The organism is Citrobacter sp. GW821-FHT02E08, assembly GCF_059421685.1.
Window position 1 is genome coordinate 1 of record NZ_JBWKVL010000014.1, and the last position, 57,671, is coordinate 57,671.

Sequence of the window (57,671 nt, forward strand, 5' to 3'; positions counted from 1 at the left end):
CGATAGCACCCTTAACCCGTTCACGGGGCATGAAATGCCAGAGAAGCGAAGAACATGAAGTGAACGGAACCCTTCGCAAAACCAGCATGTTACTTCTTCTGGATAAATACCTCAGGCTTTCGGTTTACCAGCGTTTAACTGACCAGCACCCCAGATCAGGTTTAATTTTCGCGGGAAGATTTGTTTTTCTGCAGCGTCTCTTTGAGCTGCCCCACCAACTGGCGCCGAAAATCCCCCAGCCGCGGTTTATCATCATCAATCCACGGCAAAGGACGGCAAAGCTCCATGGCTTTAATCCCCAGGCGAGCCGTCAACAACCCGGCGCCTATCCCCTGCGCGGCGCGGGTGGACAGACGTGCAGCCAGATCCTGCGACATCCAGTCCATCCCAACTTCACGCACCAGTTCACTGGCGCCCGCAAACGCAATGTTCAGCAGTACCAGGCGGAATAACCGCAAGCGGCTGTAATAGCCCAGTTCAATGCCGTACAACGTGGCGATGCGGTTGATCAGGCGTAAATTACGCCAGGCAATAAAGGCCATATCCACCAGCGCTAACGGGCTGACGGCAATCATCAGGGTCGATTCCGCCGCCGAGCGGCTGATTTCTCGCCGGGCCTGCGCGTCCAGCACGGGTTGCACCAGATGGGCATACAGGCTGACCACTTCACGATCATTTTGCGTCTCATGAATCGACGCGTACCAGCGTTGTAACGCCGGATGTGACTGATCAATACCCGCCTGCTGCGCCAGTTTCTCGCAAAACGCGCGCCCTTTACCGGTACCGACACTGTGTAACAGCTCACGCGCTTCATCACGCTCATGCGCGCGCTGGCGTAACCGCCACAGCCGACGCCACTCGGTCGCCACCGACCCAACGCCCGCGCCGATAATCAACATACCTGCCGCACAGCCGCCAAGCGCGGCCCAGTCCTGGGTTTGCCAGGCATTCATTGTCCACTGAACGCCCTGGCCGACGACGCTGGCGCCAAACAGGGCCAGGCCGCCCATCACCATTTTGCGCCACAGACTGCGTTTCGGACGTAATGCGGCATCAATGACCGCTTCTGCTTGTCCTTCGTCCTCCAGCGGCTCTTCTGTCTTCGCTGGCGCGAAGGTCTGCGCCTCTGTTTCGCTGAAGGATTGTTGCGACTTAAAGGTCGGACGTACTTCTGCTTCCAGCGGCCCGGCGAAATCGATACGCGGTTTCAACGGTTCGGTCATCGCAATTTATCTCCTATCAAAAACTCCAGCGCGGCATCCAGACGAATGTGTGGCAGCGGTTTGTCGACATCCATCACCTGGGGGCGAAACGCTTCAAACTGAAACCCCTGGCTGTCCCAAAACGCCTGTCCGGGCAGACGCGCGGGCACCTCCCCAGGATAGACGGTCAGGGGTTTACCGTCGTTGAGACGATTTCCACGCAACGCAGGGATTTTTTCGCCATTCACATCAATTAGCCCGCTGGTCGTCGCCTGTACGGACGCCAGCCCCAGACAATCCATACTGATCCCCTCAAAGGCGGCATTTTGCCAGGCATCCTGGATCAGTTGCTGGAGCAAAGAAACCATATTGGCGTGTTGATCGACGGTCACGTGATCCGCTTTGGTGGCGGCAAACAGCAGTTTGTCGATAACGGGCGAAAAAAGCCGCCGGAACAACGTACGCTGACCGTAATGAAAGCTCTGCATCAGTTGCGTCAAGGCCAGACGCATATCATTAAACGCCTGCGGCCCGCTGTTGAGCGGCTGCAAACAGTCCACCAATACGATCTGACGATCAAAGCGCAGGAAGTGGTTTTTGTAGAACCCCTTTACCACTTTTTCGCAGTAGTAATTAAAGCGCTCGCGCAGCATTCCAGCATTAGTGTGTTTGTCGGCCTGCGCCAGTTTCGATTCGCCAAACGCATCCACATCCGGCCACGGGAAAAATTGCAGGGCCGGTGCCCCCGCCATATCCCCCGGTAACACAAAGCGTCCCGGTTGAATGAAATGCAAACCTTCTTGTTTGCATTGATGCAGATAATCAGTCCACGCAGCCGCAATGTCAGCCAGACGGTTTTCATCGGCGGGCGCCAGCGGATCCAGGCCCTGGCATAACTGACGCCATTTGGTTGACCACTCGCCCCGTTTGCCCTGTAGCAGCCCTGTCATTTGCCGTGACCAGCTCAGGTAATCCTGTGCCAGCATCGGTAAATCGAGCAGCCATTCGCCGGGATAGTCCACAATCTCCAGATACAGGGTGGACGTATCTTTGAAATGGCGCAGAAGGGAATCATTAGATTTGTAACGTAACGCGAGACGAATTTCACTCACGCCGCGCGTCGGCGTCGGCCAGCCAGGCGGCTGAGCATAAAGCTGGGCCAGCCCCTCATCATAGGTAAAACGCGGAATACCAAAATCGCGTTGCGGCACCCGCTTTACCCCGAGCAGACGTTCTTCCCGCACGGCGCTGAGCAGTGGCAGGCGAGCGCCGGTATGCACATTCAGCAGTTGATTCACCATCGCCGTGATAAACGCCGTTTTACCACTGCGGCTCAGTCCGGTCACCGCCAGGCGCAGATGTCTGTCGACCCCACGATTGACCAGCGCATTGAATTCGTTTTTAAATCGCTTCATCGCCATCCCGTTGTGCCTGAAGGCCCGAAAAAATTATAACGTATTCGTATTAATGTGGGGTCAGGCTGTTGATAATCAACTGCCTTGTGTTGTCATTCGCCAGTTAACTCCATAAGATGTGCGTCATTAACTCTCGGACGGGCTCGGGGTACATGTCTCCTACCATATATGATATTGCGCGTGTCGCTGGCGTTTCAAAATCGACAGTGTCACGCGTTCTCAATAAGCAAACCAATATCTCACCAGAGGCGCGAGAGAAAGTATTACGCGCCATTGATGAACTGCAGTATCAGCCGAATAAACTTGCGCGGGCTCTAACCTCTTCCGGGTTTGATGCAATAATGGTTATTTCAACCCGTTCTGCTAAAACCACCGCCGGAAACCCCTTTTTCTCTGAAGTACTGCACGTGATCACGGCCAGTGCCGAAGAGGAAGGTTTTGATGTCATCTTACAAACATCAAGAAATACCGAAGATGATTTACAAAAATGTGAAAGCAAGATAAAACAAAAAATGATCAAAGGGATTATCATGCTGAGTTCTCCGGCAGATGAAACCTTCTTTGCTCGCCTGAATAAATACGAAATCCCGGTAGTGGTCATTGGGAAAGTTGAAGGGCAGTATTCGCATGTTTATTCCGTTGATACGGATAACTTTCAGGATAGTGTTGCGCTGACGAATAGCCTCATTGAAAGCGGTCATAAAAATATTGCCTGTCTGCACGCCCCGCTTGATTATCATGTTTCCATTGATCGCGTTAACGGATATAAATACAGCCTGCAAGCACATGCACTCCCTAGCCGATCAGAATGGATCGTCGATGGTGGATATACCCACGAGAGTGCGTTAACTGCCGCACGGGAATTATTAAGTCAAGAATCGCTTCCGGATGCGGTATTCGCCACAGACAGTCTTAAACTGATGAGCATCTATCGCGTAGCTGCGGAAAAAAATATTGTCATTCCGGATAAACTGGCCGTTGTGGGTTACAGCAATGAAATGCTTTCATTTATTTTGACCCCTCCACCGGGCGGTATTGATGTACCGACGCAAGCGTTGGGAGAAAAAAGTTGCGATCTCCTGTTTAAATTGATCGCTGGTCAAAAACAATTACAAAATATCACGGTTGCCACGCAAATATCGTTGCCAAAGACACTTAAATAAAAAAAGGGGCATTTTCATGCCCCTTCCCCATTAGAAGGCGTAATTGAATCCTACGCCAGCATAATGGAATTTATCGCTTTCACCTTCATCATGGTCTTCCCACTCGAACGCATACTCCAGCGACACTGACAGTCCATTCTGGAAATCATAGCCGTAGAGCATACCAAGACGATTGAAATCATGCCCTTCGCGTGCGATGTCATCCTGCCAGTCCCAGTTAGACCAGCGGTCGAGACCGATACGGGTATACGGCGTCAGCGTGGTATTGCCTAATGAAATAGGTAAATATGCACGGATTTCCTGCGTGGAGAATTCACCATTATTGCGCGAACTGTCCATATTAAAGCCACGTTCTAAATAGTAGTTGGCCACAACAGAAAAGGTATCATTGATTCTGTACGTTAAACCGGTTTCTGTTTCCACGCGGCTATCCGAATAACCCGTTTCATCCAGATCGTTGACAAACTTGTACATAGAGAACCAGCCACTGAAGCGCCAGTCATCATTCAGTTTAACATCCCAGTCGGGCTGTATTTTCCAGCGTTGCATATTTGCTGTACCCGCATCGCCGCCATGATCATCTTCAAAATGATAACCATAATTACGTAATCCGCCCGTCAGACCAAAAGAGAAATCATCACTTTCAGTAATCTGATAACGAATATCTAATTCAGGACGATCAAACCAGGTACCACGAGAACCGCTACTGTAATCAACAGGACCTTCCTGATAATAAGCCAGTGAGATTTTCCACGGACCATTCGAGGCATTAAACCAGACTGACGGTTCTGATAAACCGTCCATATCTTCGGCATGGCCTTCTACGTTTTCTATTTCATACATGGCACCCACATTGAAATGCCAGTCATCGTTTTCAGCAGCCTGCGCGCAGGCCATCCCGGCGCACATCAGCAGCGCTGTAGAGGACAGTAAGGTTTTCATTTATGTTCCTTGTTAAAAGTCTAACAAAAAAGCAATTACAACCGGGAGGAATCCCCCGATATATGTAAACTCGTCATTTTTAAATTGAGACGACTTCTGGCAGTTAATGTCTCCAAAGGGAATACCATCGGCATCCCCTCTGGATTAATGCACTTTCAGCACTATCGCCATTCAAATTATTTTGTGAGCTTTATTGGATCGCAATTTCCGTTTCATCATCAAAGAAATGGCATTTAGCCATATCAAAATGTATGGTGATATTATCTCCTGCCGAATAGTCATTCATTGCGCCAGCACGTACCACCATTTCGTGCCCCCCTACCGTGGTATAAAGCATAAATTCAGCCCCGGTTAATTCCGCCACGCTTACCCGCGCCGCAACATTATTATCAGATAATGCATCAGGCTGGATATCTTCAGGACGAATCCCCATGACAACGGCTTTATGGTCATACCCCTGTTTTTTCAAAATGCTGAGTTTGTCTTCTGGGATGGTTAACTTTAGCGTTTCAGTAACAAATTTATCCCCATCAATCGCGCCACGAATAAAATTCATTGACGGTGAACCAATAAATCCGGCCACAAACATATTGGCAGGATGGTTATATACCGTTTTGGGCGCGCCAACCTGCTGAACAATCCCGTCTTTCATAATGACAATGCGGGTCGCCATGGTCATCGCTTCAGTCTGATCATGGGTTACGTAGATCATCGTGGTGTTCAGTTTTTGATGAAGCTTGCTGATTTCGGCTCGCATCTGAACACGCAGTTTGGCATCAAGGTTAGAGAGCGGTTCATCCATCAGGAACACCCCTGCCTCACGGACAATCGCACGCCCCAGCGCCACACGCTGGCGCTGACCGCCGGACAACGCCCCCGGTTTGCGCTTCAGATAGTCACGTAAACCCAGTATTTGCGCTGCCCAGTTCACACGTTCATCAATAACGCCTGGGTCAATTTTCTGCATTTTCAGCCCAAACGCCATGTTGTCGTACACGCTCATATGCGGATACAACGCATAGTTCTGGAAAACCATGGCAATGTTGCGCGCTTTGGCCGGAACGTCGTTCATGCGTTTGCCGTCGATCAACAGTTCTCCACCGCTGATCTCTTCCAGTCCGGCGATCATGCGCAGCGTGGTCGATTTGCCGCAGCCTGATGGCCCGACAAAGACAATGAACTCTTTATCTTCGATTTCCAGGTTGAAGTCTTTAACCACATGGACCTGGTTATCGTAAATCTTTTGAATATGTTTCAACGAAAGCTGTGCCATGTTGATTCCCTTACTTTTCGTTTTGCCAGAAAGCCGATAAGCACGGCCACGTCAAATATTGCGTTGAAGGAAGTAGCATTCCAGCGCCGGTTAAGCCAGAACCAATGCCGATGGAGCGCATACCGCTGGCGTTGATCGCATCAATGCCAGCCTGAGCATCCTCAATGCCAATACATTCTGCGGGAGTGACACCTAATCCACGGCATGCTGCGATAAAAATCTCAGGGTCCGGCTTTGATAAGGTAATTTTTGCGGCATCCGCGCAGAAATCAAAATAGTGCTCAATGTCCAGAGCCTGCAAAATGACCGGCGCATTCAGCGATACCGATGCCAGACCAATCGGGATCCCCTGCGTGCGCAACTCACCCAACAGTTCCCGGATCCCCGGCAACACTGAGCGGGAGGTCAACTCGCGCAGGGAGTCAACGTAAAGCGCATTTTTACGGGTCGCCAGTGCAACACATTCCTCAGGGCTGAACGCCCCTTCTTTGCCGCCGTGCTGGAGAATGCGTCGCAACGAATCCATCCGGCTAATGCCTTTTAAGCTGTCGTTAAAAACCTCATCGATCTGAATCCCGATTTCATCAGCAATCTGCTTCCAGGCCAGAAAGTGGAGATGCGCGGTATCGGTAATCACGCCGTCCAGGTCAAAGATGATAGCCTGAGGTTTCATTCCGCCTCCATGGTAGCGGTCCCAATTTTGGGCGCAATAAAATCATTTAATTTCAAAATGTGCTGGCCCTGTACCGTCATCAAATGTCCATTAAGCCAGAACTGAACGGCAGTCGCACTGGTGACGCTGACTTCATCCGCCGTGATGGAAAAGTGCATTTCGCTGCCCTGCCAAATGAGCGGGAAAGAGAGGCGTTTCCAGCCGGAAGGTAAACGCGGCGCGAGATGCAATGCCCCCTGATACAGGCTTAAACCGGCAAATCCCTGTATCGCCCCTAACCAGATAGCTCCAGTCGCCGCAGCATGAATACCGTCATCACAGCTGTGCGGATCTTCGCCCAAATCGATCTGCGTTCCCTCTTGCCAGAAGCGGTAACCCAGCGCCGGGTCACCGCAGCGTGCAGCCACAATGCCATGTATCGCTTTGCTCAGAGAGGAGTCATGGATGGTTCGCGGTTCGTAAAAACGCAGGTTCGCCAGACATGACTGCGGGCTGAAAAGTTCAGGCAACATATAGGTCAGCATCACCACATCCGCCTGCTTGAGAATCTGCATCTCATTGACTTCAGCACGCGAATAGTCGAGTAAAATCGTTTGTTTTCCTGCCTTTACCTTATACTTGCTGAGTTCAATACACGGCTTGCTGAGGAAGGTATCATCTTGTGCGAGCACACCATCTTCCTGAACTTCCGGACGCCACAACCGTTGTAAGAAGTTCTCAGCACGGTGAAGAAAGGCTTCATCAGCACTACCGAACATACGGGCAAAATGGAGCGCCTGTTCGACGTTGTAATAGGCCATATAACTGGTGAAGGCATTGTTATTCACATGCTCGGTATACTCATCGGGCCCGATCACATCATGGATTTCCAGCCGACCATTAATCTCGGTGGCGCGGCTTAACCAGAATTTTGCGGTTTCCAGCAACAGCGTCATCCCTTCACGCTTCATGAAATCGATGTCGCCTGTCACCTGCCAGTAGCCCACAACGGCCCACGCGATATCCGCCACCAGGTGGTGCTCTGCCTGCGCGGAGGCCACTTTTTGCCGCAGACCGGTACGAATATTGATCGCCGCGAATTCCGGTGTCTCTTCTTCACCGCTGCGTGCGCTTTCCCAGGGAAACAGCGCGCCCTGCCAACCATTTCGACGGGCTTTTTCTTTCGCGCCCGGTAAATTGTGCCAACGATATCGCAGCAACCCACGGGCGATTGCCGGATCGGTAAACAGATGGAATGGCAGCAAAAAGACTTCGGTATCCCAGAATACGTGGCCTTTGTAACCTTCACCGGTCATACCTTTCGCGCCAATGCTGCTACGCTCATCGTGTGACGGCGTCATAATGCGCAAATGATAGAGGGCAAAGTCCAGCGCGCGCTGATCTTCCTCATTTGTGCTTTCAAGGACGACGCGGTGACGTTGCCACCAGTGGCGCCAGTTTGCATCTGAATGCGCTTTCAACGCCGCGTAGCCGAGTCCGGCACAGTTTTCCAGTTGATTCAGCGACTGGCTTGCCCAGTTTTCAATCGAGGTGCTGCGCTCGCTGGTCCATTCAATCCAGACCAGTTTTTCCAGCGTGATACGCTGTCCTGCGCTCGCCTGCACGCTGTTGTGTTGCATCAGGCGGCGGTCTTTCGCCGTGAAGCAGCGCTGCACCTCGCCATCCACACGACAGGCCGCAGAAATCACAATATCGGTACGGCCATCCTGGGTGGTGTAAACCCCTTGCAGCAGGTTTTGACCGAATACCCGGACTTGTGTTTCATCCAGATGCTGGCGACCATGATTGGTGACCGTGGCATCAATGCCTGTTGACAGCGTGATCGCGGCGTCACCGTCCAGCGGGGTAATCGAGAGCTCCATCGCGAACAGAGGTAATGACTCCGTCGAGACAAAACGACGACTTTCAATACGAAAACGCCCGCCCTTTGGCGCATGCCAGAGGAGAGAGCGACGCAACTCCCCGCTGGCGAGATCAAGTTCACGCTGCCAGTCTTCAACCACACCGCTTTGCAGAGAAAAAATCTCGCCATTCAGCGTTATGTGTACCCCGACAACATCGGGAAGATTGACCAGTTCGTTGATCTCGCCTTTCCCCGCACGATGATAAATCCCGGCAAGGTACATACCGCGGGTTTGAACCGTGTAATCTTCTTCATGGGTGGCACGGATCCCCATGTAACCATTGCCTGTCGTCATCAACGATGCGTATTTATTCAGGCTGTGCAGGCAAAATGCGCCGTCAGTTAGCATTACAGGCTTAGTCATAATTCCACGCTTTTTCCTGTTTCGGCGGATTGGTATAACGCAGCGACCAGTTGTTGAATCACAAATCCTTGCTCAGCATCAGCAATCATGACTGGCGCCCCCTGAACGTGATTCACAAACGCGTCCATACTGCGAAAATGTCGATTGTCATCCGCAAGCTCGCGCTTAAACAGAATGTTTAATTCCCCGTTCTGATCGTTATAAACCTGCGCAGGAAACAGCGTCGCGCCAGCTTTATCGCCGCAGAAATTCACGTTCATCACCGACTGTTCGACAATATTGAGCGCAAAGGACGTTTCGAGCCGCAAAATGCCCCCATTGTGGAATTCAACGGTGCCAAACAGCGCATCTTCAACGGTGTACGTACTCGGGTCCCACTCACCGAACTGGCCGCTATTTTTGCGAGTGCCAATCTTTTGAAAACTGTGGGCATGGACGCGTTTGACCGCCGGAAACCCCAGTACATACATCGCGGCATCCAGCATATGAATACCGATATCAATCAGCGGGCCGCCGCCCTGTAATTCTTTGTTTGTAAAGACGCCCCAACCCGGCACACCGCAGCGACGCAGCGCTTTAACGTTGGTCACATAGATTTCACCTAATACCCCGGCCGTCACCTGTTCACGGAGCATTTGGGTATCGAGTGCAAATCGGTGGTGGAAGTCATAAGCCAGCACCTTACCCATTCGACGGGCAGTTCTGCACATCTCCTCCGCTTCTTCCGGTGTCATGGCCGGCGGCTTTTCGCACATCACGTGGCAACCGGCGTTGAGCGCCATCATGGTGTGCTCATAATGAAAACGGTTTGGTGAGCAGATACTGACAACATCGGGCTTGACCTGATCGAGCATGGCCTGCGGGTCGTCCCATACCTGCGCATTACCGTACTTTTCTGCCAGCATCTGCGCCTGAGACAGGCGGCTGTCACAGACAGCCACCAGTTCAAGATCAGCACGGGTGCAGTAGTACGACGCATGAACTTTATCCGCCACCTGACCGGCGCCGATAATGGCGACACGCAGGGGCGAGTTTGTCGTTGCACTCTTCACAGAGATCCTCTTAGCACGTACGCAGCCAGGCCAATGACTGACGGTAGGCTTCCGGCAAGTTGTCTGCCCTGACCCGACCTTCATACACGATGTAGCCCTGATAATTATCCTGACGCAGTTGATCGAACAGCGCGCCAAAGTTCAGGGTGCCGGAACCCGGCTGATAACGATGGTTGTCCGCGATATGCACATGACCGAGAAGATCGCGGTTGTCATGCAACGCCTTCGCCATATCGTCTTCTTCGATATTCATGTGATAGAAATCGCCGATGATCTGTACATGTTTCAGATCGTTTTCAACGATATAACGGCGGGCATCCGCGAGCGTGTTGATCATGTGATCCTGATAGCGGTTGAGCGGCTCCAGATACACCACGGTGCCGGTGCGTTGCGCAACCTTGTCAAGTACCCGTAACGAGTCGCTCACCGCGTTGCGATCGCCTTCCAGGCTGCGCGGAGAGGTCATCGGCGGCAGACGGAAGGTGAACATGCCCCACGCCGCCGGGACGATAATGCCTTTACCGCCGACCTCTGCCAGCGCTTCCAGAATGCGCTCGATCTGCTTTAGTCCGTTCAGGCGGCGCTCTTCGATAAAATCGCCAATCCAGCCATCATATCCACCGCAGGCGGTCGTCACCGGCAGGCCGGTTTCTTTAATCGCCGCTTTGACTTCTTCAAGGTTATTGACCAGTAATTTGCCGTCAATTTCGAAGCCATCAAATCCCATTTCTTTGATATAACGAAATTTTTCCAGAATATTTTCCGGGAAGAACGCCTGATTCTGTGTTCCGATTTTCATCTTTTTACATTCCTTTCGAATTAAAACGTGACGCCCATTTTGATGCTCTGCTCCGGGTGACGGTCTACATACTGCATGTAGCTTTCCGGGCTGTTGGCAAAGGTGACAACCGGGTCGATCAGCTCTTCACAATCGAGATAACCGTTCATCAGTAATTCCCAGCAGGTCTCTTCAATACGTTTGCGGCTCCAGCGCGGGTAATCCGGGTTCGGTTCGCTGCAGGCGCGAGAAAAGACAATTTTGGCGTTGTTGAAATGCGCTTCGCGGCCGAGGTTAAACCCTTCTGCGAACGGTTTAGCAAATGCCACATAGGAGATCGTGCCGCCGTACGCCAGGCCACGCAGCGCGGACTGCAGCGCATCGGCGTAACCGCTGGTTTCGATGATCACGTCAGCACCCTGCTTCCCTGTGAGCTTTTTAATTTCCATGCCCACGTCGGTGCCCAGAGGATTCAGACAGAAATCGGCGCCATGACGCAGCGCGATATCGCAGCGGTGAGCGATAGGATCAACACCAATCACCACCGAGGCCCCGGCTTTCTTCGCTAACTGAACGGCAATCTGGCCAATCGCCCCCAAGCCGACAACCACCACAAAATCACCCACACGCACGTTGGCATCACGCACGCCGCTCATGGCAAATTGCGCAGGGTCATAGCAGACCGCATTTTTCCAGGAACTGCCTTCCGGCATCTTGCGTAACTTATAGTTATTCACGGCATTGATAATGACGGTCTCACTGAGCGGACCGTATCCACAGACGCGGTCACCCACTGCGTAATCGCTCACGTCGCTGCCACATTCAATAATGTCGCCCACCACCATATTGCCGAGCTGGAATTTGCCGAATTCGATACCGCGTGGCGCGCCTTCCGGACGCGGCATAAACATTTGCCACTCGGCATTGAAATCTTCATCAATGAACGGACTGGCGGCGCGGAAATCGACCACTTCAGTGCCATGCTTCGGCGCGCCGAACAACACCCGGATTTTCACTTCGTTCGCCAAAACCGGACGGTCTTCATACTCCACAAGCGCCGCAACGCGCGGTTCAGTGGCAATTAACTTTTTCATTTACAACTCCTTTATTGAACTGGCCGCTTTAGCCCTTCACGCCACCCGCGGTCAAACCACTCTTAATAAAACGTTCGGAGAGCGCGTACATGATGACGACAGGCAATGCCGTAACCAGCGAGGCGGCCATCATGCGTCCCCAGATATAGTCAGGCGTGCTAAACAAGGTGTTCAGCCCCACCGGAAGTGTGAAATTGCTGGCGCTGGAGAGGAAAATAGATGCGAACAGATAGTCGTTCCAGGCCACCATAAAGCAGTAAACAAATACCGACACCAGCCCCGATATCGCCAGCGGCACCGTGATGCGGAAGATGATTTGCAGACGGTTCAGCCCGTCCATCATCGCCGCTTCTTCAATTTCATCCGGAATGGTGTCGAAGTAGCTTTTCAGCATGAAGACGGCGGTCGGCAGCGTTTGCGTCACCATGGTGATGATCAGCGCCATCTCTGTGTCATAAACACCGAGCGCCGTGATGATCTTGAACAGCGGAACAACCAGCAAAATCCCGGAGAACATGTACACCGTATAAAAGCTGGCGTTGATGGTCATACGCCCTTTAAAACGCAGGCGCGACAAGGCATACGCCCCCAGCGTCCCCAAAAAGACCGCTACGACGGATGACGTCACCGACACCACCAGACTGTTGCGGAAGTAATCCACGAACGGAAAGATGAGCGGGTTAAAAATGTCGACGTAGTGCTCCAGCGTCCACTGCTGCGGCAGCAGCGTCGGGTGCAGGGAGATGGCTTCTTTCGCGCTCTTGAACGACGTCATCAGCATCACGAAGAAAGGAAACAGCGTGATGATAAGGAACAGCGCCAGGCCGCAGTAAAAGCCGATACGACCCAGTATGCGTTTATTTGTTGCCATTGAGATTCACCCGTTTTCTGGTCAGCAAAATGACGGCAAAGATGATGATAAAGAGCACCACAGAGATTGCGGCTGCTTTACCTAAGTCATTAAATGCAAATGCTGTTTTGTAGAGATACACCCCGAGGATATCCACCTTGGTCGTCAGCAGATAAACGTCGGCGAACATGTAAAACATCCAGATGGTGCGTAACGTAATGACCGTCGCCAGCACGGGCATAATGGCGGGCAATGTGACGATACGAAAACGTTGCCAGGCATTAGCGCCGTCCATCTCTGCCGCTTCATACAGCGATTTATCAATGGTCTGCAAAATGGCTAAAAACGAAATAAATGCGTAAGGGAAGTAACGCCAGATGGCGAACAGCACCACTAAAACAAAGCTGCTTCCGGGGTTGTCAAACCACAGCGGCGCCTGGTCGTAGAGATGGAGTAAATCGACACCCAGGTAGTTCACAATGCCGTAGCCATTGTTGAACATGTACTTCCATGCAAAGACCAGCGAGATCGATGGCGTCACGTACGAGAGGATCACCAGCGAGCGCGCGGTCTTACGCAGGCGAAATTCGCGGTTAAAGAACATCGCCACGCCAAGTCCCAGCGCCGTACTCCCCGCCACCACCAGCGTGGTATACCAGACCGTCATCCAGAGCGAATGCCAAAAACCCGGGTCGGTCAGGATACGCATGTAGTTCTCAAGTCCGACAAAGGTAGACTCAATGCGCGGGTTCAGCGGTAACCGCAGGAAGCTGATTTCGATATTCGATATCATCGGCCAGGCGACCAGACCGCCCAGCAGCAACAAGCTGGGCGCCAGGAGCAGCATGGCAAAGGGCATGTCGGAACGACCGGAAAAAAACCTATTCATAACTGCTTTCCACATCCGCATTAACGCTGCTCAACCAGGGTATCCAGTTGTTTCTGGCTTTCCTTGATTGTTGAAGAGAGATCGGCTTTGCCTACCGTGACGTTGTGTACCATCGTACTCACCACGCCTGAACCGGTGACATCACCCATGCGGGTAAAGTTTTTATCCCCTACCGCACCAAACACCTGAATATTCGGCAGTTCGGCAATGAGCTGGTTCGGCAATTCCCCCAGCGCCTTGATAACGCTGTTGTCTTTCCATGTTGCCGTGTTCACAACCGCTTTATTCACCGGGAGTGCCGCACCGGGCGACATCATGACCCAATCCGCGATGTTGTCCGCCTGCTCCATAAAGGTGACAAACTTCTCTGCCGCCTGGGTTTCTTCCTCTTTCTGACCCGAAGTCAGAGTGAGAGAGGTCAGCATGCCGTACACCGCCGACGTTTGTTCTGTTGGCACCATAAACCCAACATTTTGCGGGTCGCCCTCTTTAATGACCGCCGGAAGAATGTACGTCGAGTAGATCGCCATTGGTGCCGTGCCATTCATAAAGGCGTCTTTGACTTCCATAATGTCGTTGGAGCCAGGCATGGTGTACGCCGCCAGCTCACGGTAATAGTCCAGCGCTTGCGCCATTTCTGGCGTATCCAGCGTGATTTTCCCCTGTGCATCAAAGACGTTCGCTTTATTCGACAGCGCAAACTGCGAGTAGGACTGTTCCGTCAGCACGCTTTCAGCCGTTGGCAACGCAATGCCATATTTTTTGTGCGCCGGATCGTTGAGCGTTTTGGCGACCACCAGCAATTGCTGCCAGTTTGTCGGCTCTGCCAGCCCGGCCTTTGCCAGCACATCCTTGCGATACCAGATACCGCCGATCCACGCGCTGACGGGCACGCCGGTCCATCCTGAACCATCTTCCGTACGAACAATACGCAACACGCCGTCATAAAACGCGTTCTCACCTACCGCCTGGATAACATTCGCCACCGCCTTGCGGTCGATAAGCTGTTCTTTATCCATCACTTTGGCGTAGTCATGGCTGGTCTCAATGACCTCAGGTAAAGAACCACTTCTCGCCAGGGTAATCACCTTCGTGTTATAGGCGTCTTCTTCAACCGGCACTTGTTTAACCGTAATGCCAGGGTTTTCTTTTTCAAAGCGAGCAATGAGCGCTGAAATAACGGCCTGGCGTTCCTGTTCCACAGAAGAATGCATAAATTCAATGGAGACGTTTTCTTTTTTATCTTCTTTGCATCCGGAAATCAGGGCGCAGGAAACCAGTGCTGATAACAGCACAATTTTTGATTTAAGCATTAGATGCTCCTTTTTATTTTTTAATCCACATAACCTGCCATGGATCCAGGGTTAATTCTTTCGTATTGATTTCTTTTTCAGAAATCAAATCAAAACCGGTCACTGCATCATCGGAAATCGTCTGACATTTTTCGCTAATATTAAATAGCGCAATAATGACCTCGCCATTCTCAGCCGTACGGGTAATTTGCATTACAGATGGCGTGATATTACCGATGTCAAAACCGCTGCCGGGATGGAAAGCGCAATGTTCGCGTCTCAATTTAATCAAGCGTGACAGTGCGCGATAAACGTCATAGCGTAACGTCTCCGTCGAACTTAATTCCGCTTCAATCTCATCAATATCATATTTTTTACGGTTAATAGCCCGGTTGTAACCTAATTTTTCAACGCCGTCATAGTCATTACGTGAACCCAGAATGCTCTGAATATAAATAGCGGGTACACCTGGAAAACTTAATAAAATGGCATGCGCCAGCGTAAATCGGGCAAGCCGTTCCTGGTTGCTGCTATCACGCGTACTCAACGCATCCATGTACGTGACGTTGATTTCATAAGGACTGCGGCTGCCATCAGGATTGTTCTTCCAGTTGACCAGTGCGCCCTCTTGCTGCAGCTCAGAGACCAGCGCTAAGATCTCCTCTTCTGGCAAGAGCCCACGTAACGGGTTCAGACCAATGCCGTCGTGCGACGCCAGGAAGTTGAACCAGGTCGTTTTTTCCGAAGGCAATGCCAACGACTGCGCCCACTGGCACAGGGCGGAGGCATCCTGGCGTTTAATGGCATGCAGCACCAGCGGTGGCAGCGAGAACTGATAGACCATATGGGCTTCATCATGCCCATCACCGAAATAGGAAATATTGTCTTTATGCGGAACATTGGTCTCAGTAATCATCGCGGTGCCCGGCGCCGCTTCATCCGTAATCGCACGAAACAGTTTGATCAGAGTATGTGTTTTCTCCAGATGAATACATGACGTGCCAGGCTCCTTCCACATAAAACCCACGGCGTCTAAACGCACATAATCCGCGCCTTGCTCAAGGTAATTTAGCAAAACATCGACCATCGCCAGCAGAACATCCGGGTTGCTGTAATTAAGATCGACCTGGTCATCGCTAAACGTTGTCCATAAATGGCGAACCGAATTATCCGACAGGGTAAATGGCGTCAGTAACGGTAAAGCCCGCGGGCGTGTTACTGCCGAAAGATCGGTATTCGGGTCCATTTCAACAAAGAAATTTTCAAAGCCAGGCGTTTGCTGTAAATAGTTTTTAAACCATTCACTTTTCGCCGACATATGATTGCAGACAAAATCAAACATTAATTGGCTGGCTTGACCCAGTTCAGCAATATCTGTCCACTCCCCTGTTTCTTTCGCAACCTGGTGATAATCGATAACGGAAAAACCGTCGTCAGAAGACCAGGGATAAAAAGGTAATAAATGAACATGGGAAAAAATTGTTTTTAACCGGTAATGATAAAATTGGTTAAACGTTGGAAGCGGTTTTGCTGACGAACTGTGAAACTGATCGGCATAAGTAATGAGAACCACATCGTTCTCATCCCAGTGTGGTTTACGTGTTTTTTTAATTAATGATTGCGATCGTTTAATGCGGTCAGACAACACACCATAGTGACGGGATGTAAATGTATCTCCGTAAACTTCTGTCAGGTAATGTTTGATTTTTTGGTTCACTTTCATTTTCCGTGGTAGCGGTCCCATGGATAGGGAGACTACCTTGCAGAAAATAAGCTGTCAATCAAGCAAGGGGGTTTGGAGGGGGTAAAAAAAAGGATTTCAGCAGCCCAAAAATCGTATTTGTGAGCTGCCGCAAATTCGCCAGTCGATTGTGAATAAATTGTTTGTTTTTATGTGCAGTCCTGTGATCAGGAATGGCTGCCACCATAGCGGCGGGAGATTTTTGCCGCCGCGCGTCTTAACAGGGGTTCCAGCGCCAACGCCAGCAACATTTTCAGCGGGCGGCGAGCGACGGATTTAATAGCCCACCCTGCCACACCGGCCGGGCCATAGCGTAACGCGGTCAGCAGAACCAGTTTCCCTGCGAGTTTAAAGCCCGGCTTCACCTTTTGCCCGGCGCGTTGCCAGCGTGTATTCATCTTATGAGCTCTCTTCATTACAACTGACGGAAACGGCTACGCAGCGTGAAGGTGTCGGACGTAACATAGCGCTCCATTTCACGCAGACGCTTTTCGCCCGCGGCCAGTTCCCTGTCGACAGCATCCAGCAATTCACCGCTAGAGGGGGATTGCTCGCCAGTGGTCATGTTGTCCGGCAACGGATCAAGCACAAACGTCAAAATGATATACGCAACCAGCGTAAAGAACGCCAGCCCGAAGAAAATCGACAGCACCACCAGGATCCGCACCAGTTTCACCGGCACATCAAGGTAGTTTGCGATCCCGGCACAGACGCCACGCACCATGCCCTGCTGCGGAATGCGCCAGAGCTTTTTATTCAAATTAATCCCTCCCATCAGCGATCCCTCCAGTTCGGATGTTCAGCATCAAGAATGTCTTCCAGCGTCTGAATGCGTTCACGCATCCGTTGCGCGTCGTCGGTTAATTGCGCCAAACGTTGCTGCTCACTTTGCGACAGTTCCCCACGACTGGAACGGTTGCTGTAATGCAGCCATAACCAAATCGGCAACACAAACAACACAAAAATGGTTAACGGAATGGCCAGAAATAGCGCGCTCATGAGTACTCCTTACAGGTGATGAGCGGCGGCGTACTCAGACGCCGCCTGCGATTATTATTGATTATCTTGCTTCATTTTGGCTTTCAACTGCGCCAGTTGCTCGCCGATTTCATCATCTGCTTTCAGGTCGGCAAACTGCTGATCCAGCGATCTCTGTTTGCCAAAGTTATGGCTTTCCGCTTCCGCTTCCATCTGATCAATACGGCGCTCAAACGATTCAAAGCGGGCCATGGCTTCGTCCAGCTTGCCGCTGTCCAGTTGACGGCGTACATCACGGGAGGAGCTTGCGGCCTGGTGACGTAACATCAGCGCCTGCTGACGGGCACGAGTTTCACTGAGCTTGTTCTCCAGTTCGCCAATCTCTTTCTTCATGCGCGTCAGCGTGTCGTCCACCAACGTCACTTCATGTTCCAGGGTGGCGATCAGATCGGTCAGTTTCTGCTTTTCAATTAACGCGGCGCGCGCCAGATCGTCTTTCTCTTTACGCAGCGCCAGTTCCGCTTTCTCCTGCCACTCTGTCTGCTGGGCTACGGCCTGCTCAATGCGACGGGACAACTGTTTCTTTTCCGCCAGCGCTCGCGCAGAGTTGGAACGGACTTCAACCAGGGTGTCTTCCATTTCCTGAATCATCAGTCGCACCAGTTTCTGCGGATCTTCAGCCTTTTCCAACAGCGCGTTAATGTTGGCGTTCACGATGTCGGCAAAACGAGAAAAAATACCCATAATTCAATCCTCACAATTTTTCTGATGTCGGGCTATGCCCTGCTGAAGCTCTAATACAATTCACGTGCCAACTTTTTAACTTATTGATTAATAATCATATGTATAATTTTACCTCGACAGCAATTCAGGTTAAAGTGGTGAATAACGCTAACAAGTGGTGAATTTCATCATGACAGAATACAAAGATAACCTTCTCGGTGAAGCCAACAGTTTTATTGAAGTGCTGGAGCAGGTTTCTCATCTGGCGCCGCTGGATAAACCGGTGCTGATTATTGGTGAACGCGGGACGGGGAAAGAGCTCATCGCCAACCGCCTGCACTTTCTCTCTTCTCGCTGGCAGGGGCCGTTTATTTCGCTGAACTGCGCCGCGCTTAATGAAAACCTGCTCGACACGGAATTATTTGGCCATGAAGCGGGTGCATTTACCGGCGCGCAAAAGCGCCATCCAGGTCGTTTTGAGCGTGCCGATGGCGGCACGTTGTTTCTCGATGAGTTGGCGACGGCCCCCATGCTGGTGCAGGAAAAACTGCTACGGGTCATCGAATACGGTGAGCTGGAACGCGTAGGCGGCAGTCAGCCGCTGCAGGTCAATGTGCGCCTGGTTTGCGCCACCAACGCCGATCTGCCCCGGATGGTTGATGAAGGGACGTTTCGTGCCGACCTGCTGGACAGGCTGGCTTTCGATGTGGTGCAGCTCCCGCCGCTTCGTGAACGTCAGACCGATATCATGTTAATGGCTGAACATTTTGCGATTCAGATGTGCCGAGAAATCCGTCTGCCGCTTTTCCCCGGATTTAGCGAGCGTGCAAAAGAGGCCCTGCTGCACTACCGCTGGCCAGGCAATATTCGTGAGCTGAAAAATGTGGTTGAACGTTCGGTGTACCGGCACGGCACCAGCGATTACCCGCTCGACGAGATCATTCTCAATCCGTTTAAGCGACATACCGTTGCCGTTGAGAACACGGAATCTCCTGCTGCTTCCCCTGCACTGCCGGTGGATTTACGTGAATTTCAGCAACAGCAGGAGAGAGATTTACTGCAACGCAGTCTACAGCAGGCAAAATTTAATCAGAAACGCGCCGCTGAATTATTGGGTCTGACCTACCATCAACTGCGTGCATTGCTCAAAAAACATCAGATTTAGTGATTCCTTCACCAGAATTGATGACATTTGCACCAGTTACCCGCAGACATTTTTACCTGGTGGGTCGTAGTGCGATACACTTTGTAGATCGAATCTAAAAACCTTAAAAATTATGCGCCTGGTTTTATCGTCTCTGGTAGTGATAGCTGGACTTCTCAGTGGTCAGGCTGCAGCTGCGCCTGAACAGCACCCGCGTGCTGATATTCGCGAGAGCGGCTTTGTCTACTGTGTCAGCGGGCAGGTCAACACCTTTAATCCGCAAAAGGCGAGCAGCGGTCTGATTGTCGACACGCTTGCCGCCCAGCTGTACGACCGGCTGTTGGATGTGGATCCTTATACCTATCGCCTGATGCCTGAGCTGGCGGAAAGCTGGGAGGTGCTCGACAACGGAGCAACCTACCGTTTTAACCTACGCCGGGACGTTCCGTTTCAAAAAACGGCCTGGTTTACCCCCACCCGTAAACTGAATGCGGATGACGTGGTGTTCACCTTCGAGCGTATTTTTGACCGTCATCATCCGTGGCATTACGTCAATGGCGGAAATTTCCCCTACTTCGACAGCCTGCAGTTTGCCGATAACGTAGAAAGCGTGCGCAAACTGGACAATTACACCGTCGAGTTCCGTCTGACGCAGCCTGATGCATCATTCCTATGGCATCTGGCGACGCATTACGCCTCGGTGATGTCTGCAGAATATGCGGCGAACCTGGCCAAACAGGATCACCAGGAATTACTGGATCGTCAGCCTGTCGGTACCGGTCCTTTCCAGCTTTCTGAATACCGTTCAGGACAATACATTCGTCTACAACGGCATGGCGAATTCTGGCGGGGTACGCCGCTGATGCCTCAGGTTGTCGTCGATTTAGGGTCTGGCGGTACCGGACGGTTATCTAAACTGCTGACCGGCGAGTGTGACGTATTGGCCTGGCCTGCCGCCAGCCAGTTAACGATTTTACGCGACGATCCTCGCCTGCGACTCACGCTACGCCCGGGAATGAACATCGCCTATCTGGCGTTTAATACCAATAAGCCCCCGCTGAATAACCCCGCAGTGCGGCATGCGCTGGCGCTGGCCATCAACAACCAGCGCCTGATGCAGTCGATCTACTACGGCACGGCGGAAACCGCCGCCTCTATTTTACCTCGCGCCTCGTGGGCCTATGACAACGAGGCTAAAATTACAGAATACAATCCCGCCAAATCCCGCGAGCAGTTAAAAGCGCTGGGGCTGGAGAATTTAACCCTGAAGTTGTGGGTGCCAACCAGTTCTCAGGCATGGAACCCAAGCCCGCTGAAAACGGCTGAACTGATCCAGGCGGATATGGCGCAGGTGGGGGTAAAAGTGGTGATTGTTCCGGTAGAGGGACGTTTCCAGGAGGCGCGGTTGATGGACATGAACCATGATTTGACGTTGTCCGGCTGGGCAACGGACAGTAACGATCCGGACAGTTTTTTCCGTCCGCTGTTAAGTTGCGCCGCCATTAACTCGCAAACGAACTTCGCCCACTGGTGTCATCCCGAGTTTGACAACGTTCTGCGTAAAGCGCTTTCTTCTCAGCAGCTTGCCTCGCGCATTGACGCGTATGATGAAGCGCAAAATATCCTGGCGACAGAGTTGCCGATCCTGCCGCTGGCGTCATCGTTACGTCTGCAGGCTTATCGCTATGACATCAAAGGGTTAGTGCTCAGTCCGTTTGGCAACGCCTCTTTTGCGGGTGTCTCGCGGGAAAAAGCCAAAGAGGTGAAAAAACCATGATTATCTTCACCCTGCGTCGTTTTTTGCTGTTGCTGGTCACGCTCTTTTTCCTGACGTTTATCGGCTTCAGTCTGAGTTACTTTACGCCGCACGCGCCGCTTCAGGGCGCCTCGTTGTGGAATGCCTGGGTATTCTGGTTCAATGGCCTGATCCACTGGGATTTCGGCGTTTCCAGCATTAATGGTCAGTTAATCTCTGAGCAGCTTAAAGAGGTGTTTCCCGCCACCATGGAGCTGTGTATTCTCGCCTTCGGCTTTGCCCTGATGGTCGGCATCCCGATCGGAATGGTGGCTGGCGTAACGCGCAATAAATGGCCCGATCGCGTTATCAGCGCCCTCGCCTTGCTGGGATTTTCTATTCCCGTGTTTTGGCTGGCACTGCTGCTGACGTTGTTCTTTTCGCTGACGCTCGGCTGGCTGCCGGTGTCTGGTCGATTTGATCTGCTTTATGAAGTCAAACCCGTCACTGGATTCGCTATTATCGATGCGTGGATTTCTGACTCGCCCTGGCGTGACGAGATGGTGATGAGCGCATTGCGCCACATGGTATTACCGGTCCTGACGCTGGCGGTCGCGCCTACCACAGAGGTGATTCGCTTAATGCGGATCAGCACGATTGACGTGTACGACCAGAACTATGTGAAAGCGGCGGCCACCCGAGGCTTATCACGTCTGACGATTCTGCGCCGTCACGTGTTGCACAACGCGCTTCCCCCGGTGATCCCCCGCCTTGGTTTGCAATTTTCGACCATGTTAACGCTGGCAATGATCACCGAGATGGTCTTTAGCTGGCCGGGACTGGGCCGCTGGTTGATCAACGCCATTCGCCAACAAGACTATGCCGCCATTTCCGCCGGTGTGATGGTAATTGGTTCGTTGGTCATCATCGTCAATGTGTTATCTGATATTTTGGGTGCCATGGCTAACCCGCTGAAACATAAGGAATGGTATGCCCTACGATAGCGTATACAGCGAAAAACGCCCACCGGGTACGCTACGCACGGCCTGGCGGAAATTTTATGGCGATACCACTGCGATGGTCGGCCTGTATGGCTGCGCGGGACTGGTGCTATTGTGCATTTGTGGCAGTTGGTTTGCCCCCTACGGTATTGATCAGCAGTTCCTCGGCTATCAGCTTTTGCCGCCTTCCTGGTCTCGCTACGGCGAAGTGTCGTTCTTTCTCGGCACCGACGATCTGGGGCGCGACGTCTTAAGTCGATTGCTGAGTGGCGCCGCGCCCACCGTCGGCGGCGCATTTGTGGTGACGCTCGCCGCCACGATTTGCGGTCTGGTGCTTGGGGTGGTTGCCGGGGCGACCCACGGCTTACGCTCCGCCGTACTGAATCACATTCTGGATACGCTGCTCTCTATTCCGTCGCTGCTGCTGGCGATTATCGTGGTGGCGTTTGCGGGTCCGCATTTAAGCCATGCGATGTTTGCGGTCTGGCTGGCGTTACTGCCGCGTATGGTGCGCTCTGTCTACAGCATGGTGCATGATGAGCTGGAAAAAGAGTACGTGATTGCCGCCCGTCTGGATGGCGCGACCACGCTGAATATTCTCTGGTTTGCCATTCTGCCCAACATCACGGCCGGTTTGATCACCGAAATCACCCGTGCGCTCTCGATGGCGATCCTCGACATTGCGGCGTTGGGTTTTCTGGATCTTGGCGCGCAGCTGCCCTCTCCCGAGTGGGGAGCCATGCTCGGAGACGCGCTGGAGCTGATTTATGTTGCGCCGTGGACCGTAATGCTGCCCGGCGGTGCCATTATGATCAGTGTGCTGCTGGTTAACCTGCTTGGCGATGGCCTGCGCCGGGCGATAATTGCGGGGGTGGAATAATGCCATTACTGGATATTCGTAACCTCACCATTGAATTCAGAACCGACGAAGGATGGGTAAAAGCCGTCGATCGGATCAGCATGACCTTAAACGAAGGCGAAATCCGTGGTCTGGTGGGTGAATCAGGGTCTGGAAAAAGTTTGATCGCCAAGGCAATTTGCGGGGTCGCGAAAGATAACTGGCGCGTCACCGCCGACCGTATGCGCTTTGATGATATCGACCTGCTGCGTCTCTCCTCGCGTGAGCGTCGTAAGCTGGTCGGTCACAACGTCTCGATGATCTTTCAGGAGCCACAGTCCTGTCTTGATCCGTCCGAGCGCGTGGGTCGCCAGCTAATGCAAAATATTCCAGCCTGGACCTACAAAGGACGCTGGTGGCAGCGGATTGGCTGGCGCAAACGCCGCGCCATTGAACTGTTGCACCGTGTCGGCATTAAAGATCACAAAGATGCGATGCGCAGTTTTCCCTATGAGCTGACCGATGGGGAATGCCAGAAAGTGATGATCGCCATCGCGCTGGCTAACCAGCCGCGTTTGTTGATTGCCGACGAACCGACGAACGCGATGGAACCCACCACTCAGGCGCAAATTTTTCGCCTGCTGACCCGTTTGAATCAGAACAGCAACACCACGATTTTGCTGATCAGCCACGACCTGCAGATGCTGAGTCAGTGGGCAGACAAAATCAACGTGATGTACTGCGGACAAACGGTGGAAACCGCGCTCAGCAAAGATTTGGTGACGACCCCGCACCATCCGTATACCCAGGCGTTGATCCGCGCTATCCCCGACTTTGGCAGCGCCATGCCGCATAAAAGCCGCCTGAATACGATGCCTGGGGCGATCCCCTTGCTTGAACAATTACCGATAGGTTGTCGTCTGGGGCCTCGCTGCCCGTATGCTCAACGAGAATGTATTGAAACCCCGCGCCTGACCGGGGTAAAGAATCATCTCTACGCCTGTCATTTCCCGCTGAATATGGAGAAAGAGTGACATGGTGGAAACGCTGCTTGAAGTCCGCAATCTGAGCAAAACCTTTCGCTATCGTACAGGCTGGTTTCGCCGTCAGACCGTTGAGGCGGTAAAACCACTGAGTTTTACCCTGCGCGAAAAGCAAACCCTCGCCATTATTGGCGAGAATGGTTCCGGCAAATCAACGCTGGCGAAAATGCTGGCGGGCATGATTGAACCCACCAGCGGCGAGCTGCTGATTGACGATCATCCACTGCACTACGGCGATTATTCGTTTCGTAGCCAGTGTATTCGGATGATTTTTCAGGACCCGTCGACGTCGCTCAATCCACGCCAGCGTATCTCGCAGATCCTCGATTTTCCGCTGCGTCTGAACACGGATCTCGAGCCTGAGCAGCGCCAGAAGCAAATTGTGGAAACCATGCGGATGGTCGGTTTGCTGCCCGATCACGTCAGTTATTATCCGCACATGCTGGCGCCAGGGCAAAAACAGCGTCTGGGACTGGCCCGTGCGCTAATTTTGCGCCCTAAAGTGATTATCGCAGACGAAGCGCTGGCGTCGCTGGATATGTCGATGCGTTCGCAGCTCATTAATCTGATGCTGGAATTACAAGAGAAACAGGGTATCTCTTATATTTATGTCACTCAGCATATTGGGATGATGAAACATATCAGCGATCAGGTTTTAGTTATGCACCAGGGCGAAGTCGTCGAGCGCGGCAGCACCTCCGACGTGCTTGCCTCGCCGTTGCATGAGCTGACCAAACGGCTGATTGCCGGGCATTTTGGTGAGGCGTTAACGGCAGATGCGTGGCGGAAGGACCGGTAAAGAGAAAAGGCAGAAATTATTCTGCCTTTTCTTAACCCCGTGACGACACATAATGTTTTTATTTATAGGTTAAATTATACGTCATCACAGATTTTACACACGGAAACCATCATCTGAAAAATAATGTTTCACTTCCGGCGAAATTATTATTTATACGTTACATTATAAACTACGGTGGCAGAAACGGAGCCCGCTTTAACTGCCGCATTGCTGGTTCGGTAATAACGAGCCGTCATGGCTATGGCGGTATTTCCTGCAACGGCATCGCCTACCTTAAAGGTTTCATTCAGTTTCGCCGGGTTATTATTGACCAACAGCTGGACACCGACCCCCGAGGCCGTTGAGTTGCCATTTAAAGCCAGCACACCATCGTCCTGTGCGTCAGTGTCCTCGGTGCCATCAAGCAGCAAATTGACAGAGACGTTACTATTGCACTTCAGTGAAATCTCAAACGGCGTATCCTCAGCCGTACTTCCCTTATGGGAGAGGTCGTTGGCACTGACCGGTTTGAGCAAAACACGTGAAGGCGTGGCAGCATCGACACTACAGCTGGGGACAACCACGGTACCGGTAATATGGTAGGTGATGGCGGAATAGCCATCCGTAGTGAAAGGTGTAACGGTTGTATTAATGATACCAGGCATTGCCGGGACACCGCCGCCGTATACACTAAGGGCACCTATCATAATAATGCCTTCGTGATCTTGTGGGTTCCAGCAGTCAGATTGCATACAGAATTTATTCCATGAGGCGGCAATCGTGACCGGAGGCGAGGCATTGTGCAATGATTCATACCAGCCGTCATAGGCTCTGGTATAAAACTTAAAACCAAGACCACTCCAGGAACCATCCGATAACAGCGCTTTTTCAAGATTGTTGGTGCCCGGTACGGGATTGGTTATTTTCCCTACGTAAGTAAAATGACCCGAGCAGGATATCGCTGCTGCGGTCTTGGCATCAGCCTTGGTTCCAAGTAAATCTTTATATTCAATGCTGGTGCTGTTATCCGCATCACCTGGAATAGTGATCGTGCCGATGTCAATATTCATAACCCCGGTGGTACCTGAACAACTGGCATGCGCTGAGCCGGTGAGTGTCAACAGTGAAATAAAGATGCTGATCAGTATGAAAATAATATTTTTTTCTTTCATAATCTCGCTGTTAAGATATTGTTAGTAGGGGGTGAGTGTTTGAATCTGTCACGGTTTGAACTGGGGGGATTATAATATCTATTATGCTATGCGCATATTTATAACGGGTGTAAAAATAGACAAAACTTGAGTAACGCTTCCAATTAGTTGAATTGTCATGAATAATACGGTTTTTTAAGGTGCTTCTGTGGCAACCATCACCGTTCATTGTCCCCGTTGTCAGTCAGCGCTGGTTTACCGTCATGGACAGAACCCTAAAGGTCGTGACCGGTTTCGATGCCGTGAGTGCCATCGAGTATTTCTGCTCACTTTTACTTATGAAGCCAGAGTTATCGGGGCCTTTATTGAAAAATACATGTTCTACAAATTGGAGGCATTACCCAAATTTGTAACGGGCAACAGCGATTATTTTAGTTTAATTAATATTATATAACAGGAATTACTATAGCATAATCTCGTCGCAGTCCTTTTTTACACTATAAAAAGTTTGATCATGACCGCGCGATATGGATGAAATACTGAAGGTGGGTTCCTGACATGACATTCGTTGATTGAAATTAGACAAAGGTATACGGCAGCAATAAAAACTGCCGTCGTTTACTGAAGTTATTTACTGATAATCAAAGGTAAACGTAGCGACTGAATTCACTTCCCCGCCGCTAACTGCCCCGCCTTTATAATAGTAGTAAGAATTAAATCCTACCGTCTCGTTGGCCTGTGAGCTACTAATAACTTCCAGCATCTCACCTATTTTAATAGGGGTATCGTTAAACAACAGTTGGATGCCGACATTATTATTCCCCGGCTTCGTATTGGCTAATACAGTGTCGATATTTTCCATTGTTGCACCATCAAACCGGATGGACACAGAGGTTTGCGGATCGCAGGTCAGATTGAATTGAAAAGGTGCAGGCGCATCTGCATATTTTCCCGGTCCATTCGCGTTGAGCTGGTTAACACTCACGTCTGGCAAAGAGATATAGTTCGAATACGTGTTGTCCAGTTCGCAGGTGTAAGTGGGGATAACCAGGTCATTTTTTAGAACGAACACCCATGTGACATACCAGGGTTCCCACTTTGCCATGCCCCTCATCTGTGTTTCCATCCTCATGATTTCTGTCCCCACCGGAAGCGTGGTGCCAGTACCCCATGTTGCGGTTGACGTTCTGGTTATACCTATTTTTGCCGCAATGGGTTTTGTTACCATACTATGCGCACCTGAATTACTGCATGACGAATCAGGCCATAAGCAGACCGGCTGCACAGTATAGTCAGTTCCACTCATTTGAATAAAAGGCTCATAACCCAGGCGAGTAAGAGCAGAGGAGATGGTGAGGCTATTACTCCGCAAAGCATCTTGATATGTTGTGTCCGGTTGACCATAACATTTCGCGTAAGTGCTCATATCGGTAATAATCGCTTCGGTGACAGATTTGGCGCATCCACCTGAACAGTAAATGTGGTAGACCCGTTATAAATAGAGGCAGCACCGTTATAGCAGGTGAATGCCAATGCGCTCTGAGAAAAGAACACCGAGCCACAAATTAGCGCAATAATAGCGAGCAGTTTTTTTAAACAATAATGATGACATTTGACACACATAAAAAATTAACCTTTTTACCCAATACACAGGGTACGATGAGTACGTCTTCAATCCGCAATTATTGCTAAATTGATCACAATATAATCCGCAAGGCCAATCTGGCTAATTGCTATCTAACGACACTCATTACTAAACCGCTGAATAGCCGTTTGCTTAGTGTCGTTTTCGATACCTGGCGCAAGCATATAGCTGACAGAACATTGTGATGCGCCATCCTCACCCCATTTCACCTTCAACGTTCCTTTCGGTTCCGCGACACGGGCATAGATCGTGCTTCCCTGCGCAACCGTACCGACGCTATGGTCTTTTTCGTCATACACCTCAGCACCAAACGGCAGCGCGTTGCCTGAGTAAGACGAGGCAATTAAAATCGGCGTGCCCTTCTCAGCATTGAACTTCACTTTCACGACTGCGCCAAAACGAGGGACTACTTTTTGCGACGTATTATCTAACTCAACATTCCGGGATGTGCCTTTTGGATCGATCGAGACATCGTTCAGCTGATACGGACTGGAAGCCGGCAACAACGCATAACCAAATCTATCGATCTTAATCCCCGGATATGACGGTACTGTCGCCCCTTCCGCACCTTTCGCTTCCACCAGCGTGAAGGTGTCGCTGTTATACGGTGAGAGGGTCAGGCCGCCAGAGTGGGCAACCATCGCACCGGACATGCTCAGAGACGTGCTGTGATAGTCCGGCCCCTGGCTGTAACTGCCTGACATCTGTGCCACACTGCCCCGATACGAACCGCCAAAGCTCGCGGACGTCCCTGCCTCACTGTCATGCATACCGCTGGCGTTCCAGGACAGTTGGTTGTCCTCTCCCGCACTCCCTGAAATCATCGCCTGCTCACCCGAACGACCATTAGTGTCCTGGTTGTAGCTCAGACTCATCTGTGGCGCATAGTTGCTGTCGTGGTTCTCCCACAGCGGGAATGACAGATTCAGATAGTAGCTGGTCTGCGATTCGCCCCAGGCATCCTGACTACGGGTTACGTTGATGCTGTAGTTCAGCTGTTTATAGTGATTCGAGTAACCAAACTGATACTGGCGTTCATAATTATCTTGTCCCCAGTAGTCCTGCAAAGAACCACTGAGATAGAGCTGTCCCCAGTCGTCAGCCAGTCCCTGGCTTATCGTGACCGTAAACCGGTTTTTTTCGCGCTGAATGGTGTTTCTGTCTTCACCGTCTTTAACCGCCTGAATACTTTCCATTGCGGTCATGTAATCCATATAACCGCTGCTCGAAAAACGGTATGCCGCCAGGGTAATATTACTGTTGGTTTCATTAATCAGCTTGCTGTAGCTGACCTGATAGCTTTGTCCGGAGATATCCTGCACATCTGGCGACGGTAAATGCGTCTTCGATTGGGTGACATCAAAAGCGATCGCGCCAATTTGCAACCCCAGTGCGGTCCCCACTTTTACCGCCTGGTAATCTTTATTCGCCTGCAAACCGGCATAGCCGGTAATCAGGTTAGAGAAACCGCGTTGGAAAGTCGCTTCGACCAATTTCGGATCGCTGGAAACACTGTCACTACGCAACTTACCTAAGCTCAGGCTGTAACGCTGACTGCCAGGGCGTAATAGCTGGGTCACTGATGCATAAGGAATCGAAAAATTCTGCTGCGAACCATCGGCCTCTTCAATGGTGACATCCAGGTTACCGCCGTAACCGGTGGGATAAAGATCGTTGATGACGAAAGCGCCAGGCGAAACAGTGGTTTCATAAATGGTTTGCCCGCTTTGTTTCACCGTGACTTTCGCATTGGTTTTCGCTATGCCGCGAATTTCAGGCGCATAACCACGCTGTGATTCCGGCAGCATACGCTCGTCGCTGGCGACCTGAACGCCGGTTAACGGTACAGTATCGAACAGCTGACCGCTGGTGTTGGTCTGCCCCATCACCAGACGGCCGGAAATGCGCGGTAAATCGTGCTGAACGTAAGTATTCAGGACGCTGTAACGCCCACCAGTCGTATCAGCCCAGTTATACGAACCATTATGACGTAAATACCAGGAGCCAATATTCAATCCGCTGTTAATCGCGGTATAAAACGACTTTGAATCATAGCCATTACTTTTAGATTGATACGCGTTCATGTTGTAGCTCAACATCATCGCCGGAATACCGCTGTCCCACATAGAGGCAGGCACTGACCCTCGTGGCTGCTTATTGATATAAATTTGCGGTATAGAAATGTTTAACTGCTGATCCTGGTTGTCAAAATCCAGCTCCGCTTCAGGAATGATCGCCTTAAGGTTGATACATTCCGTATTTTCAGTGAGGGAATCCCACTGAGTGAAATTAATTTGATCTTTTTTGAAATTAATCAAATTGAGTACACTCAGCGGAATGCAAGGGATGACATTTTTGTTATCTGCCGCCTTAAATTCAACTTCCGTCACTGTCAGCGTTTGCTGATTCAACGCTACAGCGATTTTATAAACACCCGGCAGCACGTTAGCCCCGTTGGAGAAACGGGCTAAATCTACGGACTGTCCCGCTGGCTGTTTCACAAAGTCAGAATCAAACTCCACTTGATCCTCTGCCGGTGGAGTCGGCATATCCACCGTGGCAGCCACCGAACATTGCACAATGAGAATGTTTAATATCAAAAATAAAATAATGGGAAACAAGATAATCATTATATTTCCACCAGAGGCAGAGCTTAAGACTATTTGCCCTGGTTATGTTTGACCGCAGCGCCATAGTCATTAATTGACGTAAAAGTAATTGCGTGAATATCACTAATCGCACTTACATTTTTAAAATGAAAGTCAGCACTGCTTCCAGGTGCGATCATTTTTCCATCTTCAACATGTTTACTTCCACCCTGGGTATAGGTCACTGTCCCGAGAGTAATATAATAAGGCGTAGGATTTGTGGCTTTTACACCACCGTTACTGATTGACCACTGCAATGCGTCTGGTGCTTCACCCGCACTTCCGCTTAAACCTTGCGGACGATAAAATAGCTTTATCCGGGTTCTAAACGCGATACTAAGATGGTTATTCTCAGCGGCATTTTTTGACTTTGCAGGGATTTCCAGTACGTTCAGATAAAAAACGGATTCTTTATTTGTCGGAATCCCCTTACCATCAACCAGACTGACCCTTAACGTCTGCCCCTTTCCGGCATCTACCCGATTAATGGGCGGCGTTAAAACAAACGGAGATGTGATTTTATCCGGCGTTGCGGATTGATTACCATCATCAATCCAGCTTTGTGCCAGCACGGGGGCTTTACCGGAATTTTTCATGTTCACGGTGACTTCATTTTGCTCCGCAGGATAAATAACGCGAGTTCCGCTTAATACAATACCAGCACAAGAAAGAGTGCTATAACATGATGCCGTCATCCCTGATAGCGCTACTAATAAAAACTTTACGTTACGTCTGGACAGAATCATAGGAATAAACATTTGGTCATAACACTCTTAAGTAGGTTATTTGTAAATAAGGTCGTAAGTGACTTTGCTTTGTACCGCACCGGCGGCAAGAGTGCCGCCTGAGACTTTGTAATACTCCACAAAGTAAGAAAGGGTCCCCGTCTTACTCGTGGTGTCAGGCACCACATATTGCGCAACGCCTGACTGCCCCGCATCGCCAACAAGAATGGCTTTGTTATCCGCAGCATCTAACAATTGCAGGCTTACCCCGGTTGCACCTCCTGCTGCAATATTATTCAGATGCCCCGTATCGGCATCCACCCAGACACCGTTGGGTTCAAAATAAGCCCCAACCTTAGTATCAGGATCATCCAGCTCACAGTTCGCCAGTTCAATGGTAAATGGTGTGCGCCCGGCGGTCTCAGTATGAAACGCAGAGATGGCAACGGGCGGCAATGTTACGGTCCCGTCGGCAGCAACACCATTGACTGTCGCCTCACAGGTAGAGGCGGTAATTTTACCCTCAAAGGTAATTGTGCCGCTTGATGCTCCAGCGGCATAGGCGGCATTCACCATACCCACAGACGCGGATGCAATAAGCCCCACTTTACAAAACACAGATAGTTTCATTTTCGTTCCTAAAAATAGAATGATGCCCTGACTGCAAGTCCATAGTTGTTTCTGAGATAGCTTTATTTAATTATAAAAAGAAGGGGAAATACAATGGCGTTATATTCACCGCTGTGAACCATTCCTTCCATCAATAATTAATAACCATCTCATTTAACCTCTATATCGCCTATACGGTTTTAATAGAAAACATGAGTGAAAATGTCTATCACAAAAACCTGGCTATTCAATGACAAGGAAGATTGTATTTATAGGAACAATTAAACGCAATATAGCCGCGATCCAAAATTACACACCCCCTCACGCCATTTAATTACAAATTGCAATAACTCCGCGGTGTAATTTTAGACACTTATTCTGGATCCAGTTACAGACTCGAATACGTCATAATTCCGACGTTATTCTATTTCATTTTCATTACCAGGATTCAGCCTCACCATGTCAGATTCACCGACCATTGACATTTTCTTGCGTGAAAATAAGCCTGAACAATCCTTCCGGCAATTGCTCACTGCACTGAATACTCAGGCTATTCCCCTACTGACACGCAAGGGAACGCTACTACCGTATGCAACCGATGAGATAAATTACTGTTATTTGCTACATAAAGGGCATGTGGTGATCAACCGCACAATTGATGGGTTGTCGTTAAACTCTGAAACCGCGCCTTTTATCTTTGGTTTTAGCATGTTGAGCAACAATCCTTGCCGGTTAACATTATGCACGTCAGCAGATGCGGTCGTGAGCCGACTTCCGCTTGGCCTGGCCATGGATCTTATCCAGCAGCACGCACTCTGGGAGCCGCTTTCCCATGTGATGGTACATATTTCGTCTCGCATTTTTACGCATTGCACGCGTTTGTCCCAGCCTGGGGCTTACGGCGCCATACGCTATCTGCTGTTTGAACTTTCGCTGGAGTCAGAAGAGTTCAGAAAATCGGAATCGGTGGTGAATTACATCCAAAGCCGTTGTTTCTTGTCTCGCAGCGGGATTATGGCGGTCCTTTCAACCTTACGCTGGGGGAACTACATTGAAATAAGCAACGGGAAATTACTTTCAATCAATTATTTACCGACAAAGTTTTGAGCTTAAGCATGATCTGGTGAGCTTTGTTGTGACGTTTTGCAACTCTTTGTCTATACTTATCAAAGAGACATGTCATTCGGTATAACTGTTTTATGGATGAAAAAGCATTAACTCCACCGGCACTCAACACCCCCCACCCATGGTCAAAAACGTTGGTCGAGGCATTATTGCCCTTCGCCACGCCTCAGTCATATCGAAAGGGGATTCGGCTTGATTTTCTTGAAGCTGACACCCCGGTTTGTCGATTAATTATCAGCGGCTCTGTTGAGGTGCATCGTATCGCAGACCATCTGCTCGTGGTTCGAGCCCCATCTTTTACTATCCTGGGCCTGGGCGTCAGCGGCAGCTATATTGTTACCGCAGAACCCTGCAAGATCGCGACCCTTCCTTTAGCGGAGGTGCATCAGCACATTCAGGAACTGGGGTTGTGGGAAGTACTGGCTAAACATATGGTCGTGGTGAGCAGTAAACTGTTTTCTTACAGTCGACAATTGAGCGCGCCCACCGCCTATGAAGTGATTTGCAGTCAACTGATTGAGCTGATGCATGAGTCCGAATCCTTGCGTGAGACGCTGTCCGCTGAACGCTTCATTCGTGACAGAACCCATCTGTCCCGCAGCAGCATCATGAAAATCCTTGCCGATCTCAAAACGGGCGGTTATATCAGCATCGAAAATGGACGGCTTGTTGCTATCCATCATTTACCGCAAAAGTATTGAATGAGGTTGGATCAGTACAGACCGCGGCTGCTGGTATAATAGAAAAGTGTTGGTTTTCTACTCATTGGCGCTCGCCACTTTCTGCGCTATGTAAAAATCACGTGACAATTCATGCGTATAGTGGGCTATAATTTCGGCCTGCTATCTCTATTATTCTGGCTCCGTTCGTTGTAAATAAATGAATATAAAGCCAAAAATAAGCAATGACATAAGGATTAAAGCTATGGGTTTTCTTTCCGGTAAGCGCATTCTGGTGACTGGCGTTGCCAGCAAACTGTCCATCGCCTACGGTATCGCGCAAGCTATGCGCCGCGAAGGTGCTGAACTGGCGTTCACCTACCAGAACGACAAACTGAAAGGCCGTGTGGAAGAATTTGCCGCTCAACTGGATTCCAGCATCGTATTGCCGTGCGATGTGGCTGAAGATGCCAGCATCGACGCAATGTTCGCTGAGCTGGGTAACGTATGGCCGAAATTCGATGGTTTCGTACACTCCATCGGTTTCGCACCTGGCGACCAGTTGGACGGCGACTACGTGAATGCAGTCACCCGCGAAGGCTTTAAAATCGCTCACGACATCAGCTCCTACAGCTTCGTTGCGATGGCGAAAGCATGCCGTTCCATGCTGAACCCAGGTTCTGCGCTGCTGACGCTCTCCTACCTGGGCGCAGAGCGCGCAATTCCGAACTACAACGTCATGGGTCTGGCGAAAGCGTCTCTGGAAGCCAACGTGCGTTATATGGCGAATGCGATGGGTCCGGAAGGCGTGCGCGTCAACGGTATCTCCGCTGGCCCAATCCGTACGCTGGCTGCATCTGGCATCAAAGATTTCCGTAAGATGCTGGCTCACTGTGAAGCGGTTACTCCGATTCGTCGTACCGTTACCATTGAAGATGTCGGCAACTCTGCAGCCTTCCTGTGCTCCGATCTGTCTGCCGGTATTTCTGGTGAAGTGGTTCACGTTGACGGCGGTTTTAGCATCGCTGCAATGAACGAGCTGGAACTGAAATAATCGTTTCAGGATCCTGGTATGGGCGGCGTTCGTCGCCCATCGATCTCGGCCTGTTTTCCCCTCTCCTTATGCATTTCCCGCGCAGCATATAGCTTTCCGATATTTATTATCACGTAACAATCTTTCATCCCACCTCTTGCTTACGTCAGGATAATGCAGCGAAAACGACCCGCTGTGTTTCGACGACGTGTCCGGGTCGCCACTTTTAGATCAAGGAACGCCCATGGAACAACGCCGAATTGCAGGCAAAAGCCACTGGTATCATGAAACACAGTCCAACGCCTGGACACAAGATGTCCTGCCGCTGGTGCCCGAGGCGGCGCACGTAGAGGACCGTTTTCTACTCGATCTGCCGATTCCTGAAGACGCGATTTTCCCCTTTCAGTCCTGGTTGCACCCTGCCCGTCAACTTGCTCACCTTCTGTTTCCCGCTCATGTTCAACAAAATCATATGAATACGTTCAGCGCCTATGAACGCATGAGCACCGCATTGACTGTCGCGCAGGTCTGTGGCGTTCAGCGGTTGTGCAACCACTATGCGGCTCGTCTGGCGCCGCTCCCTGGCCCGGACTCCTCCCGGGAAAGTAACCATCGGCTTGCACAAATAACCCAGTATGCCCGTCAGTTAGCCAGTTCTCCTGCGGTGATTGATGCCCGCGCCCGGCAACATCTGGATGATGTTGGGCTGACGGTGTGGGACAGTGTTCTGATAAGCCAGATCGTGGGCTTTGTCGGTTTTCAGGCGCGGGTGGTCGCCGTCTTCCAGGCTTTTCTCGGCCAGCCGGTGCGTTGGGTGCCCGGACTCGACATGCAGCCGTTCGCCCCGGCCCTCCCTTTTGCGGCCGTCGAGGCGACATGGTCTCCGGCGCATGTCACCGTTGCGTTTCCCCTGGCCAGCGCCGAACAACAGGCGTGTTTGTCCCACCCGCCAGTCGCAGAGTTACAGCGGCTGGCGCCCGTACTGGCGCACGAATCCGCACTGCTCTCACTCCTTTCCGCGCTGATAACAAGCGCATTGCGCACAGAGGTGCCGCAGAACGCCTTTGGACTTGCCACTCTACTCACTGCCCGTATTAATGGCAGCGTCGCTTGCTTTAATGAACAGGCGCAACGTTCCCCGGAATATGCCGCGTTCATTGATGCACTGCGTCAGGACGAACGCGAAATACAGCAGTGGGAACGGCGACATCCGGTTGAGCGCATTACGTTGCAAGCGATACAATGGCTCACGAGGGCGCCCGATCGTTTTAGCGACGTCCAGTTCAGCGCGTTATCCGGGCTCGATTTTTCCTCTGAACAGGCGATCAACTTACTCAGTTGGAGTGGATTGTGCGGATGGTTAAACCGCCTGAAAATCGCGCTGGGTGAGACCCACTAACCCATCCATTTGCTTAAAGAGCGCTTGAAGCGTCAGGCAGAATCGCGTAAAACTGTCAGCCGCTCTTTTGGCCACGAAAATAGACAATTATGCTTCAGGACAACCCGCTGCTAGCGCAGCTTAAACAGCAACTGCATTCCCAGACGCCACGCGCTGAAGGGGTGGTAAAAGCCACGGAAAAAGGCTTTGGCTTCCTGGAAGTCGACGCGCAAAAAAGTTATTTCATCCCGCCACCGCAGATGAAAAAAGTGATGCACGGTGACCGCATTGTCGCGGTAATCCACACGGAAAAAGAACGCGAATCTGCTGAACCAGAAGAACTGATTGAACCCTTCCTGACCCGTTTCGTGGGCAAAGTTCAGGGCAAGAACGATCGTCTGTCCATCGTGCCGGATCATCCGTTGCTGAAAGACGCCATCCCGTGCCGCGCGGCGCGTGGTGTGGAACATGAATTTAAAGAGGGTGACTGGGCAGTCGCTGAGATGCGCCGTCATCCCCTGAAAGGCGATCGTACGTTTTACGCCGAATTAACCCAGTTCATCACCTTTGGCGACGATCACTTCGTGCCATGGTGGGTCACACTGGCGCGTCATAACCTCGAAAAAGAAGCCCCTAACGGCGTCGCTACTGAAATGCTGGATGAAGGCCTTGAACGTCAGGATCTGACGGCGCTGGATTTTGTCACGATCGACAGTGCCAGCACCGAAGATATGGACGATGCGTTATACGCACAAGAATTGGCAGACGGTAAACTGCAACTCACCGTCGCCATTGCCGATCCTACCGCCTGGATTGCCGAAGGTAGCAAGCTGGATAACTCGGCGAAAGTCCGTGCGTTTACCAACTATCTGCCGGGTTTCAATATCCCAATGCTGCCGCGTGAACTCTCTGACGATCTGTGCTCCTTGCGCGCGCAGGAAGTTCGCCCTGTTCTCGCCTGCCGGATGACCATTGCTGCTGATGGAACCCTTGAAGACGACATCACGTTCTTCGCCGCGACCATCATTTCAAAAGCAAAACTGGCCTATGACAATGTCTCCGATTGGCTGGAAAACACCGGAACCTGGCAGCCAGAGAGCGAAGCCATTGCCCAGCAAATCCGACTGCTGCAACGTATTTGCCTGAGCCGTGGCGAATGGCGTCACAACCACGCGCTGGTGTTCAAAGACCGTCCGGATTACCGTTTTGTCCTGGGTGAGAAAGGCGAAGTCCTCGATATCGTTGCGGAACCTCGTCGCATTGCCAACCGTATTGTGGAAGAGTCCATGATCGCCGCAAATATTTGCGCCGCTCGCGTACTCCGCGACAAATTAGGTTTTGGTATTTATAACGTCCATATGGGCTTCGATCCGGCGAACGTCGACGCCCTGGCGGCGCTGCTGTCATCGCACGGTATGCACGTTAATGCCGAAGAAGTCCTGACGCTGGAGGGTTTTTGCAAACTCCGTCGGGAGCTGGATGCGCAACCTTCTGGCTTCCTGGACAGTCGAATTCGTCGCTTCCAGTCGTTCGCCGAAATCAGCACCGAACCAGGCCCGCACTTTGGTCTTGGTCTGGAGGCCTACGCCACCTGGACGTCGCCTATCCGTAAATATGGCGACATGATCAACCACCGCCTGTTGAAAGCTATCATCAAGGGTGAGTCCGTTGCGCGTCCGCAGGATGAAACGACCCTGCAAATGGCAGAGCGCCGTCGCCTGAACCGTATGGCGGAACGTGATGTCGGCGACTGGCTGTACGCACGTTTCCTGAGTGACAAAGCCGGTACAGATACGCGTTTCGCGGCAGAAATCATTGATATCAGCCGTGGTGGAATGCGTGTTCGTCTGGTCGATAACGGCGCCGTTGCTTTTATCCCTGCGCCGTTCCTGCATGCAGTTCGTGACGAAATGGTCTGTAGCCAGGAAAACGGAACCGTACAGATTAAAGGCGAAGTGGTTTATAAAGTGACTGACGTTATCGACGTAACGATTGCCGAAGTGCGCATGGAAACCCGTAGCGTCATTGCTCGCCCGGTCGCATAACGTACCACCGTACCTGCAACGTGAAGTATGACAACGAGAACGGTCTTTCCCGATAAGGAAAGGCCGTTTTCTTTTTCCCGTCTGAACCGCCCACGCACACTACACTTTAAATATTCATTACGTTTTTTTGGTTATTTCACTGTAATGAGTATGCATTTTTCTAAATCTGGATTACAAATTAAAATATAAATAAAACAAGATGTTCAGCCATAGTTACCATACAGGATTCATGGCTAACCTTTCGCCTGAAGGCTGTAGTGTTTTAAACGGGACGGTATGCATGATGAAAAACATTCAGGGACAGGTCACTTTGTTTAGCTACCTGGGGACGCACAGCCCTTACTGGCACTTGTCGGAAGATTGCAACATCCTGCACTTATCGGTCACCGAGACGGCACAGTCGGATCAGTCCGTCGAACTCACGCCCGAACAAGCCAACCGCATTCGGGAAATGACCGTGATTACCTCCAGCCTGATGATGACGCTGCCCATCGACGATTACGATCTGTCAGTGCATCTGGTGGGTCGAAAAATCAATAAACGTGAATGGGCAGGCAGCGCATCCGCCTGGCACGATACCCCTTCCGTCGCCCGCGATCTGGTGCAAGGATTATCCTTTGCCGAACAGGTCGTCTCCGAAGCCAATTCCGCCATTGTGATCCTCGATAGCCGGGGCAATATTCAGCGCTTTAACCGTCTCTGCGAAGAGTATACCGGCCTGAAAGAGCACGAAGTCATCGGGCAAAGCATTTTTAAGTTATTTATGAGCCGCCGCGAAGCCGCCGCCTCACGGCGTAACATTGACGGTTTTTTCCGTAACGGTAACTCTTACGAAATTGAGCGCTGGGTAAAGACCCGGAAAGGCCAACGCCTGTTTCTGTTTCGTAATAAGTTTGTTCATAGCGGTAGCGGAAAAAATGAAATCTATCTGATCTGCTCGGGGACCGACATCACCGAAGAACGCCGCGCACAAGAACGTCTGCGGGTGCTAGCCAATACCGACACGATTACCGGACTCCCCAATCGTAATGCCATTCATGAGCTGATCGATGACGCCATTGATAGCGCTGGGGAAAGTCAGGTCGGTATTGTTTATCTCGATCTGGATAATTTCAAAAAAGTGAACGACGCCTACGGACATATGTTTGGCGATCAGCTGTTGCAGGCCGTATCACTGGCGATCCTCAGTTGTCTGGAGGAGAATCAGCTACTGGCCCGCCTGGGCGGTGATGAATTTATCATTCTTGCCACCCACACTTCTCAGGGTTCACTTGAGGCCGTTGCTTCCCGCATTTTAACGCGTTTACGCCAGCCCTTCCGTATCGGCCTGATTGAAGTGCATACCGGATGCTCTATTGGCATTGCGATGGCCCCTCAGCACGGCCACGACAGCGAAAGCGTTATTCGTAACGCTGACACGGCAATGTACACCGCCAAAGAAGGCGGACGCGGTCAGTTTTGCGTTTTCTCCCCAGAAATGAACCAACGGGTTTTCGAATATCTGTGGCTGGATACCCATCTGCGTAAAGCCCTCGAAAGCGATCAACTGCTGATTCACTACCAGCCCAAACTGACCTGGCGAGGCGAAGTTCGCAGCCTGGAAGCGCTGGTGCGCTGGCAATCCCCCGAGCGCGGGCTGATCCCTCCCAGTGAATTTATCTCGTATGCGGAAGAGTCTGGCTTAATTGTTCCGCTGGGGCGCTGGGTGCTCCTCGAGGTCGTCCGACAGGTTGCCGAATGGCGCGATAAAGGGATTCATCTGCGTGTCGCGGTTAACATTTCTGCCCGACAGCTCGCCGATCAGACGATTTTTACTGACCTGAAGCAGGTTCTTAATAAGCTTAACTTTGAGTATTGCCCCATTGATGTCGAATTGACGGAAAGTTGTTTGATTGAAAATGAAGAACTTGCGTTATCCGTCATCCAACAATTTAGCCAACTGGGCGCGCAAATACATCTGGATGATTTTGGGACCGGGTACTCCTCCCTGTCGCAGCTTGCCCGATTCCCGATTGACGCCATCAAACTTGATCACACCTTCGTCAAAGACATACACAAGCAGTCCATCTCGCAATCGCTGGTCCGCGCCATCGTTGCAGTGGCGCAGGCACTGAATCTGCAGGTGATTGCTGAAGGGGTTGAAAGCACGAAGGAAGATGCGTTCTTAACCAAGAATGGCATCAACGAACGGCAAGGTTTTCTGTTTGCCAAACCGATGCCCGCCGCCGCATTTGAACGCTGGTATAAACGGTATCTGAACAAAAAAAGACGCTAGCGTTGGCGCTCAAGGAGACGTTGACCGTACAGAATAAAGGTCATTTCAGCGCAAACCTATCTGTCTGTAATGACAGAAGATATGATATCTCTCACGGGTTGCGAGTAATCCTATTTTTCCCTTCTCTTTTGCGATGATTTTCTGCATCATTAAAATCAAATACATTCCGACGTAAGGATGACAACCATGTCTGATATCGACGCACAACGTGTCGCTGAGCGAATTGATACCGTGCTGGATATCCTTGTCGCTGGCGATTACCACTCTGCCATTCATAACCTTGAAATACTGAAGGCTGAGTTGTTAAGCCAGGTGAAAGACGATGTGGAATCGTCGTCAAAACACCCCAGGTCTCCTTGGGAGATCTAACAATACAGGGCTCCATCTGACGTCGGGCATAACCTGACTCAGACTACGTAGCATTCTTTTACTCCACGGTATGGATACCATTATAAAAATTAAAGCTATGAATTCCCGACAACAATCTATTTTACAAATGGTGATTGATAAAGGCCGCATGAGTGTGGCCGAGCTGGCAAAAATCACCGGTGTTTCTGAAGTGACGATTCGACAGGATCTCAACACGCTCGAGAAACAGAGCTATCTGCGCCGCGCTCATGGTTTTGCCGTTTCACTGGACAGTGAAGATGTTGAAACGCGCATGATGACTAACTACACCCTCAAACATCAGCTCGCCGAGTTTGCGGCTTCTCTGGTCAACCCGGGAGAATCGGTCTTTATTGAAAACGGCAGCAGTAACGCGCTGCTGGCCAGAACGCTGGCTGAACAAAAAGACGTTACGATTATTACCGTCAGCAGCTACATTGCACATTTGCTGAAGGAAACGGACTGCGAAGTGATCCTGCTGGGTGGGATCTATCAGAAAAAAAGTGAAAGTATGGTCGGCCCCTTAACCCGACAGTTCATCCAACAGGTTCACTTCAGTAAGGCGTTCATCGGGATTGATGGCTGGCAGCCTGAAACCGGATTTACGGGACGGGATATGATGCGTTCTGATGTGGTCAATGCGGTTCTCGAAAAAGGGGCAGAGGCCATTGTGCTGACCGACAGTTCTAAATTTGGCACCGTACACCCGTATACGCTCGGTCCGTTATCCAGGTTCAACCGTGTGATTACTGATTCAAAAATCAGCGCTAACGACCAACAGGAACTGGAGCTCGCCGGGTTGACGGTGAACATCATTGAATCCCAGGCCTGACCGCTTTTCAGATGATTTGCCGCCCGGCAAATCATCGCCTCTCTCTGAGATTTTTCCGATCAGCCAATTAAGACTATTTACCTTTAGTAAATGAATCAAAGTCGTAAAATTAATGTTAGCGATATAACAGGAAGTGACTATCACCTGCGTGATAATAGACTACACACCTGCGCAACACGGTTTTACGGAATGCTTCTTTGATGGCCTCTATTTTAGCTATAGTTAAAGAGACTTGCTTCCGTGAATCATTAATTCAGGAGAAAGTATTATGTTTGCAACGAGCAAAAAAATGACCGCCGCGGTTCTGGCAATTACCCTTGCGATGTCTCTGAGCGCATGTTCTAACTGGTCAAAACAAGACCGCAGCACGGCAATTGGTGCAGGCGCTGGTGCAGTCGGCGGCGCGGTCTTAACTGACGGCAGCGCGCTGGGTACGCTGGGTGGTGCTGCTGTGGGTGGTATTATCGGCCACCAGGTGGGTAAGTAATTTACGGTTGACCGGCTCGATACAAAAATACACTATTTCTGACCTGGTCTGACTTAAAATAATATTTACCGCTGCATTTGAAGCCACGGAAAATACCGTGGCTTTTTTCTTTAGCCGCCAGCCAATTTGACTTTCATTCCTTTGGCTTCCAGCAACGATTTAATCAGGTCGCGCTTATCACCCTGAATTTCAATGACACCCTCTTTCACCGCACCGCCGCAACCACATTTTTTCTTCAGTTCAGCGGCCAGTTTTGTCAGCTCAGCATCATCCATATCAATACCGGTAATCAGGCAAACGCCTTTACCTTTACGACCGCTGGTCTGACGCTGAATACGGACAATGCCATCACCTTTAGGACGCTCAGGCGCCACCTCTGGCTCATTAATACGGCCAGTGTCTGTTGAATACACCAGACGACTGTTGGAATCGTTCATTATGCTCCTCGTTTCAGAGACGCGTTGATGGCTTTCAGGGTTTGCGCAGGGTCTTCTGACTGCGTCACCGGACGGCCAATCACCATATAATCCACACCCGCAGACATCGCCTGTTCCGGGGTCATAATACGACGCTGATCGCCAGCATCACTCCCCTGAGGACGGATACCCGGCGTCACCAGTTTAAACGCTTGACCAAACGCCTGCTTGAAGCGTACGGCTTCCTGCGCTGAACAGACTACACCGTCCAGACCACAGTTTTGCGTTAAACGCGCCAGCCGTTCTGCATGCTCTGCAGGTGACAACGTCACGCCGAGATCAAGCAAGTCGCTCGCTTCCATACTGGTCAACACGGTTACCGCAATCAGCAATGGCGCGTCTTTGCCAAAAGGTGTTAATGCCTCACGTGCGGCGGTCATCATTCGCGCCCCACCCGAAGCGTGCACATTGACCATCCACACGCCAAGTTCTGCTGCGGCAGCAACCGCATGGGCGGTGGTATTGGGAATATCGTGAAATTTCAGGTCGAGAAAGATATCAAACCCACGCTGTTGCAAGTCACGAACGAGTTGCGGCCCGAAGAGCGTGAACATCTCCTTGCCCACTTTCAGGCGGCAATCACGGGGATCGATTTTGTCGACGAAAGCCAGCGCTTTATCACGATTATTATAATCCAGGGCAACAACGACAGGAGAATCAGTAGCAGCGCGAGAAGAAGATGAAGCAGTAAACGTCATGACCAGACCTTCTTATGATGGGCGCCGGGTGTGGCGCGAAATAGGTAAACGGCGTGCATTCTACCCGCGAGAGGCTCAAATTAACAGGCGCGTTTGCATTCCTGTCAGACCCCGTTGCACGATTGCCGGAGGTTGCGGGATGAAAAACAACAAGGATGTTGTAACTAAAATGAGATTTTTTTTAAAACTACTGGCCGTCAAGACCGCGAATAGGCTTGATGGTCGACCACGCACGGCAGGAAGGACAGTGCCAGTACAGCGTATACGCCGTGAAGCCGCACTTCTGGCAGCGATAACGGGGTTTACTGCGCACCTGTTCGCCGACCATATCGCGCAGCACCATCAGACTCTCTTTGGCGCGCCCTTCTTCTGCTTCATTTAGGTGGTAATCCATCAGTTTGTGGAATACGCGCATCGTAGGATGACGCTGCAACTGACGGGTGATATAGACCTGAGCGACATCATTGCCTTCGCGCCCTTCCAGAATATCAGCCAGCATTAATTCCGCAGCGGCGCCGGTGTTCTCTTCTACTGCCCGACGTAAAAACTCAGCCCATTCGTCATTCTTCCCGAGCTGCTGGTAGCAGGTTTGCAGCATTTCCAGCGTTTCGCTTACCAACTCTTTATCCTGAGAGATGACGCGCTGCAGGCACTCAACCGCTTTGGCATAGTCGCCATTTGCCATGTAGACCCGCCCCATCATAATCGAGACTCTGGCGCTATTTTTGTCTGCCGCGGCACCTTTCTTTAACAGCGCCATAGCACGATCCATATCGTCACTGCCCATCTGTTGCAGTGCTAACTCGCAGTAGAAATGGGCAATCTCAATACGCTGTTTATCCTTGCCAAGTTTCACCAACCGTTCCGCCACGTCGATCGCTTTTTGCCAGTCGCTGGTCGCCTGGTAGATTTGCAGCAACTGCTGCAACGCGCTGATACGAAAGTCGGTCTCATCTATCAGTTGGGTGAACATGTCTTCAGCACGATCGTACAGCCCTGCCGCCATGTAATCACGGCCAAGCTGTTGAATCGCCAGCAGACGCTGTTCATAGCTTAGCGATGCGCTTTCCATCAAGGTTTGGTGAATACGAATAGCCCTGTCGACTTCGCCACGTGAGCGAAACAGGTTTCCGAGGGTGAGATGAGCCTCAACGGTGCCGGTATCCTCTTTTAGCATATCGAGGAACAGGTCCACCGCTTTGTCCTGTTGGTTACTCAGGAGGAAGTTAACCCCAGCGACATAATCGCGAGACAAGCGGTTAGCTTCATCCTGCTTTGTTTGTTGCGCACTTCTGCGACCCATATACCAGCCATACGCTGCCGCTACAGGTAAAAGCAGAAACAACAACTCCAACATAAATGATTATTCCTTCGCAACCGACGAATCGGGAGTTACCGCAACGTCGGTCGCAGGTGCAAGCTGGTTTTCCAGTCGTTTAATTTTACGTTCTGCACGCGTCAGCGAAACGCGAACACGCAGCCAGAACAGACCGCAGATCAGCCAACCAATGGCAAAACCTGCGGCAAATAAGACGGCAAGCAAGGTAGAGATACGATACTCGCCCTGAGCCAACAGATAATTAAACGTCACCTGTTGATCGTTTTGCGCACCCAATGTTACCGAAATAACAAAAATCGCCAACACCAGTAAGAAAATGAGTAAATATTTCACATTACTTCCCGTTATGTGGTTTGAGCGAATAAATCGTGTTCAACTTACCGCATTCATCCTGTTAAATTACCATTTTCACGACGAGTGCGAAATGGAAAAGCGCCCTGCCAACAAATGATTTAAGGGCAAATTACGGAAAATCAACCACGATCAGTCTTCTTGTTCACGTTCAGCTATCTCACGAACCTCTTCCACTGGCGGCGTTAAAGGCCCGCACAACCGTTGCGCCAGCCAGGTCGCCAGCGTAACCAGAAGCCAGGATATCACGGTCGCCACCACTAAATCGCGAGGCCAGTGCATCCCCAATACCATCCGGCTCCCCATCACGCCAGTCGCCCAAACCAATAACAGCGCAATCGTCAGGGTTCGTCTGCGGGGCCATAACAGCCCCACGGCCAGCAATGCCCAACTGGCCGCAAACATCGTGTGTCCGGAAGGAAATGCGAAACCCGTCTCTTTTTGCCAGTGTTTGCGTAAAAAGCTCGGAATATCATGCTGTCCGGACAGCTGTTCTTTCACTAAGTTACCACGTTCTTTACGCTTTAAAGTGTAGAACTCATCAACAGGAATATGGTGCGTTTTTTCCAGCCAAATGACAAACGGACGGGGTTCCTGTACGCGTTCTTTGACCCAGGATTTTATTCCCTGCCCCAGCATAATCGCCGCCGCAAGGATCGCAAATAGCATAATGGCCGCTTTGAGGCGAAAGCGTAAACACCAAAGAAACCAGACGCACAGAATCACATGGGTGATAATTCCCCAGGGCTGAGTGACTGTTTCAGTTACCCAGTATAGGGCTTTTAACCACCAGACATTGTGTCCCGGTTGCCAGGTCCAGCCCGATATCCATACGGTAACAGGCATGGCAAGTAACAATGCGGCACCGACAGTGGTACGTTTGGCGATAGAAAGCATGAACTCTCCCCTTTGATAAGTCTCGCAATCATAACCGAAAATGACGTAGGTCGGGAAAATTGACAAATTTGTGCCATTCCAAATTCGAACGCACGACAGTCATTAGGTGAAGTCCGTCGGCTTATGGCAAAATAGACCGATACAGAAGCCAATAGGCGACGGCACGTCAGGTGCCAGCATAATCTGGAGAAATACATGCAGCTTAAACGTGTGGCAGAAGCCAAACTGCCAACCCCATGGGGCGATTTCCTGATGGTGGGATTTGAAGAACTGGCAACCGGACACGATCACGTCGCGCTGGTCTATGGCGATACTTCAGGGAATACACCGGTCCTGGCACGAGTCCATTCTGAATGTTTAACGGGTGACGCGCTGTTTAGCCTGCGCTGTGATTGCGGATTTCAGCTCGAAGCCGCGCTTTCGCACATTGCGGAAGAAGGTCGCGGTATCCTGATGTATCACCGCCAGGAAGGACGTAATATCGGTCTGCTCAATAAGATTCGCGCGTATGCGTTGCAGGATCAAGGCTATGACACGGTTGAAGCCAACCACCAGTTAGGTTTTGCTGCAGATGAGCGTGACTTTACCCTCTGTGCGGATATGTTCAAGTTGCTGGGCGTGGATGAAGTTCGCCTGCTCACCAACAATCCGAAGAAAGTCGAAATCCTGACCGAAGCCGGCATCAATATCGTTGAGCGTGTGCCGTTGATTGTCGGGCGTAACCCGAAAAATGCGCACTATCTGGATACCAAAGCCGCCAAAATGGGCCATTTGCTGGATGAGTAAATACCCGCCTTGCGCGGTCCGGTAAGTAAAGCCCACTCTTACTGGGGAAAAGCCTGCGTGAGCAGGCTTTTTTGATCGTTTAGTGCAGCATATTACGAATCACGTAGTGCAGAATGCCGTCATTCTGGTAATACGTTAACTCGGTTGCCGTATCAATGCGGCATCGACAAGCAACCACCTCAGTACTGCCATCCGCCCGGGTCAGAGTGACCGGAATCGTCGCGCCTGGTTTCAGCTTTTGCAGATCCGCAATATCGATGATTTCCTCACCGGTTAGCCCAAGCGTTTTACGGCTCACGCCTTGCGGGAACTCCAGAGGCAAAATCCCCATCCCAATCAGGTTCGAACGGTGGATACGCTCGAAGGACTCCGCAATCACCACGCGGATCCCCAGTAACCGTGGCCCTTTTGCCGCCCAGTCACGACTAGATCCTGAGCCGTACTCCTTCCCGGCGATAATCGCCAGCGGGGTTTTCTCCTGTTGATACTGCATCGCCGCATCGTAGATCGCCACAACGTCGGAGCCCGGTAAATGACGCGTCATTCCACCTTCAACCCCGGGCACCATTTCGTTACGAATACGAATATTGGCAAATGTGCCACGCATCATCACTTCGTGGTTGCCGCGTCGCGAACCGTAGGAGTTAAAGTCTTTACGCTCTACGCCACGCCCTTGCAGATAGCGCCCTGCCGGGCTGTCCGGCTTGATGCTCCCGGCGGGGGAAATGTGGTCGGTGGTGACAGAATCACCCAGCATGGCGAGAATACGCGCTCCATGAATATCTTCAACCGGATCAGGTTGAACCTGCATCTCGTCAAAGAAGGGCGACAGGCGAATATACGTTGAATCCTCTTGCCAGCCATAGGTGTCTGAGCGCTCAACCTCAATGGCTTTCCATTCCGGCGTGCCTTCAAAGACTTCCGCGTACTCTTTGCGGAACATCTCCGTTGAGACCTGTGCAACGGCGCGGGCAATTTCTTGTGCCGACGGCCAGATATCTTTCAGATAGACCGGATCGCCTTTTTTGTCATGACCCAGCGGATCTTTCACCAGATTAAGGTTCATATTCCCGGCCAGCGCATAGGCTACCACCAGCGGCGGTGACGCCAGCCAGTTGGTTTTCACCAGCGGATGGATTCGACCTTCAAAGTTGCGGTTGCCTGAAAGCACTGCCCCAACGGTCAAATCCCCTTTTTTAATGGCGGTTTCGATAGGATCGGGCAACGGGCCGGAGTTACCGATACAGGTGGTGCAGCCATAGCCCACCAGGTTGAATCCAAGCTCGTCGAGATACGGCGTAAGCTTCGCCTTTGCCAGATAGTCGGAGACCACTTTTGAACCGGGCGCCAGCGAGGCTTTAACCCAGGGTTGGCGTTTCAGTCCCAGCGTCACCGCTTTTTTCGCCAGTAACCCTGCGGCCATCAATACGCTAGGGTTTGAGGTATTGGTACAGGAGGTGATGGCGGCAATCACGACCGCGCCATCCGGCAACTGATATTGATGACCGTTCAGAGCATAATCAACAGGCTGCCGGTCTTTCTGCGCCGTGTTCAGTTCCAGTGCGCTACTGGCGGCAAAGGCTTTCGGTACATCGCCCAGAGCGACCCGGTCCTGCGGACGTTTCGGTCCCGCCAGGCTCGCTTCAACCTCGCCCATGTCTAATTCCAGCGAACTGGTGAACACCGGTTCATCGCCCGTGTTGCGCCACATGCCCTGCGCTTTCGCATAGGCTTCCACCAGCGCCACCTGTTCGTCGCTACGTCCGCTTAATTTCATGTAATCCAGGGTGACGGCATCAATCGGGAAGAAGCCACACGTTGCCCCATATTCAGGCGACATATTGGCGATAGTTGCCCGATCGGCCAGCGGCAACGAATCCAGCCCATCGCCGTAGAATTCAACGAATTTGCCCACCACACCATGCTTACGCAACATTTGCGTGACCGTCAGCACCAGATCAGTGGCGGTAATACCTTCCTGCAATTTACCGGTCAGTTTGAATCCCACCACATCAGGGATCAGCATCGACACGGGCTGGCCCAGCATCGCCGCTTCCGCTTCGATCCCTCCGACACCCCAACCTAATACCCCCAGTCCATTAATCATGGTGGTATGTGAATCCGTTCCCACCAGCGTATCCGGATACGCCACCCACTCGCCATCCTGTAACTCACTCCAGACCGCTTTACCCAGATATTCCAGGTTCACCTGATGGCAAATTCCGGTTCCTGGGGGGACCACGCTGAAGCGGCTAAACGCCTGCTGCCCCCAGCGCAAGAAGACATAGCGTTCGTGGTTACGCTCCATCTCGAGCCGGACGTTTTCCTCAAACGCGCCCTCATCGCCAAAATGATCAACCGTGACCGAATGGTCAATCACCAGATCAACGGGAGACAGCGGGTTTACTTTGGCCGTATCGCCCCCCAGACGTTTGACCGCCTCGCGCATAGCGGCGAGATCGACCACTGCCGGCACACCGGTGAAATCCTGCATCAGAACACGGGCCGGGCGATAGGCAATTTCACGGTCAGCATGGGCGTTTTTCAACCAGCCCGCCAGCGCCCGCATATCCTCTTCCGTGACCGAGTCTCCATCCTGCCAGCGCAGGAGGTTTTCGAGCAGAACCTTTAATGATTTGGGTAAACGGGTGATATCACCCAAAGATTTGGCTGCCAGCGGCAGGCTGTAGTAATGCAACGTTTTGTCTTTGACCTGTAGCGTGTCCTTACTGGCCTCTCGTAGGGTTGACGACATAGCTCCTCCTTAATAACAGGGTTTGCGAAACCCGGATTCTCCTCAGGGTTAGTATTAAAGATAACACAAACAAAATGTAACGTTTTGATAACAACCCGAATTGATAAAAGAGGAGGAAACTTGCAGGAGGGAGTCAACACAAGACAATGCCCGACGGCATGGCGCTATCGGGCATTGAGAAGAAGGAAATTAACGGATCACGAACCCCAACAATGAGGCCCAAAATAACAGCGAGACGAAGAACGTGCTTAGCCATGACCAATATTTAACACTGCCTGTTTGCATAAGCGACACCTGCATTTGTTCAGAGAATAATATGCTCGTCGTACTTCAAGCGACCTGCGCTGCGACCGCGTTTACCCACCTCAGACACCGACGGTAGTAAGCCCCAGGGCTTCTGTCATCTGGCGCGATACGGTAATTCGAACCCGGTAAAATTAACTGAGATTCTCCCAGCGCGATATTGCTGTGGTGCAGAAATAATGACAGCTCAGGCTATTAATAATCTGAACTAAAAAGTGAGAATAAGAATTTTATCGATTATTTTTTCTGTTGCTCATCATCCGCAAATGAATCAATAAATGCCTGCTGCTGTTGCGTCAGATTCCAGGACTCCGGAATTTGCGTCACGCATCCCGTTGCTGTTTCTTTCTCGTCATCACAATGCGGAAGTTGTTTTGACAAGGCTGACTGCTGTTCTTGTGTGACCATCATTTATCCCCACACTTTCCAGATCAACAGCGCAACCGCAACCCAGAACAGTGCTGAGCCAACAAAAACCACGAGCCAGGCTTTGCGTTTCAGCTCAGGGTCTCGGCGTGGTTCCTGGTTTCCAGACGGCATTGCTAACCTCATACAATCGACATCACTTATTGTTTTAGCACCAAACGATTGATGCAACTAATCATCAGATGAGACAAATCCTAAAGAAACTTTAGTCAGAAATCCAGCGAATTTACGCATCGTTTCCAGTGAATAAATCAATCTTTTGACACGAAATAAATATTTGAAGGGTGAAATTTGCGAGGCAGGGAATTTATAACTACTTTACGACCTCATTACCTTGAATATTATGCGGTTACTATTTTCAGGATCGTTGATTCAATTTCCAGGCCGATATATCCGGCATTATTTTGGTATCCCCCACTAACAGGAGATACCAAAAACAGCACCTTCGCGATTACTTCTCAGGCAGTTTAATATCGTTAAACATGGCTTCGATTTCCTCATTAGAACGTAATGCCACTGCGGTATCTACCACATCACGCGTCAAATGCGGCGCGAAACGCTGAATAAAATCATACATATAACTGCGCAAGAATGTGCTACGACGAAAACCGATCTTGGTGGTGCTGTGGCTGAAAATATCATGCGCATCAACACGAACAAGGTCAGGATCGGCAATAGGGTCCACCGCCATACTGGCAATCACCCCAACCCCCAGCCCCAGCCTGACGTAGGTCTTGATAACGTCCGCATCCGTTGCAGTAAAGACAATACGCGGGGTTAAGCCGGCACGCGTAAACGCGGTGTCCAGCTCAGAACGCCCGGTAAAACCGAAGGTGTAAGTCACCAGCGGATATTGCGCCAGCTCTTCAATCGAGACCGATGATTTCGCTGCCAGCGGATGCTCCGGAGTCACGACAATAGACCGGTTCCAGTGATAGCACGGCAGCATGACCAGATCGTCGTACAGATGCAGCGCCTCGGTGGCGATGGCGAAATCCGCATTGCCTTTGGAAACCGCTTCCGCAATTTGGGTTGGTGACCCCTGATGCATATGCAACGACACGCGTGGATAGCGCTCGATAAATCCTTTGATGACATTTGGCAGTGCGTAGCGTGCCTGAGTATGCGTGGTGGCGATATACAGCGAGCCTTTATCGGGCCATGTATGCTCCCCGGCTACCGACTTGATTGCATCAACCTTTGACAACACCTCACGCGCGATGCGAATAATTTCCTGCCCTGCCGGAGTGACTTGCGTAAGATGTTTCCCGCTGCGGGCAAAAATCTGGATACCAAGCTCATCTTCCAGCATACGAACTTGTTTACTGATGCCCGGCTGGGAGGTGTAAAGTCCTTCTGCTGTTGAGGAGACATTAAGGTTGTGATTAACCACCTCAACAATATAGCGAAGCTGCTGTAATTTCATGTTAGCCATCCAGATTTGTGCCATCAGATCATCGTTTGAGAGCAAACTCCGCCGAGTTGCTAATACGATTTAATAATAAGAAAGTCGATAACTATAACCACTATATCATTTATATTTGTAGTGTATAGACGTGGCGAAAAAATAATAAGCCGCCCATAAAAAAGGCCGCTTTCGCGACCTTTTTACACCAAATAACTGTCAGTTAACGGTTATTTCTTACCTTCCACCCACTTGCCGTCCACAAAGAAGGCTGACCAGCCGGTGGCTTTTCCGTCTTTTTCCGCAGCAACATATTGCTGTTTCGTTTTACGACTGAAGCGCACCAGGGTCTTGTTACCGTCGGCGTCCTGCTGTGGCGCGTCGGCCAGATAACGCAGTTTTTCCGGCAGACGATCGCGGAAGCGGTACAGCTCTTCCACTAACGGCGCACGTGTTTCACGTGATTTCGGGAACGTATTCGCCGCCAGGAAGATACCTGCCGCCCCGTCACGCAAGACGAAGTAAGCATCGGATTTTTCACACGGCAGTTCAGGCAGCGGAACTGGATCTTCCTTCGGAGGAGCCACTTCGCCGTTACGCAAAATCTTACGGGTGTTTTTGCACTCGTCGTTGGTGCAGGCCATGTATTTACCAAAACGCCCCATTTTCAGATGCATTTCAGAACCACATTTCTCACACTCAACGATCGGGCCGTCATACCCCTTGATGCGGAACTCGCCCTCTTCGATTTCGTAACCGTCACACGTCGGGTTGTTACCACACACGTGCAGCTTACGTTTTGGATCGATCAGATAGCTGTCCATCGCCGTGCCGCATTTCTGGCAGCGACGTTTAGCACGCAAGGCGTTGGTTTCTGCATCATCGCCTTCGAGCACGTTCAGGACTTCGTTTTCCGGCACCAGGTTGATGGTGGTTTTGCAGCGCTCTTTCGGCGACAGGGCATAACCGGAGCAACCGAGGAATACACCTGTGCTGGCGGTACGGATCCCCATCTGACGACTACAGGTTGGGCAGTCGATACTGGTCAGCACCATCTGATTCGGACGCATACCGCCCTCTTCAGGATCTTTCTCGGCTTTATCCAGCTGCTGAGTAAAATCACTGAAGAAGTTGTCGAGCACCCCTTTCCATTCGGCTTCGTGATTCGCCACCTGGTCAAGGCTGTTTTCCATTTGCGCGGTAAAATCGTAGTTCATCAGCTCGCGGAAGTTCTCTTCCAGACGGTCGGTGACGATTTCGCCCATTTTTTCTGCATAGAAACGACGGTTCTCAACGCGCACATAACCGCGATCCTGGATCGTAGAGATGATCGACGCATAGGTTGACGGACGACCGATACCGCGTTTTTCAAGCTCTTTCACCAGTGACGCTTCACTAAAGCGTGCCGGTGGTTTGGTGAAGTGCTGCGCCGGGGTCAGTTCGACCAGCGTCAGCGCATCGCCTTTATTCACAGCTGGCAACGTGCGGTCTTCATCACCCTTACGCAGCGCGGGCATCACTTTTGTCCAGCCGTCAAAACGCAGGATACGGCCACGCGCTTTCAGACGGAAATCCCCTGCGCCAACGGTCAGCGTGGTGGAATCGTACTGTGCCGGGGTCATCTGACAGGCGACAAACTGACGCCAGATCAGTTGATACAGTTTCTGTGCATCGGCTTCCATATCCTTCAGGACTTCCGCCAGGACGGAAACATCAGAGGGACGAATCGCTTCGTGCGCTTCCTGCGAGTTTTCTTTGCTCGCGTACTGATTGGCGTTCTCCGGGAGATATTTCTTACCGAAGTTGTCGCCGATGTAATCACGCACCATGGATACTGCATCCTGACTCAGGTTTGTTGAGTCAGTACGCATGTAAGTGATGTAACCCGCTTCATACAAGCGCTGCGCCATCATCATGGTTTTCTTAACGCCAAAGCCCAGACGCGTGCTGGCCGCCTGCTGTAGCGTGGAGGTGATAAACGGCGCGCCCGGCTTGCTGCTGGTCGGTTTATCTTCACGTTCCAGCACGCTATAGCGCGCTTTCTCCAGCAGACTCACCGCCGCCAGCGTTTGCTCGCGGTTAACCGGACGGAACGGCTTATCGTTCTGGTGCGTGACCTCCAGCGGTAACGCATCGCCGGACGGCGTGGTCGTGCTGGCATCAATTTCCCAGAACTCTTCAGGAACAAACGCTTTGATCTCGCGCTCGCGCTCAACGACCAGGCGCACCGCAACGGACTGAACACGACCGGCAGAGAGACCACGCGCAATCTTTTTCCATAACAGCGGAGAGACCATATAGCCCACAACGCGGTCCATAAAACGACGCGCCTGTTGTGCATTAACACGGTCAATGTTCAGTTCGCCGGGCTTTTCAAATGCCTGACGAATCGCGTTTTTGGTAATTTCGTTAAACACCACACGACTGTAGCGTGTGTCGTCACCCCCGATCACTTCCCGCAGGTGCCAGGCAATGGCTTCCCCTTCGCGGTCAAGGTCGGTTGCGAGATAGATGTGGTCAGCTTTTTCAGCCAACTGTTTTAGTTCAGAGACAACCTTCTCTTTGCCGGGCAGCACTTCGTAGTGCGCATCCCAGTCATGCCACGGGTCAACCCCCATACGATTGACGAGCGCGCCACGTTCATCCTTTTTGGGCTTTTTGGCCGTTTTGGTGGAGGTAGAGTCGGCGCTCTTTTTAGCTGCTGAGCCACTGGTCGGCAAATCACGGATATGACCCACGCTGGATTTCACCACGTAGTCATTACCCAGATACTTGTTGATCGTTTTGGCTTTTGCCGGGGACTCAACGATGACAAGAGCTTTACCCATATTCACCTTTACCTAATTTGATTCTTCCAGAATGCGTCGCACGTTGATTCACCTTCCGCTGGCGACGAGACACCGATATGGTCTCTGCGACGACGGATATCAACCCCTTAAACTGACTGTGTGCACGAAATAGTCAGGTGACTGAGTTAACAGGCTTTTTAGCACACAAGCGCTATAGCACGACGGAATTGTGGTTGAATGTCAAGCAATTCTGTTGCCAGATTGACGAAAGCGTCACACTGTACCTGATAAAATCCGTTACGCAACTTTATTAGCATGCAAAAACAAATCTCGCCAGTGACGCCCTTGTCATAAAGCCCTCGGTTTCCTCATGGAATATTTGCCCATAAGCGGCGCTCGGCGTAGACTAATGTCCTTGTTTAAGGAGTAAAAAATGCACAAAGACACTCAACCCATCGATCGTGAAACACTGCTGAAAGAAGCCAACAAAATCATTCGTGAGCATGAGGACACGCTGGCGGGGATTGTAGCCACCGGTGTGACACAGCGAAACGGCGTACTGGTCTTCAGTGGCGATTACTTTTTAGACGAGCAAGGATTGCCGACGCCAAAAAGCACCGCGGTGTTTAACATGTTTAAACATTTAGCCCATGTGCTCTCTGAGAAGTATCACCTGATCGATTGAAAGCAAAACGCGAGGCCAGTGCCTCGCGTTTTCGTTTACATCAGCGGCTTTTGCCCGCGCTGCCACCAGCGAAGCAACAGTTTGTCCGCGCTTTCTGCTGCACTGCCCGTAAAACGATCGATCAGTTTTTTACGCTGCATAAACCGCACGCTCAGCACTTCGCGACCATCCATCAGATCAAGGATGACGTCATCACTGGTATTCACTTCGTCCACCAGCCCTTTTTCCAGCGCCTGTTGGCCATACCAGTGTTCGCCAGTCGCCACCTTTTCGATGTCCAGACTCGGGCGCATCCGCTGTACAAAATCTTTAAACAGATGATGGGTTTCATTCAGATCTTCACGGAATTTCTGTCGCCCTTCTTCCGTATTCTCCCCCAACAGCGTCAGCGTGCGTTTGTACTGTCCGGCAGTATGCAACTCAATATCGATCTCTTTGCCTTTCAGGAAGCGGTTAAAGTTCGGTATTTGTGCAACGACCCCAATCGATCCCACAATGGCGAACGGCGCTGAGACAATTTTATCGGCCACGCAGGCCATCATATAACCACCGCTGGCCGCCACTTTATCGACCGTGACGGTTAAGGGAACCTGCTTATCGCGCAGGCGCTGTAATTGTGACGCCGCCAGACCATAGCCGTGGACAACGCCCCCGGGGCTTTCCAGGCGAACCACCACCTGATCCTGAGGTTTAAACACCGCCAGCACCGCGGTCACTTCTTCACGTAATGCGCTCACTTCGTGCGCATCCATGCTACCTTTAAAATCAAGCACCCAGACACGGGGTTTCCCGCGAGCATCGCTCTCGCCCAACTTCGCTTTGGCTTTCGCGGCCTTCGCCTCCAGCTTGTGTTTCTTTTTCTGCGCCTTATGCCAAAGTTTTTGTTGTGCGCCATCCAGCAGGCTCATCGCCAGCTCTTCTTTCATCTCTTTATACTGTTCACTGAGATTCGTCACCCGTAACTCACCGCGTTGACGTTTACGCTGGGTAGCATTCACAACAATCATGGCAATCACGCCAATCGCCACCACCACGGTGACGATTTTTGCCAAAAACAACCCATATTCAGACAACAATTCCACGAGTCCCACCTTGGTTAAACATTCCAACTTTGCCTCAGTGTACAACAGGCCTGTGAACCCGTCTCGCTTCATCCATCAGGATGTTACTCAGTGAAAAACATGACAAAGTGTTCATTTTACGGCGTTATCGCCGTTGGCTGATTGAAAAACCGTAGGGTTTCAGGCATAAAACCAAAAAGTTAATGAAAAGATAAGACAACTGGCAGGGTGACCCAACGCGTCGCCGAGGAGTAGCCGTGCATTACCAACCCAAACACGATTTACTGCAGGACCGTATTATTCTGGTCACTGGCGCCAGCGATGGCATTGGCCGCGAGGCAGCACTCACCTATGCCCGCTACGGCGCCAGCGTCATTTTGCTCGGCCGTAACGAAGATAAACTGCGTCAGGTGGCGCAAACCATCGCCGGGACAACAGGTTCAATGCCGCAGTGGTTTACGCTGGATTTGCTGACCTGTACCTCAGAGAATTGCTATCAGCTGGCCCAGCGCATTGAAGCGCACTACCCGCGCCTTGACGGTGTATTACACAACGCCGGACTGCTCGGCGATATTTGCCCAATGAGCGAACAGAATCCGCAGGTCTGGCAGGAGGTGATGCAGGTTAACGTCAACGCGACATTTATGCTGACGCAGGCGCTGCTTCCTTTATTACTCAAATCGGATGCCGGTTCACTGGTGTTTACCTCGTCAAGCGTCGGGCGACAGGGCCGCGCTAACTGGGGCGCTTATGCGACCTCAAAATTTGCAACGGAAGGCATGATGCAGGTGCTGGCAGATGAGTATCAAAATCGTCAATTGCGGGTCAATTGCATCAATCCTGGCGGCACACGCACCGGTATGCGCGCCAGCGCTTTCCCGTCAGAAGATCCGTTAAAACTGAAAACACCCGCCGATATTATGCCGCTTTATCTGTGGCTGATGGGCGATGACAGCCGTCGTAAAACCGGTATGACTTTTGATGCCCAACCGGGCCGTAAACCAGGAATCGCCCAATGAGTGAAGAACGCTATCAACAACGCCAGCAGCGCGTAAAAGACAAGGTTGACGCCCGCGTTGCAGCGGCACAGGACGAACGCGGGATTGTGATTGTGTTTACCGGCAACGGCAAAGGTAAGACAACCGCTGCGTTTGGCACGGCAACGCGTGCAGTCGGCCATGGAAAGCATGTCGGCGTGGTGCAGTTTATCAAAGGAACCTGGCCAAACGGGGAGCGGAATTTACTTGAACCCCATGGCGTTGAGTTTCAGGTGATGGCGACAGGGTTTACCTGGGAGACGCAAAACCGTGAAGCGGATACCGCCGCGTGTCTGGCCGTCTGGGAGCATGGTAAACGCATGCTGGCCGATGCAACGCTGGATATGGTGGTGCTGGACGAGTTGACCTATATGGTGGCGTACGACTATCTGCCGCTTGAAGAGGTCCTGAACGCCTTAAAGGCACGTCCGGCGCATCAAACGGTGATCATCACAGGTCGTGGTTGCCATCGGGATATTCTGGAGCTGGCGGATACCGTGAGCGAACTGCGTCCGGTCAAACACGCTTTTGAAGCGGGCGTGAAAGCCCAAATGGGTATCGATTACTGACTGTAGGCCGGATAAGGTGCTTGCGGCGCCATCCGGCACCGCGCAATTGCCTGATGGCGCTACGCTTATCAGGCCTACAAAAGCGTTAACCGTTGTTGTTACGACCGCCGGAACGACGACCGCTGCCAACCTGGCTGTGACGTTTCACCGCACGGCGAATCTGATTCGCTTTCATGCGACGTCTGTCTTTCTCGACGGCCACTTTTGACTCGGTTTCTGGCTGC

Annotated in this window: 55 protein-coding genes and 1 pseudogene (1 of these 56 running past the window's edge); 21 read left to right on the top strand and 35 right to left on the bottom strand. The window is 51.3% G+C overall.

What is annotated here, in order from left to right; genetic code table 11:
- Positions 1–161 precede the first annotated feature (161 nt).
- On the bottom strand, positions 162–1,223 hold the full coding sequence (locus AC07UY_RS16750) for a TIGR01620 family protein (protein ID WP_494701615.1): 1,062 nt from the start codon (positions 1,221–1,223) through the stop codon (positions 162–164).
- A complete protein-coding gene (locus AC07UY_RS16755) occupies positions 1,220–2,617 on the bottom strand; it encodes a YcjX family GTP-binding protein (RefSeq protein WP_494660560.1) in 1,398 nt (465 codons plus the stop codon). Before AC07UY_RS16755 ends, AC07UY_RS16750 begins: the two co-directional genes overlap by 4 nt.
- A gap of 152 nt (positions 2,618–2,769) precedes the next feature.
- On the opposite strand from AC07UY_RS16755, the gene AC07UY_RS16760 reads away from it, so the two are divergent.
- Positions 2,770–3,780: a LacI family DNA-binding transcriptional regulator gene (locus tag AC07UY_RS16760; protein WP_494701616.1), complete on the top strand. Its 1,011-nt coding sequence runs from the start codon at positions 2,770–2,772 to the stop codon at positions 3,778–3,780.
- 30 nt (positions 3,781–3,810) lie between these two features.
- Here AC07UY_RS16760 and AC07UY_RS16765 read toward each other — a convergent pair whose 3' ends face one another.
- The 15 genes from AC07UY_RS16765 to pspA form a co-directional block, all read right to left on the bottom strand.
- On the bottom strand, positions 3,811–4,722 hold the full coding sequence (locus AC07UY_RS16765; RefSeq protein ID WP_203361065.1) for an OmpG family monomeric porin: 912 nt from the start codon (positions 4,720–4,722) through the stop codon (positions 3,811–3,813).
- A gap of 190 nt (positions 4,723–4,912) precedes the next feature.
- On the bottom strand, positions 4,913–5,995 hold the full coding sequence (locus tag AC07UY_RS16770) for an ABC transporter ATP-binding protein (RefSeq protein ID WP_192612347.1): 1,083 nt from the start codon (positions 5,993–5,995) through the stop codon (positions 4,913–4,915).
- A gap of 10 nt (positions 5,996–6,005) precedes the next feature.
- Positions 6,006–6,668, bottom strand: coding sequence for a beta-phosphoglucomutase (gene pgmB / locus AC07UY_RS16775; RefSeq protein ID WP_203361064.1), 663 nt, complete (start codon positions 6,666–6,668; stop codon positions 6,006–6,008).
- The gene (locus AC07UY_RS16780) at positions 6,665–8,935 is read right to left on the bottom strand and encodes a glycoside hydrolase family 65 protein (RefSeq protein WP_494701617.1); all 2,271 of its coding nucleotides are present in this window, start codon (positions 8,933–8,935) and stop codon (positions 6,665–6,667) included. The genes pgmB and AC07UY_RS16780 overlap by 4 nt, the downstream gene beginning before the upstream one ends.
- Entirely contained in the window at positions 8,932–9,987 is a 1,056-nt protein-coding gene (ycjS, locus tag AC07UY_RS16785; RefSeq protein WP_494701618.1) for a D-glucoside 3-dehydrogenase, read from the bottom strand. The genes AC07UY_RS16780 and ycjS overlap by 4 nt, the downstream gene beginning before the upstream one ends.
- A gap of 10 nt (positions 9,988–9,997) precedes the next feature.
- Positions 9,998–10,786, bottom strand: coding sequence for a 3-dehydro-D-guloside 4-epimerase (gene ycjR, locus AC07UY_RS16790; RefSeq protein ID WP_276295000.1), 789 nt, complete (start codon positions 10,784–10,786; stop codon positions 9,998–10,000).
- A 20-nt stretch (positions 10,787–10,806) separates the two neighbouring features.
- Positions 10,807–11,859 (bottom strand): D-guloside 3-dehydrogenase, encoded by a 1,053-nt coding sequence (ycjQ, locus tag AC07UY_RS16795; protein WP_494660565.1) that lies wholly within the window; start codon positions 11,857–11,859, stop codon positions 10,807–10,809.
- A 28-nt stretch (positions 11,860–11,887) separates the two neighbouring features.
- Positions 11,888–12,730 (bottom strand): carbohydrate ABC transporter permease, encoded by an 843-nt coding sequence (locus tag AC07UY_RS16800; protein ID WP_203361059.1) that lies wholly within the window; start codon positions 12,728–12,730, stop codon positions 11,888–11,890.
- Positions 12,717–13,598, bottom strand: a complete 882-nt coding sequence (locus AC07UY_RS16805; RefSeq protein ID WP_203361058.1) for a carbohydrate ABC transporter permease — start codon at positions 13,596–13,598, stop codon at positions 12,717–12,719. Before AC07UY_RS16805 ends, AC07UY_RS16800 begins: the two co-directional genes overlap by 14 nt.
- A gap of 20 nt (positions 13,599–13,618) precedes the next feature.
- Entirely contained in the window at positions 13,619–14,911 is a 1,293-nt protein-coding gene (locus tag AC07UY_RS16810; protein ID WP_203361057.1) for an ABC transporter substrate-binding protein, read from the bottom strand.
- A gap of 13 nt (positions 14,912–14,924) precedes the next feature.
- Entirely contained in the window at positions 14,925–16,634 is a 1,710-nt protein-coding gene (locus AC07UY_RS16815; protein WP_494701619.1) for a sugar phosphorylase, read from the bottom strand.
- A 164-nt stretch (positions 16,635–16,798) separates the two neighbouring features.
- Positions 16,799–17,029, bottom strand: a complete 231-nt coding sequence (gene pspD, locus AC07UY_RS16820) for a phage shock protein PspD (RefSeq protein WP_494660567.1) — start codon at positions 17,027–17,029, stop codon at positions 16,799–16,801.
- A gap of 17 nt (positions 17,030–17,046) precedes the next feature.
- Positions 17,047–17,406, bottom strand: coding sequence for an envelope stress response membrane protein PspC (pspC, locus tag AC07UY_RS16825; RefSeq protein ID WP_192612358.1), 360 nt, complete (start codon positions 17,404–17,406; stop codon positions 17,047–17,049).
- Positions 17,406–17,630 (bottom strand): envelope stress response membrane protein PspB, encoded by a 225-nt coding sequence (pspB, locus tag AC07UY_RS16830; RefSeq protein ID WP_203361054.1) that lies wholly within the window; start codon positions 17,628–17,630, stop codon positions 17,406–17,408. The genes pspC and pspB overlap by 1 nt, the downstream gene beginning before the upstream one ends.
- A 54-nt stretch (positions 17,631–17,684) precedes the next feature.
- Positions 17,685–18,353 carry a phage shock protein PspA gene (gene pspA / locus AC07UY_RS16835; RefSeq protein ID WP_494701620.1) on the bottom strand — a complete coding sequence of 223 codons (669 nt, stop codon included), beginning with the start codon at positions 18,351–18,353 and terminating at the stop codon, positions 17,685–17,687.
- Positions 18,354–18,522: 169 nt separating this feature from the next.
- Between pspA and pspF the strand changes: the two genes are divergently transcribed.
- The 6 genes from pspF to sapF all read left to right on the top strand — a co-directional run bounded on the left by pspF (position 18,523) and on the right by sapF (position 24,892).
- Positions 18,523–19,497: a phage shock protein operon transcriptional activator gene (pspF, locus tag AC07UY_RS16840; protein WP_494701621.1), complete on the top strand. Its 975-nt coding sequence runs from the start codon at positions 18,523–18,525 to the stop codon at positions 19,495–19,497.
- A gap of 112 nt (positions 19,498–19,609) precedes the next feature.
- On the top strand, positions 19,610–21,253 hold the full coding sequence (gene sapA, locus AC07UY_RS16845; RefSeq protein WP_494701622.1) for an ABC transporter substrate-binding protein SapA: 1,644 nt from the start codon (positions 19,610–19,612) through the stop codon (positions 21,251–21,253).
- Positions 21,250–22,215, top strand: a complete 966-nt coding sequence (sapB, locus tag AC07UY_RS16850) for a peptide ABC transporter permease SapB (protein WP_203361050.1) — start codon at positions 21,250–21,252, stop codon at positions 22,213–22,215. Before sapA ends, sapB begins: the two co-directional genes overlap by 4 nt.
- A complete protein-coding gene (gene sapC / locus AC07UY_RS16855) occupies positions 22,202–23,092 on the top strand; it encodes a peptide ABC transporter permease SapC (RefSeq protein WP_494701623.1) in 891 nt (296 codons plus the stop codon). Before sapB ends, sapC begins: the two co-directional genes overlap by 14 nt.
- A complete protein-coding gene (gene sapD, locus AC07UY_RS16860) occupies positions 23,092–24,084 on the top strand; it encodes a peptide ABC transporter ATP-binding protein SapD (RefSeq protein WP_203361048.1) in 993 nt (330 codons plus the stop codon). Before sapC ends, sapD begins: the two co-directional genes overlap by 1 nt.
- A gap of 1 nt (position 24,085) precedes the next feature.
- Positions 24,086–24,892 (top strand): peptide ABC transporter ATP-binding protein SapF, encoded by an 807-nt coding sequence (gene sapF, locus AC07UY_RS16865; protein ID WP_192612366.1) that lies wholly within the window; start codon positions 24,086–24,088, stop codon positions 24,890–24,892.
- Between the two features lie 146 nt (positions 24,893–25,038).
- On the opposite strand, the gene AC07UY_RS16870 is transcribed toward sapF, so the two are convergent.
- Positions 25,039–26,043: a fimbrial protein gene (locus tag AC07UY_RS16870; RefSeq protein WP_494701624.1), complete on the bottom strand. Its 1,005-nt coding sequence runs from the start codon at positions 26,041–26,043 to the stop codon at positions 25,039–25,041.
- Between the two features lie 187 nt (positions 26,044–26,230).
- Here AC07UY_RS16870 and AC07UY_RS16875 point away from each other — a divergent pair.
- Positions 26,231–26,380 (top strand): annotated as a pseudogene (locus AC07UY_RS16875) (IS1 family transposase); the annotation flags it as partial.
- A gap of 273 nt (positions 26,381–26,653) precedes the next feature.
- Here AC07UY_RS16875 and AC07UY_RS16880 read toward each other — a convergent pair.
- The 4 genes from AC07UY_RS16880 to AC07UY_RS16895 form a co-directional block, all read right to left on the bottom strand.
- The gene (locus AC07UY_RS16880) at positions 26,654–27,250 is read right to left on the bottom strand and encodes a fimbrial protein (protein ID WP_494701625.1); all 597 of its coding nucleotides are present in this window, start codon (positions 27,248–27,250) and stop codon (positions 26,654–26,656) included.
- 509 nt (positions 27,251–27,759) lie between these two features.
- A complete protein-coding gene (locus tag AC07UY_RS16885; RefSeq protein ID WP_494701626.1) occupies positions 27,760–30,297 on the bottom strand; it encodes a fimbria/pilus outer membrane usher protein in 2,538 nt (845 codons plus the stop codon).
- Between the two features lie 29 nt (positions 30,298–30,326).
- The gene (locus tag AC07UY_RS16890; protein ID WP_494660571.1) at positions 30,327–31,073 is read right to left on the bottom strand and encodes a fimbrial biogenesis chaperone; all 747 of its coding nucleotides are present in this window, start codon (positions 31,071–31,073) and stop codon (positions 30,327–30,329) included.
- 24 nt (positions 31,074–31,097) lie between these two features.
- Positions 31,098–31,670: a fimbrial protein gene (locus AC07UY_RS16895; RefSeq protein WP_494660572.1), complete on the bottom strand. Its 573-nt coding sequence runs from the start codon at positions 31,668–31,670 to the stop codon at positions 31,098–31,100.
- 438 nt (positions 31,671–32,108) lie between these two features.
- On the opposite strand from AC07UY_RS16895, the gene AC07UY_RS16900 reads away from it, so the two are divergent.
- From AC07UY_RS16900 to osmB, 9 genes are all read left to right on the top strand, one after another.
- A complete protein-coding gene (locus AC07UY_RS16900; RefSeq protein ID WP_494701627.1) occupies positions 32,109–32,756 on the top strand; it encodes a helix-turn-helix domain-containing protein in 648 nt (215 codons plus the stop codon).
- 92 nt (positions 32,757–32,848) lie between these two features.
- Positions 32,849–33,475 (top strand): winged helix-turn-helix transcriptional regulator, encoded by a 627-nt coding sequence (locus AC07UY_RS16905; protein WP_494660574.1) that lies wholly within the window; start codon positions 32,849–32,851, stop codon positions 33,473–33,475.
- A 223-nt stretch (positions 33,476–33,698) separates the two neighbouring features.
- A complete protein-coding gene (fabI, locus tag AC07UY_RS16910) occupies positions 33,699–34,487 on the top strand; it encodes an enoyl-ACP reductase FabI (protein ID WP_203361040.1) in 789 nt (262 codons plus the stop codon).
- A gap of 223 nt (positions 34,488–34,710) precedes the next feature.
- On the top strand, positions 34,711–35,865 hold the full coding sequence (locus tag AC07UY_RS16915) for a CMD domain-containing protein (protein ID WP_494701628.1): 1,155 nt from the start codon (positions 34,711–34,713) through the stop codon (positions 35,863–35,865).
- 89 nt (positions 35,866–35,954) lie between these two features.
- On the top strand, positions 35,955–37,889 hold the full coding sequence (locus tag AC07UY_RS16920) for an exoribonuclease II (RefSeq protein ID WP_203361038.1): 1,935 nt from the start codon (positions 35,955–35,957) through the stop codon (positions 37,887–37,889).
- Between the two features lie 283 nt (positions 37,890–38,172).
- Positions 38,173–40,164, top strand: a complete 1,992-nt coding sequence (gene pdeR / locus AC07UY_RS16925) for a cyclic di-GMP phosphodiesterase (RefSeq protein ID WP_494701649.1) — start codon at positions 38,173–38,175, stop codon at positions 40,162–40,164.
- Positions 40,165–40,341: 177 nt separating this feature from the next.
- The gene (locus AC07UY_RS16930; protein WP_192612377.1) at positions 40,342–40,533 is read left to right on the top strand and encodes a YciZ family protein; all 192 of its coding nucleotides are present in this window, start codon (positions 40,342–40,344) and stop codon (positions 40,531–40,533) included.
- Positions 40,534–40,630: 97 nt separating this feature from the next.
- Positions 40,631–41,383, top strand: coding sequence for a DNA-binding transcriptional regulator YciT (yciT, locus tag AC07UY_RS16935; RefSeq protein ID WP_494701629.1), 753 nt, complete (start codon positions 40,631–40,633; stop codon positions 41,381–41,383).
- Between the two features lie 268 nt (positions 41,384–41,651).
- A complete protein-coding gene (osmB, locus tag AC07UY_RS16940; protein WP_162383533.1) occupies positions 41,652–41,870 on the top strand; it encodes an osmotically-inducible lipoprotein OsmB in 219 nt (72 codons plus the stop codon).
- Positions 41,871–41,980: 110 nt separating this feature from the next.
- On the opposite strand, the gene yciH is transcribed toward osmB, so the two are convergent.
- The 5 genes from yciH to pgpB all read right to left on the bottom strand — a co-directional run bounded on the left by yciH (position 41,981) and on the right by pgpB (position 45,631).
- The gene (gene yciH, locus AC07UY_RS16945) at positions 41,981–42,307 is read right to left on the bottom strand and encodes a stress response translation initiation inhibitor YciH (protein WP_203361034.1); all 327 of its coding nucleotides are present in this window, start codon (positions 42,305–42,307) and stop codon (positions 41,981–41,983) included.
- Complete coding sequence (pyrF, locus tag AC07UY_RS16950; RefSeq protein ID WP_494660577.1) at positions 42,307–43,044, bottom strand: orotidine-5'-phosphate decarboxylase; 738 nt, start codon at positions 43,042–43,044, stop codon at positions 42,307–42,309. The genes yciH and pyrF overlap by 1 nt, the downstream gene beginning before the upstream one ends.
- 187 nt (positions 43,045–43,231) lie before the next feature.
- Positions 43,232–44,401, bottom strand: a complete 1,170-nt coding sequence (lapB, locus tag AC07UY_RS16955) for a lipopolysaccharide assembly protein LapB (RefSeq protein WP_203361032.1) — start codon at positions 44,399–44,401, stop codon at positions 43,232–43,234.
- A 6-nt stretch (positions 44,402–44,407) separates the two neighbouring features.
- Positions 44,408–44,716, bottom strand: a complete 309-nt coding sequence (gene lapA, locus AC07UY_RS16960; RefSeq protein ID WP_203361031.1) for a lipopolysaccharide assembly protein LapA — start codon at positions 44,714–44,716, stop codon at positions 44,408–44,410.
- Positions 44,717–44,866: 150 nt separating this feature from the next.
- The gene (gene pgpB / locus AC07UY_RS16965) at positions 44,867–45,631 is read right to left on the bottom strand and encodes a phosphatidylglycerophosphatase B (protein ID WP_494660578.1); all 765 of its coding nucleotides are present in this window, start codon (positions 45,629–45,631) and stop codon (positions 44,867–44,869) included.
- Positions 45,632–45,826: 195 nt separating this feature from the next.
- Between pgpB and ribA the strand changes: the two genes are divergently transcribed.
- Positions 45,827–46,417 (top strand): GTP cyclohydrolase II, encoded by a 591-nt coding sequence (gene ribA, locus AC07UY_RS16970; RefSeq protein ID WP_490470718.1) that lies wholly within the window; start codon positions 45,827–45,829, stop codon positions 46,415–46,417.
- Positions 46,418–46,496: 79 nt separating this feature from the next.
- On the opposite strand, the gene acnA is transcribed toward ribA, so the two are convergent.
- The 6 genes from acnA to topA form a co-directional block, all read right to left on the bottom strand.
- Complete coding sequence (gene acnA, locus AC07UY_RS16975; RefSeq protein WP_494701630.1) at positions 46,497–49,172, bottom strand: aconitate hydratase AcnA; 2,676 nt, start codon at positions 49,170–49,172, stop codon at positions 46,497–46,499.
- 189 nt (positions 49,173–49,361) lie between these two features.
- The gene (locus tag AC07UY_RS16980; protein WP_238929220.1) at positions 49,362–49,457 is read right to left on the bottom strand and encodes a hypothetical protein; all 96 of its coding nucleotides are present in this window, start codon (positions 49,455–49,457) and stop codon (positions 49,362–49,364) included.
- Between the two features lie 255 nt (positions 49,458–49,712).
- Positions 49,713–49,886 carry a YciX family protein gene (locus AC07UY_RS16985; RefSeq protein WP_494660580.1) on the bottom strand — a complete coding sequence of 58 codons (174 nt, stop codon included), beginning with the start codon at positions 49,884–49,886 and terminating at the stop codon, positions 49,713–49,715.
- Complete coding sequence (locus AC07UY_RS16990; RefSeq protein ID WP_494660598.1) at positions 49,887–50,045, bottom strand: YmiA family putative membrane protein; 159 nt, start codon at positions 50,043–50,045, stop codon at positions 49,887–49,889.
- A 307-nt stretch (positions 50,046–50,352) separates the two neighbouring features.
- The gene (cysB, locus tag AC07UY_RS16995) at positions 50,353–51,327 is read right to left on the bottom strand and encodes an HTH-type transcriptional regulator CysB (RefSeq protein WP_192612388.1); all 975 of its coding nucleotides are present in this window, start codon (positions 51,325–51,327) and stop codon (positions 50,353–50,355) included.
- A 209-nt stretch (positions 51,328–51,536) separates the two neighbouring features.
- Positions 51,537–54,134, bottom strand: coding sequence for a type I DNA topoisomerase (gene topA, locus AC07UY_RS17000; protein WP_203361026.1), 2,598 nt, complete (start codon positions 54,132–54,134; stop codon positions 51,537–51,539).
- A 394-nt stretch (positions 54,135–54,528) separates the two neighbouring features.
- On the opposite strand from topA, the gene AC07UY_RS17005 reads away from it, so the two are divergent.
- Positions 54,529–54,780: a YciN family protein gene (locus AC07UY_RS17005; RefSeq protein WP_162383544.1), complete on the top strand. Its 252-nt coding sequence runs from the start codon at positions 54,529–54,531 to the stop codon at positions 54,778–54,780.
- Between the two features lie 35 nt (positions 54,781–54,815).
- Here the strand turns inward: AC07UY_RS17005 and sohB are convergent, their stop codons facing one another.
- Positions 54,816–55,862: a protease SohB gene (gene sohB, locus AC07UY_RS17010; RefSeq protein ID WP_494660581.1), complete on the bottom strand. Its 1,047-nt coding sequence runs from the start codon at positions 55,860–55,862 to the stop codon at positions 54,816–54,818.
- A gap of 236 nt (positions 55,863–56,098) precedes the next feature.
- On the opposite strand from sohB, the gene AC07UY_RS17015 reads away from it, so the two are divergent.
- Positions 56,099–56,860, top strand: a complete 762-nt coding sequence (locus AC07UY_RS17015; RefSeq protein ID WP_494660582.1) for a YciK family oxidoreductase — start codon at positions 56,099–56,101, stop codon at positions 56,858–56,860.
- Positions 56,857–57,447, top strand: a complete 591-nt coding sequence (cobO, locus tag AC07UY_RS17020; protein ID WP_276294969.1) for a cob(I)yrinic acid a,c-diamide adenosyltransferase — start codon at positions 56,857–56,859, stop codon at positions 57,445–57,447. Before AC07UY_RS17015 ends, cobO begins: the two co-directional genes overlap by 4 nt.
- An 85-nt stretch (positions 57,448–57,532) precedes the next feature.
- On the opposite strand, the gene rluB is transcribed toward cobO, so the two are convergent.
- Positions 57,533–57,671, bottom strand: partial view of a 23S rRNA pseudouridine(2605) synthase RluB gene (gene rluB / locus AC07UY_RS17025; protein ID WP_192612393.1) — the 3' portion only. 737 nt of this gene lie beyond the right edge of the window; 139 of the gene's 876 nt are visible here — the last part of the coding sequence; the start codon falls outside the window, past its right edge; the stop codon is at positions 57,533–57,535.

Coding starts and splice junctions, on each gene's coding strand:
- osmB (WP_162383533.1), top strand. CDS start 41,652: ATGTTTGCAACGAGCAAAAAAATGACCGCCGCGGTTCTGGCAATTACC.
- sapC (WP_494701623.1), top strand. CDS start 22,202: ATGCCCTACGATAGCGTATACAGCGAAAAACGCCCACCGGGTACGCTA.
- AC07UY_RS16915 (WP_494701628.1), top strand. CDS start 34,711: ATGGAACAACGCCGAATTGCAGGCAAAAGCCACTGGTATCATGAAACA.
- cysB (WP_192612388.1), bottom strand. CDS start 51,327: ATGAAATTACAGCAGCTTCGCTATATTGTTGAGGTGGTTAATCACAAC.
- fabI (WP_203361040.1), top strand. CDS start 33,699: ATGGGTTTTCTTTCCGGTAAGCGCATTCTGGTGACTGGCGTTGCCAGC.
- AC07UY_RS16895 (WP_494660572.1), bottom strand. CDS start 31,670: ATGAAACTATCTGTGTTTTGTAAAGTGGGGCTTATTGCATCCGCGTCT.
- yciT (WP_494701629.1), top strand. CDS start 40,631: ATGAATTCCCGACAACAATCTATTTTACAAATGGTGATTGATAAAGGC.
- pspC (WP_192612358.1), bottom strand. CDS start 17,406: ATGGGAGGGATTAATTTGAATAAAAAGCTCTGGCGCATTCCGCAGCAG.
- ribA (WP_490470718.1), top strand. CDS start 45,827: ATGCAGCTTAAACGTGTGGCAGAAGCCAAACTGCCAACCCCATGGGGC.
- AC07UY_RS17005 (WP_162383544.1), top strand. CDS start 54,529: ATGCACAAAGACACTCAACCCATCGATCGTGAAACACTGCTGAAAGAA.
- pspD (WP_494660567.1), bottom strand. CDS start 17,029: ATGAATACACGCTGGCAACGCGCCGGGCAAAAGGTGAAGCCGGGCTTT.
- pgmB (WP_203361064.1), bottom strand. CDS start 6,668: ATGAAACCTCAGGCTATCATCTTTGACCTGGACGGCGTGATTACCGAT.
- pspB (WP_203361054.1), bottom strand. CDS start 17,630: ATGAGCGCGCTATTTCTGGCCATTCCGTTAACCATTTTTGTGTTGTTT.
- AC07UY_RS16920 (WP_203361038.1), top strand. CDS start 35,955: ATGCTTCAGGACAACCCGCTGCTAGCGCAGCTTAAACAGCAACTGCAT.
- AC07UY_RS16890 (WP_494660571.1), bottom strand. CDS start 31,073: ATGTTTATTCCTATGATTCTGTCCAGACGTAACGTAAAGTTTTTATTA.
- AC07UY_RS16815 (WP_494701619.1), bottom strand. CDS start 16,634: ATGGGACCGCTACCACGGAAAATGAAAGTGAACCAAAAAATCAAACAT.
- AC07UY_RS16905 (WP_494660574.1), top strand. CDS start 32,849: ATGGATGAAAAAGCATTAACTCCACCGGCACTCAACACCCCCCACCCA.
- AC07UY_RS16765 (WP_203361065.1), bottom strand. CDS start 4,722: ATGAAAACCTTACTGTCCTCTACAGCGCTGCTGATGTGCGCCGGGATG.
- pgpB (WP_494660578.1), bottom strand. CDS start 45,631: ATGCTTTCTATCGCCAAACGTACCACTGTCGGTGCCGCATTGTTACTT.
- AC07UY_RS16780 (WP_494701617.1), bottom strand. CDS start 8,935: ATGACTAAGCCTGTAATGCTAACTGACGGCGCATTTTGCCTGCACAGC.
- AC07UY_RS16885 (WP_494701626.1), bottom strand. CDS start 30,297: ATGATTATCTTGTTTCCCATTATTTTATTTTTGATATTAAACATTCTC.
- sapB (WP_203361050.1), top strand. CDS start 21,250: ATGATTATCTTCACCCTGCGTCGTTTTTTGCTGTTGCTGGTCACGCTC.
- AC07UY_RS16930 (WP_192612377.1), top strand. CDS start 40,342: ATGACAACCATGTCTGATATCGACGCACAACGTGTCGCTGAGCGAATT.
- AC07UY_RS16770 (WP_192612347.1), bottom strand. CDS start 5,995: ATGGCACAGCTTTCGTTGAAACATATTCAAAAGATTTACGATAACCAG.
- ycjQ (WP_494660565.1), bottom strand. CDS start 11,859: ATGAAAAAGTTAATTGCCACTGAACCGCGCGTTGCGGCGCTTGTGGAG.
- yciH (WP_203361034.1), bottom strand. CDS start 42,307: ATGAACGATTCCAACAGTCGTCTGGTGTATTCAACAGACACTGGCCGT.
- AC07UY_RS16750 (WP_494701615.1), bottom strand. CDS start 1,223: ATGACCGAACCGTTGAAACCGCGTATCGATTTCGCCGGGCCGCTGGAA.
- AC07UY_RS16980 (WP_238929220.1), bottom strand. CDS start 49,457: ATGCAAACAGGCAGTGTTAAATATTGGTCATGGCTAAGCACGTTCTTC.
- AC07UY_RS16880 (WP_494701625.1), bottom strand. CDS start 27,250: ATGGTAACAAAACCCATTGCGGCAAAAATAGGTATAACCAGAACGTCA.
- AC07UY_RS16870 (WP_494701624.1), bottom strand. CDS start 26,043: ATGAAAGAAAAAAATATTATTTTCATACTGATCAGCATCTTTATTTCA.
- AC07UY_RS16760 (WP_494701616.1), top strand. CDS start 2,770: ATGTCTCCTACCATATATGATATTGCGCGTGTCGCTGGCGTTTCAAAA.
- AC07UY_RS16800 (WP_203361059.1), bottom strand. CDS start 12,730: ATGGCAACAAATAAACGCATACTGGGTCGTATCGGCTTTTACTGCGGC.
- AC07UY_RS16755 (WP_494660560.1), bottom strand. CDS start 2,617: ATGAAGCGATTTAAAAACGAATTCAATGCGCTGGTCAATCGTGGGGTC.
- pspF (WP_494701621.1), top strand. CDS start 18,523: ATGACAGAATACAAAGATAACCTTCTCGGTGAAGCCAACAGTTTTATT.
- topA (WP_203361026.1), bottom strand. CDS start 54,134: ATGGGTAAAGCTCTTGTCATCGTTGAGTCCCCGGCAAAAGCCAAAACG.
- sapD (WP_203361048.1), top strand. CDS start 23,092: ATGCCATTACTGGATATTCGTAACCTCACCATTGAATTCAGAACCGAC.
- pspA (WP_494701620.1), bottom strand. CDS start 18,353: ATGGGTATTTTTTCTCGTTTTGCCGACATCGTGAACGCCAACATTAAC.
- AC07UY_RS16810 (WP_203361057.1), bottom strand. CDS start 14,911: ATGCTTAAATCAAAAATTGTGCTGTTATCAGCACTGGTTTCCTGCGCC.
- sapF (WP_192612366.1), top strand. CDS start 24,086: ATGGTGGAAACGCTGCTTGAAGTCCGCAATCTGAGCAAAACCTTTCGC.
- AC07UY_RS16805 (WP_203361058.1), bottom strand. CDS start 13,598: ATGAATAGGTTTTTTTCCGGTCGTTCCGACATGCCCTTTGCCATGCTG.
- sapA (WP_494701622.1), top strand. CDS start 19,610: ATGCGCCTGGTTTTATCGTCTCTGGTAGTGATAGCTGGACTTCTCAGT.
- AC07UY_RS16985 (WP_494660580.1), bottom strand. CDS start 49,886: ATGATGGTCACACAAGAACAGCAGTCAGCCTTGTCAAAACAACTTCCG.
- AC07UY_RS16900 (WP_494701627.1), top strand. CDS start 32,109: ATGTCAGATTCACCGACCATTGACATTTTCTTGCGTGAAAATAAGCCT.
- ycjR (WP_276295000.1), bottom strand. CDS start 10,786: ATGAAAATCGGAACACAGAATCAGGCGTTCTTCCCGGAAAATATTCTG.
- cobO (WP_276294969.1), top strand. CDS start 56,857: ATGAGTGAAGAACGCTATCAACAACGCCAGCAGCGCGTAAAAGACAAG.
- pdeR (WP_494701649.1), top strand. CDS start 38,173: ATGAAAAACATTCAGGGACAGGTCACTTTGTTTAGCTACCTGGGGACG.
- acnA (WP_494701630.1), bottom strand. CDS start 49,172: ATGTCGTCAACCCTACGAGAGGCCAGTAAGGACACGCTACAGGTCAAA.
- lapB (WP_203361032.1), bottom strand. CDS start 44,401: ATGTTGGAGTTGTTGTTTCTGCTTTTACCTGTAGCGGCAGCGTATGGC.
- pyrF (WP_494660577.1), bottom strand. CDS start 43,044: ATGACGTTTACTGCTTCATCTTCTTCTCGCGCTGCTACTGATTCTCCT.